The sequence below is a fragment of the Hydrotalea sp. genome (genome assembly GCA_030054115.1).
Lineage (GTDB): Bacteria > Pseudomonadota > Alphaproteobacteria > JASGCL01 > JASGCL01 > JASGCL01.
Genome location: JASGCL010000013.1, coordinates 1 through 40381 on the forward strand (window position 1 = coordinate 1; position 40381 = coordinate 40381).

Annotated in this window: 34 protein-coding genes and 2 tRNA genes; 17 read left to right on the top strand and 19 right to left on the bottom strand. The window is 47.6% G+C overall.

Annotated elements, in window-relative coordinates; all coding sequences use genetic code 11:
• Positions 1-131 precede the first annotated feature (131 nt).
• The 3 genes from QM529_03860 to QM529_03870 form a co-directional block, all read right to left on the bottom strand.
• Entirely contained in the window at positions 132-653 is a 522-nt protein-coding gene (locus QM529_03860) for a type II toxin-antitoxin system PemK/MazF family toxin (protein ID MDI9313798.1), read from the bottom strand.
• A 96-nt stretch (positions 654-749) separates the two neighbouring features.
• On the bottom strand, positions 750-1160 hold the full coding sequence (locus QM529_03865; protein ID MDI9313799.1) for an SRPBCC domain-containing protein: 411 nt from the start codon (positions 1158-1160) through the stop codon (positions 750-752).
• A gap of 18 nt (positions 1161-1178) precedes the next feature.
• Entirely contained in the window at positions 1179-1868 is a 690-nt protein-coding gene (locus QM529_03870) for a B12-binding domain-containing protein (GenBank protein ID MDI9313800.1), read from the bottom strand.
• Between the two features lie 768 nt (positions 1869-2636).
• On the opposite strand from QM529_03870, the gene QM529_03875 reads away from it, so the two are divergent.
• A complete protein-coding gene (locus QM529_03875) occupies positions 2637-4931 on the top strand; it encodes an Rne/Rng family ribonuclease (GenBank protein ID MDI9313801.1) in 2295 nt (764 codons plus the stop codon).
• 101 nt (positions 4932-5032) lie between these two features.
• Positions 5033-7078 carry an acyltransferase family protein gene (locus QM529_03880; protein ID MDI9313802.1) on the top strand — a complete coding sequence of 682 codons (2046 nt, stop codon included), beginning with the start codon at positions 5033-5035 and terminating at the stop codon, positions 7076-7078.
• Here the strand turns inward: QM529_03880 and QM529_03885 are convergent.
• The 9 genes from QM529_03885 to QM529_03925 form a co-directional block, all read right to left on the bottom strand.
• The gene (locus QM529_03885) at positions 7075-7869 is read right to left on the bottom strand and encodes a C40 family peptidase (protein ID MDI9313803.1); all 795 of its coding nucleotides are present in this window, start codon (positions 7867-7869) and stop codon (positions 7075-7077) included. The two genes, QM529_03880 and QM529_03885, sit on opposite strands and share 4 nt — an antisense overlap.
• Before the next feature lie 38 nt (positions 7870-7907).
• Positions 7908-8699 carry an exodeoxyribonuclease III gene (gene xth / locus QM529_03890; protein ID MDI9313804.1) on the bottom strand — a complete coding sequence of 264 codons (792 nt, stop codon included), beginning with the start codon at positions 8697-8699 and terminating at the stop codon, positions 7908-7910.
• Between the two features lie 9 nt (positions 8700-8708).
• Positions 8709-9248, bottom strand: coding sequence for an RNA pyrophosphohydrolase (locus QM529_03895; protein ID MDI9313805.1), 540 nt, complete (start codon positions 9246-9248; stop codon positions 8709-8711).
• 126 nt (positions 9249-9374) lie between these two features.
• Positions 9375-10709, bottom strand: coding sequence for a S41 family peptidase (locus QM529_03900; GenBank protein MDI9313806.1), 1335 nt, complete (start codon positions 10707-10709; stop codon positions 9375-9377).
• Positions 10710-11361: 652 nt separating this feature from the next.
• On the bottom strand, positions 11362-12126 hold the full coding sequence (locus QM529_03905; GenBank protein MDI9313807.1) for a dihydrodipicolinate reductase C-terminal domain-containing protein: 765 nt from the start codon (positions 12124-12126) through the stop codon (positions 11362-11364).
• Complete coding sequence (glmM, locus tag QM529_03910; protein ID MDI9313808.1) at positions 12123-13583, bottom strand: phosphoglucosamine mutase; 1461 nt, start codon at positions 13581-13583, stop codon at positions 12123-12125. Before glmM ends, QM529_03905 begins: the two co-directional genes overlap by 4 nt.
• 15 nt (positions 13584-13598) lie before the next feature.
• Entirely contained in the window at positions 13599-14795 is a 1197-nt protein-coding gene (locus QM529_03915) for a hypothetical protein (GenBank protein ID MDI9313809.1), read from the bottom strand.
• Positions 14796-14799: 4 nt separating this feature from the next.
• Entirely contained in the window at positions 14800-15528 is a 729-nt protein-coding gene (locus tag QM529_03920; protein MDI9313810.1) for a hypothetical protein, read from the bottom strand.
• Positions 15529-15539: 11 nt separating this feature from the next.
• Positions 15540-16598, bottom strand: coding sequence for a KpsF/GutQ family sugar-phosphate isomerase (locus QM529_03925; GenBank protein ID MDI9313811.1), 1059 nt, complete (start codon positions 16596-16598; stop codon positions 15540-15542).
• A gap of 143 nt (positions 16599-16741) precedes the next feature.
• Here QM529_03925 and dgt point away from each other — a divergent pair, with 143 nt between their 5' ends.
• The 6 genes from dgt (at position 16742) to QM529_03955 (ending at position 20917) form a co-directional block, all read left to right on the top strand.
• On the top strand, positions 16742-17986 hold the full coding sequence (gene dgt, locus QM529_03930) for a dNTP triphosphohydrolase (GenBank protein MDI9313812.1): 1245 nt from the start codon (positions 16742-16744) through the stop codon (positions 17984-17986).
• 335 nt (positions 17987-18321) lie between these two features.
• Positions 18322-18396 (top strand) — tRNA-Thr (locus tag QM529_03935).
• Between the two features lie 80 nt (positions 18397-18476).
• Entirely contained in the window at positions 18477-18761 is a 285-nt protein-coding gene (locus QM529_03940) for a type II toxin-antitoxin system RelE/ParE family toxin (protein ID MDI9313813.1), read from the top strand.
• Positions 18762-18834: 73 nt separating this feature from the next.
• A complete protein-coding gene (locus QM529_03945; protein ID MDI9313814.1) occupies positions 18835-19209 on the top strand; it encodes a HigA family addiction module antitoxin in 375 nt (124 codons plus the stop codon).
• Positions 19210-19251: 42 nt separating this feature from the next.
• The gene (mnmE, locus tag QM529_03950; protein MDI9313815.1) at positions 19252-20604 is read left to right on the top strand and encodes a tRNA uridine-5-carboxymethylaminomethyl(34) synthesis GTPase MnmE; all 1353 of its coding nucleotides are present in this window, start codon (positions 19252-19254) and stop codon (positions 20602-20604) included.
• A 22-nt stretch (positions 20605-20626) separates the two neighbouring features.
• The gene (locus QM529_03955) at positions 20627-20917 is read left to right on the top strand and encodes a DUF1905 domain-containing protein (GenBank protein MDI9313816.1); all 291 of its coding nucleotides are present in this window, start codon (positions 20627-20629) and stop codon (positions 20915-20917) included.
• Between the two features lie 4 nt (positions 20918-20921).
• Here the strand turns inward: QM529_03955 and dnaN are convergent, their stop codons facing one another.
• Positions 20922-22046, bottom strand: a complete 1125-nt coding sequence (gene dnaN / locus QM529_03960) for a DNA polymerase III subunit beta (GenBank protein MDI9313817.1) — start codon at positions 22044-22046, stop codon at positions 20922-20924.
• A 98-nt stretch (positions 22047-22144) separates the two neighbouring features.
• Positions 22145-23380, bottom strand: coding sequence for a DNA methyltransferase (locus tag QM529_03965; GenBank protein ID MDI9313818.1), 1236 nt, complete (start codon positions 23378-23380; stop codon positions 22145-22147).
• 276 nt (positions 23381-23656) lie between these two features.
• Between QM529_03965 and QM529_03970 the strand changes: the two genes are divergently transcribed.
• From QM529_03970 to QM529_03990, 5 genes are all read left to right on the top strand, one after another.
• A complete protein-coding gene (locus QM529_03970; protein MDI9313819.1) occupies positions 23657-24409 on the top strand; it encodes a 50S ribosomal protein L25/general stress protein Ctc in 753 nt (250 codons plus the stop codon).
• A 55-nt stretch (positions 24410-24464) separates the two neighbouring features.
• Positions 24465-24953: an isoprenylcysteine carboxylmethyltransferase family protein gene (locus QM529_03975; GenBank protein ID MDI9313820.1), complete on the top strand. Its 489-nt coding sequence runs from the start codon at positions 24465-24467 to the stop codon at positions 24951-24953.
• Positions 24954-25023: 70 nt separating this feature from the next.
• A tRNA-Arg gene (locus QM529_03980) sits at positions 25024-25100 on the top strand.
• A gap of 453 nt (positions 25101-25553) precedes the next feature.
• Entirely contained in the window at positions 25554-27035 is a 1482-nt protein-coding gene (locus tag QM529_03985) for a DUF6056 family protein (protein ID MDI9313821.1), read from the top strand.
• Positions 27036-27136: 101 nt separating this feature from the next.
• On the top strand, positions 27137-28090 hold the full coding sequence (locus tag QM529_03990; GenBank protein ID MDI9313822.1) for a glycosyltransferase family 2 protein: 954 nt from the start codon (positions 27137-27139) through the stop codon (positions 28088-28090).
• 31 nt (positions 28091-28121) lie between these two features.
• Here the strand turns inward: QM529_03990 and QM529_03995 are convergent, their stop codons facing one another.
• The 3 genes from QM529_03995 to QM529_04005 are packed head-to-tail and all read right to left on the bottom strand — an operon-like array spanning position 28122 to position 31954.
• Complete coding sequence (locus tag QM529_03995; GenBank protein ID MDI9313823.1) at positions 28122-30374, bottom strand: sulfatase-like hydrolase/transferase; 2253 nt, start codon at positions 30372-30374, stop codon at positions 28122-28124.
• A gap of 10 nt (positions 30375-30384) precedes the next feature.
• Positions 30385-31176, bottom strand: a complete 792-nt coding sequence (locus QM529_04000) for a pyrroline-5-carboxylate reductase dimerization domain-containing protein (GenBank protein ID MDI9313824.1) — start codon at positions 31174-31176, stop codon at positions 30385-30387.
• A 40-nt stretch (positions 31177-31216) separates the two neighbouring features.
• On the bottom strand, positions 31217-31954 hold the full coding sequence (locus QM529_04005; GenBank protein ID MDI9313825.1) for a YbjN domain-containing protein: 738 nt from the start codon (positions 31952-31954) through the stop codon (positions 31217-31219).
• A 170-nt stretch (positions 31955-32124) separates the two neighbouring features.
• On the opposite strand from QM529_04005, the gene mnmA reads away from it, so the two are divergent.
• The 4 genes from mnmA (at position 32125) to QM529_04025 (ending at position 36367) form a co-directional block, all read left to right on the top strand.
• A complete protein-coding gene (mnmA, locus tag QM529_04010) occupies positions 32125-33393 on the top strand; it encodes a tRNA 2-thiouridine(34) synthase MnmA (protein ID MDI9313826.1) in 1269 nt (422 codons plus the stop codon).
• Positions 33394-33604: 211 nt separating this feature from the next.
• Entirely contained in the window at positions 33605-34297 is a 693-nt protein-coding gene (fabA, locus tag QM529_04015) for a bifunctional 3-hydroxydecanoyl-ACP dehydratase/trans-2-decenoyl-ACP isomerase (protein ID MDI9313827.1), read from the top strand.
• A 21-nt stretch (positions 34298-34318) separates the two neighbouring features.
• Positions 34319-35557, top strand: a complete 1239-nt coding sequence (gene fabB, locus QM529_04020) for a beta-ketoacyl-ACP synthase I (protein MDI9313828.1) — start codon at positions 34319-34321, stop codon at positions 35555-35557.
• 15 nt (positions 35558-35572) lie between these two features.
• Positions 35573-36367: an SDR family oxidoreductase gene (locus tag QM529_04025; GenBank protein MDI9313829.1), complete on the top strand. Its 795-nt coding sequence runs from the start codon at positions 35573-35575 to the stop codon at positions 36365-36367.
• Positions 36368-36459: 92 nt separating this feature from the next.
• Here the strand turns inward: QM529_04025 and QM529_04030 are convergent, their stop codons facing one another.
• Together QM529_04030 and QM529_04035 are read right to left on the bottom strand one after the other, a co-directional pair.
• A complete protein-coding gene (locus QM529_04030; protein ID MDI9313830.1) occupies positions 36460-38460 on the bottom strand; it encodes an N-acetylmuramoyl-L-alanine amidase in 2001 nt (666 codons plus the stop codon).
• A 109-nt stretch (positions 38461-38569) separates the two neighbouring features.
• On the bottom strand, positions 38570-40018 hold the full coding sequence (locus QM529_04035; protein ID MDI9313831.1) for a catalase: 1449 nt from the start codon (positions 40016-40018) through the stop codon (positions 38570-38572).
• Positions 40019-40381 lie beyond the last annotated feature (363 nt).

Genomic DNA, 40381 nt, shown 5'->3' on the forward strand with positions numbered 1-40381 from the left:
TTGGTATGGCGCGTTTGATATCGGCCTGCAATATGTTTTTTAACGGCGCGTTATTTTATTAGTGGCGGCAAGAATAAATGACGATTGCTATCTTTGACCTTGCCTGTTTGGACTTTAATTTTATAATAAGTCTATAGAGAAAAAATATTTTTTATTTTTTCTTTTATTTGATTAAAGTAAATCATCTCCAATTTTGCATCCGTGCTATGCAGATTAACCAATGGCATCTTTTTATCGCCACTATAAACTTGCGTTAATCTAGAAAAGCTAACCGTCATCGGCATATCGCATAATGCCCAGCTTTCTTTTTTGTTAAGCAAGCCGCATAAATTATATTTTGGAATATGAATAAATTTATCTGTGTCTATCTGAGGAATTTTAGAAGTTAAGGGAATAACAACCGCTGCACTCATTCTCGCATGGGCGAATAAAATAATGACTGGTCTGTCTTTCCAAATTTCAGGGTGTATAAAAGACTGAAATTGCGACTCAAGAGAATTAATTTTTATACTACTATTGCTTATAGATGACACGGCATTGAAATCACACATTAAAATATGACGTTCTTTGCAAAATAATACAGGAAGTTTACCCATAGTGAAACAATCAAAAAAATAACCCCTGCCGATATTATCGGCAGGGGCAAAACCCACTAAAGGGACTTATCAATAATTGCTCACTGATGTCATCATCTATAACATTTTATGGCAATTAAGTCAATAAAACCATAATAACAACATCACTATCTTTTATTTTTTAGATACGTGGTTTTTAAAATTATCCAAAATCGCCTGCCACCCGCCGCGTTGCATCTCATGGCTATGAATGGTTTCGGGGTCAAAGGAAACCGTCACCAGCACCTCGCTTCCCTTTGGTTCAAAGGTAACATCGGCATAGCGACCGCCAAATTCATATTGAATCATCTGTTGCGGAACAACCTTGGTGTAGGTGCCAGCAAAATCAAAACCCTGCGAGCTGTCATCTTTGCTTTCCATACGCGACGAAAACTTGCCGCCGACCTTTAAATCAACCTCGGCACGCGGGCAATGCCAATCCTGGCTTGCCGCATTCCACTGAGTAATGTCGTCCGGCGTGATGTAGGCTTGCCAAACTTTTTCTATTGTCCCGGCCACCATCGTGGAAACCGTTATCTTTGGCATAAACCCTCACCCTCAAGCTTATTTTTGATTATGGCGTCGCGCCATCCATTCCTTGGCGGTTTCAACCGCCACCGCGGCGTCGCGGCAATAGGCGTCTGCCCCAACCGATTTTGCAAATTCTTCGTTCAACGGCGCACCACCCACCAACACGACATATTTATCGCGCAGACCTTTTTCTTTCAGGGTATCGACCACCACCTTCATGTATGGCATGGTCGTGGTAAGCAGGGCCGACATGCCAAGAATATCAGCGTCGTTTTTCTCCAGGGCCTCCAAATAATTTTCAACCGGGTTGTTGATACCAATATCGACCACGTCAAAACCGGCGCCTTCCATCATCATGCCAACCAGGTTCTTGCCAATATCGTGAATATCACCCTTGACGGTGCCAATCACCATCTTGCCCTGTTTTGGCGCGCCAGTGGCGGCCAACAATGGGCGCAGGATATTCATCCCGGCCTTCATCGAATTGGCCGACATCAAGACCTCGGGCACGAACAAAATGCCATCGCGGAAATCAACCCCGACGATTCGCATCCCCTCGACCAATGCCTTGGTCAGCACATCATATGGTGCCCAACCGCGTTTCAGCAAGATATTGGTGCCGTCAACAATTTCATCGGCCAGACCATCGTAAAGGTCATCCCACATTTGCTCGGTTAATTCTTTATCGTCCAGTGTATTCAGGTCTAATTCGTCGCCAGCCATGTCTTTTTCCTCCCCAGGTTTATTTGATTAATTTATACGTATTTGTCCTTTATTCTGTTCCCTAGCTCGCCCTATCCTATTTTTCGGGTTTCTGTCAATCACTCTTTTTCGATTCTTTTCGTAAAAAAAACCTATAGGGCTTGTTAATCAAAAGGCCAAAACCCGTCACCAACAAGCCGCCCCGTAACAAGCCACTTGACAATCGCTTTGGTATGGGTTACGATAGTTTCATCTTATTTTAGAGATTTTATACAAATTTTTTAAGTTTGATGGTGAATTTTTCAACAGAACTTATAAAAAAAACAACCCCTAAAATGCAAACAACAATATAAACAACGAAACGGAGATTTTATTTTATAACGCCCACCAAAATTAAGGCAAAATAACCCAACGCCCAAACAACAGCGGCAAGGGTTACAAAAACCGGTTTTGATGCAAAGGCGTAAGAAAAAAACGGAAGCAAGCGAATTATATTACCATTTATCAATAACAAAACTTTACAAAAAATAATTTTTATCGTGAACAACACCATTAATAATTCAGCGTCAACGGTTGCCGTTGCATACCCGACCTTGGGTATTGCGGCCGGGCGTCATGCGCGCGCGACATTGATGGGTTTTGTTATTGATAACGCCAGCCGGTTTATTGGGCTGGGTCAACTTTTGATCAATTTATTGACCAATAAAAACTATAGGACAGACAAACTGACGATGGCCGGCCAATTGAATTTGACTGCGTCCCGTCATTATTATTCAATGGAGAAAAAACATGAACAAACCAACCAACAAAATTCTTATCGACGCCGCCTACCCCGAGCAAACCCGACTTGCCATCGTGGAAGGTAGCCAGTTACAAAACTACGACCAAGAAATATCAAACAACAAAACGTTAAAGGGCAATATCTACCTTGCCAAGGTGACGCGGGTCGAACCCTCGCTTCAGGCTTGCTTCGTTGATTACGGGCGCGAACGCCATGGGTTTTTATCCTTGACCGAAATTCACCCCGATTATTACCGCATTCCGGCGGCCGATAAAAAAGCCCTGATGGAGGATTTGTATCAAGAACAAACCCGCGAACGCCAACCACGCGATAACCGCGATGGTTACCGTGGCCGCCGTGGTTATCGCCGCGACGACGAACAACAATTTGATAACAACGACAATTACAACGCCGGCGACGACCAGGACAACCAAGGCCAAGATGGCGACCAACGTGATAACAACCAAGCTAACGATGACCGCGGCGACGCGCCGCGTCGTCAATCATCGCGTCGCGCCGACAATCGAAATGACAATCGTTCGGGCAATCGCCAAGAATCGCGCCAAGAATCGCGCCAAGAATCGCGCCAAGAATCGCGGCAAGAAAACGCCGCTGGTTACCGCGCGCCGCGTTATGAATCGGATGTTATCGATGATTTAAACAACCTGCCGCCAATCGATACGAACGACGCGCCATACGACGCCAATGCGGCCGACGCCGAATCGCAAGACGCGCGCCAGGGTGATGACCGCCAAATGAATCGCAATGATGACAATAATAATCAAGGCACCGCGCCCGACCAAGCGGGTCGTGATAATGATGACGATTACCAAGCTGGCGATAACTCACCTGACATCAATGATGTCGATGGTGACGAACCATTGGACGAAGATGGCAATCCCTATAATGATAATGATAATGACATCGATGGCGGCGATATCGACCGCTCGCGCATGTCGCGTTTTGTCAAACGCCGTCGCTATAAAATTCAGGAGGTCATTAAAAAAGGCCAAGTGATTTTGGTCCAAGTGGTGAAGGACGAACGCGGCCAAAAGGGCGCGGCCATGACCTCTTACCTTTCGTTGGCCGGGCGTTATTGCGTTGTCATGCCAAACGCCACCAAGGGCGGCGGCATTTCGCGCAAAATCAGCCTCGCCGAGCGCGACCATTTGCGCAACGTGATGCGCTCTCTCAGCGTGCCGCAGGGCATGGGGCTTATCATTCGCACCGCCGGTGCCGACCGCAACGAAGATGAAATCAAAGCCGATTACGATTACGTGCTGAAGCTTTGGGACCAGATTCGCGAATTGACCGTCTCATCCGAGGCTCCATTGTTGATTTATGACGAAGGGTCGCTGGTCAAAAAAGCCATCCGCAATTATAACAACAGCAATATCGATGAAATTTGGATAGAGGGCGCGGAGGCGTTCGACGTGGCGATGGAAACCATGAAGGCGATTGCCCCCGAGGAAACCGACAAGTTAAAAAAATACTTGGCGCGCGACCATAAAAATAAAAGCTTGTTTAATTTCGCCGACATCGAATATGAAATCCAAAGTATTTACGAACCATATGTGCCATTGCGGTCGGGTGGGATGTTGGTGATAAACCAAACCGAGGCCTTGGTGGCGATCGATGTGAACTCTGGCAAGGCGATTCGCGAACGCAATATCGAGGAAACCGCCCTGCGCACCAACATGGAGGCCGCGGCCGAGGTCGCGCGTCAACTGCGCCTGCGCGACCTGTCGGGGCAAATCGTTATCGATTTTATCGACATGGAAAACAACCGCAATATCTATCAAGTGGAAAAATTTTTCCGCGACCAATTGCGCCAAGACCGCGCCCGCGTGCAAATCGGCCGTATCGGCATGTTTGGCATGTTGGAAATGACACGCCAACGTTTGCGCCCCAGCATCACCGAAACCGTGATGCAGGATTGCCCCCATTGCCATGGCACGGGAAAAACATTCCGCCCCGAATATTACAGCCTGCAGTTCCTGCGCGAGGTATTTAATTTGGTGCAAGAAAAAGGCGCGGGCAAAATTGTCGCCGAGGTGCCATCGGAATTGGCAAAAGATTTGCGCGCCACCAAACGCGACAAGTTAAACGAAATCGAAGATATTTACAAAGTCGATTTGGAATTCGTCGATTTGCCGCCAAAAAGTTTGGAGCCATATATCATCAATTACAGCAAGGGCAAGGGTAAGACGACCGATAAAAAAGCCGGCGGTAAGGGACGTGGTAAAAAATCATTGCCATTGGATTTTATCAGCGCGGCCAACCAACCCGACACCGGCAAATAACCGTGGTTAATTTTTGATGTTATGTAGCGATAAATTTTTAATCAATATAAGAGATGGAAAACATGTTGAAAGCTAATTAGCTTTGTTTTAATGCTCGTTTTATGAGCAATAAGACCGCATACCGCGCAGACATTGATGGCTTGCGCGCCATTGCGGTGTTGTTGGTTGTTGGCTTTCACGCATTTCCCTATATCATCAGAAATGGTTTTATCGGGGTTGATGTTTTTTTCGTTATATCTGGTTTTTTAATCACTGGCATTATTCTGCAAGGATTGAACAATAATAATTTCAGCTTTGTTGAATTTTACAGCCGTCGCGTAAGGAGGATATTTCCTGCGCTGATTATTGTTTTAATCGCGGTGCTGGTTTTTGGCTATTTTTATTTATTTCCCTATGAATACAAACAGCTGGCAAAGCATGCTTTCGGCGGCACAGCTTTTATATCAAATTTCTTTTTCTGGAATGAAGTCGGTTATTTTGATAATTCCGCCAATACCAAACCATTGCTCCATTTATGGAGTCTTGCCATTGAAGAACAATTTTATATTATTTTTCCTTGCCTATTGTTTTTGTTATACAAAAGAAAGGTTGATTTATTGGTAGCGCTCGTAATTCTTTGGATTGCCTCCTTTGGATTTAATATATGGGAATACAAACATAATCTCACCGCAGATTTCTACTCACCGCTCACAAGATTTTGGGAAATTCTAACGGGTGCTATTTTATCTTATTTATCCCTACAGAAAAAAAATAAGCACCTTATTAACAATGATTTTATCGCTAATATCATGTCCTTGGCTGGTATTACTATTATCCTAGTAAGCGCGTTACCACATGGGTTAGTTCGGGGGGGGGGGGGGCACCCGGGCATCAGTGCGGTGCTTCCCGTTTTGGGTGGCGCAATGCTTATTGCTGGTCGTGGTGCCGCCAATAAGATATTGAGTCACAAATTCTTTACCTCCATCGGTCTTATCAGCTACCCGCTTTACCTTTGGCATTGGCCTATCTTGTCTTATATGACCATCTTAACTAGTAACTTTGATTTAAAGTATAGCACGACCATGCTGTACCTATTACATATTTTTCCGACAGAAAGTATCTACCTTCTAAATAATATTATGACATTGTTATATAAAATTGCGGCTATAGTCGTCGCATTTTTATTATCTTATATAACCTATCAATATATCGAGAAAAAAATAAGGTCAGGCAAAAGTCAAAAGTCAAAAACCATGATGCTTGCCATTATAATGGCCGTAATATCTATAGCCTCCATCATTTTATATAAATTTACACCAGCAATAACTAAAAATAGTGGCAACCTCTATCAATTACACTATTTTTTTAGCGACGATAACCGCAGGGTGGACCAAGCATGTTTGGACTATGTTGGAATAAAATTTTATAACAACGTTAATGCAAACAATGGCAATAGCTATTATTGTAAATTTAACAACATGCATAGCAAGACCACTGTGGCTTTATTAGGTCATTCTCATGCTTTTGCTACGTATGATGGGGTGGCAAATTACTTAGCCAAAAAAAATATTAATACTTTTTTTATAACTAATGACATCTATATTAAAGGAAGCAATAATACATGCGTTCAGGGTATCTTGCCTCCTTATAGACCATCATTGACTAGCAATGAAAAAAATATCTGTGATTCGTCAATGAAAAAAATATTAGATATATTGCATAACAAGAAAGATATTAAAAATATCTTTATTACTGATTATCCTTTTTTTGACCATGACGTCGACCGCGACCCTTCCCCTCGATTGTTAATTAAACATCTAATCCAAGACAATAAAAAGGTTTACCTAATTGCGCATTATCCTACTCTGCGCAACGATCCTAGAAATTGTATCACTTCACGACCGCCTTATAATAAAAGCTCAATGGTTGATTGTAGTTTTTTGGCAGACCATAATTTTGCCGCCATTTCATCAATCGAGAAGAGTAACAATGTAACAATTATTGACCCTACACCCGCTTTTTGCCCAGAAAGAATTTGCAGTGCTTTCTCTCCGCAGGGTATTCTTCTATATTCAGATTGGCATCATCTTTCACAGGCTGGTAGCCAATTTCTTGCAGAAAATGTTCTTGCCCCTTACCTTGATAAAATAGCCAAAGAAAATCGTTAAGCCCGTTTGATGCCGCGAAATGCCGTGCCGTCTTTTTCAAGACGCGCGCGGGTTTCGGTGTAATTGTCGATGGTTACCATCATGTCATTTGGGTTGGCCGATGAATGGATAATGCTGTCATTGTCCAACATCATGGCGACATGGCCGGCCCAAAAAACCAAATCACCGGCTTGGCGATTTTTTTCGTCGATGGGCGTTTTTAAAAAATCAAATTGCAACCCGCTGTCGCGCGGCAGGGCAATGCCGGCCGAGGCGTAAGCCATTTGCGTCAACCCCGAACAATCGGTGCCGGCAAAACTGCGCCCACCCCACAGGTATGGCGCGCCCAGCATCATCCGCGCCACCGCCAATGCAGATTGCTTGTCATTAACCGGCCGTAAATGATTGGCCAGCACGTAACCGCCGCTTGCCAATTCCACAAAATTTCTTTTGTCTTTTTCTTTTTTCGCCACCACCCGCACCCGCGCCGGGTAAAACAACATTTGCAACGGCGTCGATTTAATATCGGCATCAAAATAAATGGTCGCCATGTTGCGCGCCAGAATATATTCATCGCCGCGCAACCATTGTTCGTGGTCGGTCAGGGCTTGGCGCAACACGTAACCTTCGTAACCATCAACGCCGGCGACCTTGGCCCAACCTTTATCCTCCGCCAAAATACTCACCATTTCGCCAAATAACAATTGACTGGTCAGCGGCGGGTGTGGGTTATCGGCGTCGACCGGTTCTGCGACCATCGGCAAGGTCATGGCCATCACCATGTATTTTTTTGGGTTGCTGGGGTTTTTCATTTTTTTTTTATTTCGCAAATTTTTTTAATAATTATTTTTTACCAATCGAATTCCGCCATCACCACCACATGGTCGGATGGTTTGTCTTCCAATCGTTGCTTAGCAAGATGCACACAGCTTTTCAATCTATCCCTATGCCGTTCGCGCAACCAAATATGGTCAAGCCGCAGGCCGCGCGAGGCCTCGCTAATCTCATGGTTGCGATAGCTCCACCAGCTATAAAGTTTTTTATCATCGGGCACAAAATGCCGCGCGCAATCGAACACGCCAAGCGCGCCCATCACCGCGCCGAGGTTTTCGGTTTCCAGCGGCGTGTGGCAAACAACTTTCAGCATCGGCTTATGACTCCAAACATCGTTTTCGCGTGGCGCAATGTTGATATCGCCGACGACGATAATCGGTTGGTCGGGGGCATGAACATCGGTCAAGATTTTTTTCATATCTTGCAGAAAATTTATTTTGTGGGCGTATTTTTTATTTTGCATTAAGTCGGGCACGTCGCCACCGGCCGGCACGTAAAAATTATGAAGCACGCCGCCATTTGGCAACATGCAACTGATATGGCGCGAATCGCCCATGCCGCCAAAATTGGCGGTCGGCCCGGGCGTCATCGGGTATTTTGACAACAACGCCACGCCATTGTAACTTTTTTGTCCCTTGAATAAAATATAGGGGTAACCCAGGGCTTGCAAATCGGCCATCGGGAATTCGTGGTCCTGCACCTTGGTTTCTTGCAGGGCGATGAAATCTGGCTGGTGGCTTTTTAAAAAATTCTTGAGCTGCGGAATCCGCAAGCGAATCGAATTGACATTCCACGTGGCGACCAACATAAAAACCCCCTAGCCAATTATATTTTTTATTTGCGGCAAAAATTCGGTTAAAAGATTTTGATAAAGTTGTTGCTTAAAATCGACAATCGACCGCAACAATTCATCGGGCCGACACCACCGCCAGGTAAGAAATTCCGGCGGGTTGTGGGCTTGCAAATTAACCTGCGAATCCTCGCCAATAAATTGGCACAGATACCAGCGTTGTTTTTGACCGGCGTATTTACCATTCCACAATTCTTGGCGAACGGCGGGCGGCAAATCATAAACCAGCCAATCCTTGCTCTGCGAAATAATTTTTACCTGAGGCGCGGCGATGCCGGTTTCTTCATGCAATTCGCGACGCATCGCCGCGTCGGGGGTTTCACCATCGTCGATACCGCCCTGCGGCATTTGCCAGGCCTTGGCGACGTTTTTACGTTCACCGGCGAATATCAAGCCATCGCGATTAAACAACATGATGCCAACCCCAAGCCGATAAGCCTGACCATCATGTTGAGGGTTGCCATTTTTATCGGCGACGTCATGCGGGAGGGTGTTGTTGTCAAGCATTGTTGGGCATCCATATAACAGATTCGATTATAAAATAATTTGGCGATGATATTTGATAATAAGGTGATTGCCCCAACCCACCCTCAACATTAAGAAATTTCCTGCAAAGATTTCTGAAGCAGAAAATTATTTGCCCGCGCTCTTGACGAGGTTTTTTAACTTTGCCAAGGCGGCATCAAGTTGCGGGTCTTTTTTCGGCAGGTCGCCAGGTTTTTGGTCGGCCGGGTTTACCAATTCGACCGGTTCCTTAACATCGATATCTGGTTTGATACCAACCCCCTGAATCGATTTACCGGACGGCGTGTAATATTTTTGCGTGGTCAATTTCATCGCGGTGCCAGATTTCGATAATGGATACACCGATTGCACCAACCCCTTGCCAAAACTGGTTGTCCCCATGACAACGGCGCGTTTTTGGTCTTGCATCGCGCCGGCAAAAATTTCGGAGGCCGAAGCCGACCCGCCATTCACCAACACCACCAATTGCGCGCCGCCAGAAATATCGCCCGGGGTGGCAAGGAAACGGCGTTCACTGCTTTTGTCGCGGCCACGGATGGAAACAATTTCGCCCTGGTTTAAGAAATCATCGCTGAGGGTAATCGCCTGGTCGAGCAAGCCGCCCGGGTTGTTGCGCAGGTCAAGGACAAAACCCTTTGGCATGACGCCGCCATTTTTTGCCTTGAGGTCGTTAAAAATTTTTGTCACGCCCGGCGCGGTTTGTTCGGTGAAGCCTGTCATGCGGACATAACCCAAGCCGCCGGGTTTCAATTCGCCCTTAACCGATTGGACAACAATTTTTTCGCGCTTCAGCGACAGGGTAAAGGGTTCGGGCAAGCCCTGGCGAATAAAGGTAACATTGACCGTTGTGCCGGGCGCGCCGCGCATTTGGCGCACCACCTCGTCTATGTTTTTGCCCTGTACCGGTTTGCCATCGACCTTCATAATGAAATCACCCGATTTCAGGCCGGCGCGGGCGGCCGGCGTGTCGTCTATCGGCGCGACAATTTTAACATAGCCAGAGGGGTCGGCGGCGACCTCCATCCCCAAGCCGCCAAATTGGCCACTGCTTTGTTCGTTAAAGGCTTTGAAATCTCGTTCATTAAAATAGGCCGAATAGGGATCAAGCCGCGCCAACATGCCGTCAATCGCCTTTTCCACCAAGTCGGTTGCCGAGATTTGTTCGACATAATCAGAACGGACGCGATTAAAAACCTCGCTAAACACCGACACCATGTCGTAAAATTGACCGTTGTCGCCCTTGCCCGTGTTATCAGATGCTTGTTGCGCAACCGATGGCGCGGGTTTAAATGCCAACAGCGCCACCACCGGGGTTAAAATCAGCACCAATAAAATAGATAAGCTAACCGCAACGCCGCGCAAAAACCCCAATCGATAACTGGTGGTGTGATTTAATTTTGCCGTTGCTTGCAGTTTTCCTGCTTTGCGTTTTAATAATGACATGAGATTAAATGAAACGGGGCGTAAAAATAAAGGTAAGGTGGAAAATGTTTAGGGCGGGAAACACTGACCTTATAACATGCTATCATGGGTTTTGCAAATAATTATTGGCAAGCATATATACCCATCATTGTATTATCCCCTCACCTTTTTGCCGCTTTTTAGCGCGTTTTATCGCTAATCCCACCGCCATAAACCACCTTAAACCGCGTTATATCGCCTCAGCCTATTGACTTTTATAAAAAAATAGACTATATGAGGGGTAAGCTAAGTTATTAGGGTTCGTGAAAGCAAATAGCCTCTTTACCTAAAGATAAAGAGGGTAAACGCGCTTTTCGAAGATATTGGTTAGGCCAATAGATTTGAAAAGCGAGGAGAGGCGTTAAGTTGTATCAAGCACCGTTGATAAAGTATAAAAGCAGAAAGGCAGGTAATCATGAAATACTTAGGCATCATGTTCTTGTGGCAAAAACGTTTGCCAGCATAACAAGACGATTTATTAAAGTTGATTTTAAAAACCAGTTTTAATAAATAACATAAAATAACAATGATTTAATTGTTTAAATGGGATCATCTGTTTTAGCCCTCTCAAGATAGTTATCTTCGAGGGGGCTTTTTTTTGCCCTGACGCAAAAAAAAAATTGCGCCAAATAATTTATTTTTTTAAAAAATCGTCGATGGTGTAAAAACCGGGGGCTTGTTGGCACAGCCACAGGCCGGCCCGCACCGCGCCAACCGCGAACATCTTGCGGTCCTTGGCATGGTGGCTTAGGGTGATGACATCATCCTCGCCGTCAAAAACAATGCTGTGGTCGCCGATGACCTCGCCCTCGCGTTTTGATTCATAATTTATTTTTATCGTCGGGTTATGTTGTTCCATAACACGGCCAAGCATTAGCGCGGTGCCAGATGGTTTATCCTTTTTATGAACGTGATGCGTCTCGCTTATGGTAAGGCGGTAATTGGTAAAAAAACCAGCCGCCAGGCCGGCGATGCGCGCCAGCCCCGCAACACCAAGGCTGGTGTTGGCCGACAACATGGTGGGGGTTTTTGCCGACAGGGTTTTTATCGCCGCCACCGCCGCCTCCCCCAATCCGGTAACGCCGCATAAATAACCCGCGCCATGTTGTGCCGCCAATTGCGCATGTTGCACCACGGCCGATGGGGTCGAAAAATCAATCACCAATAATTTTTTGTTATTATTTGCGGCGGCATTAGTGATGGCGTCCGCCGCATCATCGGTAAAAATTATCTTATTGGCATTTTTTTGTGCGATTGCTTTGCCCGCCAAATCACTGCCACGGCGCACCACCGCGGCGGTTAAGGTTGCGGCATCGCCGACGATGTTTTTATCCTGCGCCGCCGCCACCAGCAACTGGCCCATGCGGCCACCGGCACCCAAGATGATAATATGTATCATGTGACAAGGTAGGGGGCGAGGCCGGTTTGCATTTTTGTTACGACCTCATTAATTTTTGCCCCGTCGTGAAGTTGCACCGTCAAGCGCAAGATAGATTTTTCCGTGCCCGATGGGCGCAATAAAAACAGGCCGCGAATTTTTTCGATGGAATTTTGCACCTCGGCCATCAAGGGTTTTATATCATCGCCGGCCATCAAACGTTGGCCGTCGACCTCGGGCTTTAATCTAAAATTAATCGTTTTTTCGGCGACACTGCGGTATAGATGCTGAAGCTCTGACAATGGTTTTTCGTCGTCTATCATGGCGTATAAAACCTGCAACGCGGCCATCAACCCATCACCGGTTGTGCCGTAATTTTTCATGACAATATGCCCCGATGGTTCGGCGCCAATGACGAAATCGCCCGCATCATTATCATTGCCGTTTCCATTATTATCATGGCCGCGAATTTTTTGGATGATGTTTTTATCGCCCACCGCGACCCGTGCAAAATCCACCCCGAGGGAGGAAATATATTCCTCCAGCCCTAGGTTGCTCATCACCGTGCCCACCACCCCGCCGGTCAATTTGCCGGTGGTTTGCCAATGGTGGGCGATTATCGCCAAAATTTTATCGCCGTTTAATTCCGCGCCCTGTTCGTCAATCATCAACAACCGGTCGGCGTCGCCATCCAGCGCGATGCCCAAATCGGCCTTGTTCTGCTTAACCGCGGCAATCAACCGCGCCGGGTGCAAACTGCCGCAATCGTCGTTAATGTTCAACCCGTTGGGTTGGACCGCAAGGGGGATAACCACCGCCCCCAATTCGCGAAGCACGGTCGGGGCAATTTTATAGGCCGCACCATGGGCACAATCGATAACGATTTTTAAACCTTCCAAGCTTTTATCCTTGGGGAAACTATTTTTAACAAATTCGATGTAACGCCCCATGGCGTCGTCGATGCGCATGGCGCGACCCAATTTCGACGATGGCACGTTGGTGTTAATATCGCTGTTCATCAATTCTTCGATGCGCCGCTCCATCGCCTCCGAAATTTTATAACCATCGGGCCCGAATAATTTAATCCCATTGTCTTGGTAAAGATTGTGCGAGGCCGAAATCATAACCCCCAAATCGGCGCGCATCGATTGCGTCAACATGGCAAGCCCCGGGGTCGGAATCGGGCCGACCAACAGCACGTCCATGCCGACCGAGACAAAACCCGCGGTCAGGGCCGGTTCCAACATGTAACCCGAAAGACGCGTGTCCTTGGCTATCACCACGCGGTGCAGGTCGTCTTTGTTTTTGCGCTGGCTTTGTTGGCCAGTTGCAGAACCCGCACCATGAAGCGCACCATCGCGCGCCAAATGCCCAGCCAATTGCGCCACGCGGGTGATAACCGATGGCGTGATAACCGTGTCGTTGGCGGTGCCGCGAATGCCGTCGGTGCCGAATAATTTGCTTGGGTATTGTTTCATGGTTTTTAAAAAAAATTAATTAAGGTCTATAATAGCACGCACCCGCCCCCGTCTATCAAGCGGATTATTATTAAGTTTCTTTAAGGCCGGTGCGCCCGTGCCATCCTTCGCGGGTTGGCTGGCCAAAATCGCATCTTGCCCGACTATCGCCAACATTTCCTTTTCAATATTTTTCCCCTCGATAGTGCTGATGCCGGTTTTAAAATCGCTGTTGGCGCATTGCCCCTCTATCGTTTCCTCCTTGCCCTTGGCGTTCAGGCGGCGGATAATAACCTGGCCACAGACAATAAATTGTTGTTTGGCCGGAAAATAATAACCATGTTGACCGGTGATAATTTCATTTTTTTTGGTAATGACCTTGACGCCATGCGTCGCCCGCGCCCAATTGGCGGCTTGGTTATATTCCAACAATTGGTTGGCATAGATGGTGTTGTTGCCGCTGTTCGCCCCCTTGCCCGCCGTGGTCACGACCACGGTTGGCGCGTAAAACCAACCGATGGCGTCGTCAAAAAACCATATGAATCGCTGTCCCTTGGCATCAAATTGTTGCTCGCTGATTTTTACCGCGCCGCTTGCCTGCAACTCGGCGAAGGGGTTTTTGGCAATATCGCGCGGCACCGGCTGGCTGACTTTTATCTGGCTTTGCTTATTGCGGTAACCAACCGCCTTGTCGGCATATAATATCATATTGGTGGCAGCCTTATCGGTTGCGGCATTGTTAGCGGTGTTTTTTTTTGTCACCAACACCACCTGGGTCAAAAAACTGATGGTTTTGACAACCTCGCCATTCATTTTTATTGGGTCGGGCATGAATTGCAACTCGATTTGTCCGGCCATGCCGTTTAATTTATCGGTGATAAGCTCGGCCATGGTGACAGCGGTTATTTTGTCGATTTGATTTTTATTGGTGGCTGGTATTTTTTTAAACATCACCATCAATTGCCCTTGGCTTTTTAACATGAAGCCTTGGCGCGTCAATTGGCTATTGCCACGGGCGATGATGTTATTGGTTGCCCTGTTCCATTTTATGCCATCACTGCCCGACAGGTTGATATCATCGCTGTAGCCACTATTGTTTGCTGCGCTGTTGCTTGGGTTATCCTGCGCCAACGCCTGTGCCATGGCGCGGGCAACCAACGAAGGACTAGCCAGTAACCACAAGCCATAACAACCGATGGTGAATGCCAGCAAAAGGTTTTTTCTTATTTTCATTATTTTATTTCGGGTTGTTTAGGGCTGGGCGGGCAAAAATCGTCATGGTGCTGTTACCGGTCAGGGTTATATCGTTACCTTGGTTTTCGATAATAATCCCCTGGCCGGAAAATGTTTCGCGCGGGCCAACGCCGGTGATTGCTTCATCGCCGGTCATGCCGCCGTTTTTAAAATTCATCAGCAGTTTGGTGGTTTTTATGTTTAACCCATTCGCTAGGTTCGCCTCAACCGCCTTGGTCAGCAACAGGGTGTTTTTGCTAATCGTCAGCACGCCGGTGCTGGTGGTGAAATTCATCAGCTCATCGGGCGTCAACATATTGCTCGGCGTCATGGCGTTTATGCCAACCGCCGGCTTCGTCGGGTTGTTTGGGTCTGGCGGCGGGCGCAACAGCCGACCACTGATGTTTTGCATAAAAACAATATCGCTGTTGTTTCTATCGCTTTGGCTTGATTTGCTTTTTATTTCCAATACCCGGCCGTCTTGAAATTCGTCGCTAAAGGTGCCATTTTCGACCGCCATGCCGCCGGTGCCAATGTTGGTGGTGTCGATGCTGGTGGTGCTGGGGATATAGGAAAAAATGGTCATCACCGCGGCGCGAAAGCCGGTGTAAAAAATCACCAAGACAAACATCGCGGCGGCTATCGCCACCATTGCCAATTTATGTTGCCAAAAACGCGTTTGCTTAAAACCCGCAAAAAAATCTTTGAGTAAATCTTTCCAACCGCGCCACATGACCTTATTGCTTACACCCTTAAAATATCATGAATGTGAATAATACCAACCGCCTTGTCATTTTTTTCCAGCGGCGACACCGGCGGGCGTTGACCGCCGGATTTGCCATGGTCGCTATCTTGCGCGGCGACAACAAACATTACCTGAAATTGCTTGTCATTCATCACCGCCAAAATGGCCGGCAACAAACTGGTTGCGCGGCACACCAACGGCGTTTGGTTCATCACCGCCCCGACCTTTAGATTCATAAAACCATTGTCGCCGTTTTTATCCAGCGCGCGGCGCAAATCGCCATCGGTGATAATGCCGACCAGGTGCCGCGCCTTATCCACCACGCCAATCACGCCGAAACGTTTTTGCGCCATTTGCAATATCGCTTCCTTCATCAGCAAATTATCATCGACCAGCGGCACATCGCCCCCGTGGTGCATTACATCGGCGGCGGTCGAAAGTTTTTTTCCAAGATACGCGCCAAGCGCGCCGCCCGGGTGCAGGTTGCGAAATTGCTCCTCAGAAAAACCCTTTAATTCCAAAAAACCCATGGCCAGGGCATCGCCCAGCCCCATTGTCTTGATGGTCGATGTCGTCGGGGCCAGGGACAATAACCCAGCCTCCGCCTCCGCCCCCAGCGGCAAGACAACATCGGCCAATTGGCCAAGGTGCGATGCCGATTTGGCCGTGAGGGCGACGATAGTAATATGGTGGGTTTTGCAAAATTGTAAGATATTAAATAATTCCGGCGTTTCCCCCGAATTGGAAATGGCGATTAACAGGTCGCCGCGTTGCATCATGCCCAAATCGCCATGGCTGGCCTCGGTCGGGTGGATAAAAAAACTTGGGCAACCAATCGATGACAAGGTTGAGGATATTTTTCGCCCAACATGCCCCGATTTACCAACCCCCGAAACAATCACGCGGCCACCGCCATCGGCCGCCTTAACCATGGCCGCCACCGCGGCGGAAAAATCATCGGGCAATTCATCGGCCAGTCTGAGCAGGGCCTGCCCCTCGGCACGTAAAATATCCTTGCCCTTGTTTAACACGTTTTTTAATCCGTCTACGTTTGTCATGTTACGACTGCCTCTTTTCTTTTGATTTTTTATGACCAACAATTTATAACAATAGCTATAGAACAATTGCGCCATTCTTACCACTACCCAAGACCAAAAATATGGCCTAAAAAATGTAGGCAAATAGCGCAACCTAGCAAAAAATGACCGACCAACAGCAATACCCATTTTACCGCCTGACCCTAAGCCCGCTGGCCACCCCGATGGCAATGGTCAAGCGGCAACGCGATAACCGCGATGAAATGAATTATTTTTATTTGACGCACCGTTCGGCATTTCAAAAGGACCGCGACCGCGTTATCCACGCCATTAGTTTTCGCCGCCTGAAACATAAAACCCAAGTTTTTATCGCGCCGCGCGGCGACCATTACCGCACGCGCCTGACCCATAGTTTGGAGGTTGCCACCCTGACGCGTAGCCTGGCGCGGTTGTTCGGGTTGGACGAGGATTTGAGCGAGGCCATCGCCCTGGCCCACGATATTGGCCACCCGCCGTTTGGCCATGTTGGGGAGGACGCGCTCCATAAGGCACTAAAAAAAATTGGCGGCGGCGATTTTGGTTTTGACCATAATGACCAGGCACTGCGTTGTTTGATGGTAACCGAAAGCCGCTACCCGCATTTCCAAGGCCTCAACCTGACCGACCAGACGTTGCTAAACATCGCCAAACACAATGGACCATTTACCACCATCACCCCCGCCACCCCGCCGATGGTGCAGGTATTGGCAACATGGTTGGGGCCACGCGCCCTGGCCAGCCAACCAGGGCTGGAGGGGCAATTGGCCAATTTTTGCGACGACATTGCCTATAACGCACACGACATCGACGATGGTTTTCGCGCCGGGTTGTTGACGCTGGATGATATTAAGCGCGAGCCGACCCTTCGCGCGTTGTTGCAGGACGTAACCCACGACATCGACACAAAAAATAACAATAGCGATATGGACGAAAAAATTATTGTTAATGCCTTGACGCGCAAACTTATCAGCACGATGGTAACCGATATTTATCACCACACGTTAAACAATATCACGCAATTGGAATCGCCATCGTGGCAGGCGATTATCGACCACCACCAAATGGTCGCCGGTTTTTCGCCCGGCATGACGACCAAGGTCAAAAATATCAAAAAATTTTTGTGGGATAATCTTTACACCGCGCCGGCGTTAAACGACCAACGGCGTTCGGCGGAAAAAATCATTGTCACCCTGGTCGATGCGCTCCACAATGATTTGGAATGGCGCGCCAAATTCAGCGACGCCGCCGCGCGCTTAACGGCGATAAAAGATTACATCGCCGGCATGACCGACCATTTCGCCCTGCGCAAATTTCAAGAACTAACCGGCGCGCCCGACCACGCCCTGCCCTTTTCGCCATTTCGGTTTTAGCTGTTTGTCAAGCCAAGTTGGGGGAGAAGAAAACAAGGCTGGCTTCTTTAAATTCTTATAACTTTTTTATTATAGAAATCTTGCTGGCGAACCCACCCAAAAAATATCTCCACCGCTATCGCGGTGTTCGTATTTTTATCCCTCCCTTGCTAAAGCAATGGAGGCTTTGGCGCAATTTTTTGCTCTATCGACATATCCCTTTTGCGCATTGTTTTACGATGATACCGAAGCTATTTCGCCATAAAAAAATTTCAGAGAAATTTTTTTATCAAATAATATGCGCTATAGAATTTAGTGGGAAAATTTGATATGGACTTTGCTTGAAGCAAGGTAATGCCGGATTAGCTCAGGGGTAGAGCAGCGGTTTTGTAAACCGTTGGTCGGGGGTTCAATTCCCTCATCCGGCACCATCCGCCCATCATTATAAGGCGATTCCCGCAAGCAGTTATAGTTATTGTTATACGCGGGCGGTTAAGGTAAAAATCTTGTTATGATTAAATCTTTTAAAGATAAGGAAACCGCAAGGGTTTTTGCTCGTGAATTTTCAAAAAAATTTTCTGAAAATATAGCAAACAAAGCATTCAAAAAAATGCTGATAATGGACAACACGCGGTCGTTGACGGATTTAAAAAATCCACCCGGTAATCGTTTGGAAAAATTATCGGGGGATAGACAAGGGCATTATTCTATCCGCATCAATGACCAATATCGTATTTGTTTTTCATGGGGCGAAGATAATCATTTGTATGATGTGGAAATAATCGATTATCATTAAATGGTGAGTATTTTTTTAAGGCTTGACGTCCACCTTTTTTTTCTGTATATTGTATGTATAGCGTATAATAATCATGAAAAAACACACGCCCCAATATATTCCATTGCCCCATGTTGGCGAGCTGTTGTTCGATGAATTTATGGAGCCATTAAACCTATCGGGCAATCAATTGGCGAAGCTCATTGGTGTGCCGGCCAACCGCATCAACGATATTGTGCGCGGTCGCCGCGGCATGACCGCCGACACCGACCTGCGACTATGCCGTTATTTTAGCATGAGCGAGGGGTTTTTTTTGCGATTGCAAAATGATTTGGATATGAGATTAGCAAAACGAAAAATCGCCAAGGAATTGACACGCATCAAACCGCGAAAAATGCCCAAGGATATGGCATCGGGGATTCCATCCGTAATTCCATTGAGCGCAGAAGCCAGCCGCCGCATGGATTGATTGGCTTGATTATAGCCATCGGTCTTTGCTACACCAAAAACCATGGCCCATGGTTTGAATGATACAATTTTTGCCGACAGCACCGGTGCCGGCCGCGCGGCAATAATGGTGTTTCGTTTATCGGGGCCGGCGGTGAAAACCACGCTGAAAACATTAACCGGCAAATTGCCCAAACCGCGCCACGCCACATTATGCGACCTGCGCGATGCTGATGGCGGCATTATCGACAATGCCCTGATGTTATTTTTTCCCGCGCCGCATTCTTACACCGGCGAAGACATGGCCGAATTGCAATGCCATGGGTCGCGCGCGATTAAATCGGCCCTGACCAAAAGGTTATTAAAAATTGATGGCTTGCGGGTTGCCGAACCCGGGGAATTTTCCTATCGCGCCTTTCGCCATGGCAAATTAAATTTGGTCGAGGCCGAGGGCATAAACGACCTGGCCATGGCCGAGACCGAGGCGCAACGCGTCACCGCCCTGGCGCAATGGCGCGGCGATAAAGGGTCGTTGAGCGAATGGGTGATAACCATGCGCACGCGGTTGATAGAATTAAAAGCATTTTTTGAAACCTTCATCGATTTTCACGAGATGGATATTCCACAAGACCTGGCCGAGCAGAATTTAAAAAAGTTAGCGGAATGGATAGTGGCGGCAAAAAAATTGGCCGATGACAACCGCGCCGAATTGCGCCACGATGGTGTTACCATCGCGATTATTGGCGCGCCGAACGTGGGCAAATCATCGCTTGCCAACATGTTGGCGAAGCGCGAGGTAGCAATTGTTTCCGCCACCGCCGGCACAACGCGCGATGTTATCGAACTGCATCTTGATATGTTTGGTTACCAGGTTTCGTTTTACGACACGGCTGGCCTGCGCCGTGCCAAAAGCAAGGTTGAAAAATTGGGCATCACCAAGGCGGAAAACTTAGCCGAAATTGCCGACATCAGAATTTTTATGAAAGATATTTTTTTGGAAGGCCGCGACATGGAAAAAATAAAAATAAAAAAATTAAAAACCGATATCGTGCTGGCGAACAAGGCCGACATCATTCACGATAGCGACCTGAAGAAAAAACTAAGCGGTTTTTTAAACAAGGAGGATATTGCCTTTTCCACCAAGAGCGAGCTTGGCCATGAAAAGTTTTTTAAAAAATTGAAATCGTCGCTCGACCAATTGGCCGGCGGCGAGGTGCGCGGCATCACCAACGACCGGCAACGCGGCGCGTTGTTGAAATCTATCCAGCATGCCGAATTGGCTTACCTGGCCACCGGGGTTGAAATGTCGGCCGAGGAATTAAAATTGGCCATTGAACCATTGGATATTTTATTGGGCAACACCACACCCGACGACATGTTGGGGGTTATTTTTAAAAATTTTTGTATTGGTAAATAAATCGCCCTAAGCACCCCAGCCGATGACGCAAAAATTTTTTTCAAACAAGGTCATGGCCGGGCAACATGGCAAGGGGGTTTATCATTATATCAATTTGCCAAAAAAATTATCCGATGAATTTTTTATGGTTTATCAAGACCGGCGGCGTGGTTTTCGCTCGCTTAAAATAAAGGCAACGATAGGCGATAGCTCATGGCAAACCTCGCTATTTTTACTTGATGAAAATTATTTTTTGCTTTTGAATGGCAAGGTGCGCCAAGCAGAAAAAATAACCAGCGGCCAAACCATCAAGGTTGGGGTAGAGGTTTTGTAGCTAGCTAAATCCTCAGCGGCATCAGCACGTAAAGCACCGCCGGGTCGTTTTTATTTTTAAACAGCACCGGCGTGAAACTATCCTGCGCCTCCATCACCAAATTGTCGCTGGCGGCGGCGTCGAGCAATTCCAACAAATAACGGCAATTAAAGTTAAGGGTTATTTCATCGCCCTTGTAATCGACGCCAAGTTCTTCCTCGGCGTCGCCATGGTCTTGCGACGACACGGTCAGTTGCAAATTGTTGTTGGTGATTTTTAACTTAACCGAGCGAACCTTATCCGATGAAATGGCCGAAACGCGGTCGACCGCGGCCTTGAACATATTACCGTCGATAGTGATATGTTTTTCATTTTTTTGCGGAATAACCCGCAGGTAATCGGGGAATTTGCCGTCAATCAATTTGGTCGAAATCACCGTGCCACCCAGGTCGAGTTTCAATTTGGTGTCGGCAATCGACAGGGCAACCTCGGCCTCGGCCTTGTTATCGACATCGCCCAGCAGGCGGGTGATTTCCATCACGGCCTTTTTGGGAATAATCACGCCCTTTAATTTTTCGGCCCCTTTCGGCGCGGCAATTGATGCCAAGGCCAAACGATGCCCATCGGTCGAGACGGTGGTTAAGGCCTTGTCGTCGGTCGTGTGGATGTAAACGCCATTGAGGTAATAACGGGTTTCCTCCTGCGATATTGAAAATTTTGTTTGGTCGAGCAGTTTTTGCAAATCGCTGGCCAGCATCGAAAATTCGTAAGGGTAAGATTTTTCATCGGGCAGTTTTGGAAATTCCGACACCGCCATGGTTTTGATATGGTAACGGGTTTTGCCATTTTCCAAATCGAGCATGCCGTTGTCTTTCAACGTCATGACAATATCCGCGCCGTCTGGCATTTTGCTGACGATTTCTTGCAATTTGATACCGGGCAGGGTAATTTCACCAGCGGTTGCAACCGACGCCGCCACCCCCGACACAATTTGAATATCCAAATCGGTGGCGGTGAAAATGGCGCGGCCGGATTTTTCGGCGACCATTTTTATATTGCTTAAAATGGCTATCGTGCCCTTTTTATCAATCGCACTGCCGACGCGCGACAGGGCGGTTTGCAGAGCGGCTTTTTCAATGGATAATTTCATTTGGGTATTTCGTATTTTTTATTTTGTTGTTCTTGATTTTATCACTATACATGATTCGTAGCAGAAATATACCGATTCGTAAGAAATATACAAGGGGTTTATTTCACAATATCCAACGCCCTTAATTTTTTCATCAGGGTTGGCATGTCATTGTCTGATTTCATGCTATTGCACGAACCGCAGAGTAGTTGCAGATTTTCTTGGCCATCGCCACCGCCTTTTTTTCTTGGCACAATATGGTCAAGCGTCAGGTGACGAAAGTCAAATAAAATATCACAGGCCACACAACGCCCCTTTTGCCGACCATACAAAATATGTTTGATTTCAACTTTCTTAGTTGGGTTTTTAATCGTGTCGGTGCGTTCGGGAATATCTTCACGAAAAATTAATTCATTTGCTCTTTTTAACAAATCGCTCTTATCGGCCACCTCCTTATTCAATCTGATTTTTACCAAATCAAAGGCTTTCGATGAAACATCGATTCCTATCCATTGCCTATCCAATTTTTCGGCCGCCACCATGGTGGTGGCGCAACCGCAAAATGGGTCAAGAATAAGGCCTCCCTTGTTACTGCTCGCCTTAATAATTCGCTCCAATAAAGCCGTGGGTTTTTGTGTGGGGTAACCGACTCGTTCTTTTGATTGAGAATTTATTGGACTAATCTCCCACCAATCCTCAGGTATTTTGCCCTTTTCATTCGGCGCGTAAATTTTATCACTACCATGACTCCCCCATGCTTTGGGTGATGTCCTCTTGGTTATATCCAAATTGTAGGGTATTCTTACATCATCATCATTAAAAACATAGTTGTTTGATTTTGAATATCTTAAAATAATATCATGCTTATTGGCAAAATCTTTTTGCGAACGACCGCCGCCAGTATAACACCAAACAATCTCATTCCTAAAATTTTTATCATCAAAAATACAATCCATTAACAATTTCAAAAAATGGCTCATGGTGGTATCGCAATGCAAATAAACACTGCCGGTTTCTTTCAAAATTCTTTTTATTTCTAATAAGCGAATGGCCATATAAACCAAATAATATTTATTTGATTTATCACCAACCTTCTCTATGCCATTTAAAAAATCGTGCAACACTGGTTGTTCATCGGCTATCAAGCCAACCCATTCTTCCTTGGTATCTTCTTCATACCATGTGTCTTTAAAGCTTGCGCCCTCGGCCTGGCCGCCAATCGGCGCATGAAAATGCCGTTTTTTATTAAAGGGCGGGTCGAGGTAAATAAGGTCGATAGAGTTGGAATCAATGCCACGCAGAACTTCGATATTATCGCGGCAAAAAATAGTGCGGTTTTTTAATGTTTTTTGCATTTTGGTTTTCTTATAACATCTTATAAGGTGATTCGCGGCACTTGCAACATGTTGCTTGCATTGCGGCTTCGTTTCGGCTATGCAAAAAATAACATAACGATGGGTTGATGGTTTTGGTGGTTTCTGTGACACTTCTGGAGGTCTCACGTTTTATTCTTAAAAAATAAAGCTTGATAAGAAATCACCGCAAAAAAACATGGCGCGGCAAAAAACGCGCCGCAAAAAACATTACCCCATCCGCCAAATAATTTTAATGCTTAAGAAGGAGCAAACACCATGGCAACCAACAAAATCTCGGACGACGCCGCGATAAACCACATCACCATTACATTACGCGAAAAAGCTGGCTCGGCCGGCGCGCGTGCCGTGCGGGCGCGGGGCATGGTCCCGGGCGTGCTTTACGGCGGTAAAGACAAACCCGAATTGGTCGCGCTGGACCCACGTTCAATTTTAAAACAATTGCACAGAGGGCAAATCAAGGCGACCCTGTTCACGCTAGACATCAATGGCAAAAAGCAAGAGGCCGTGGTTAAAGATTTTCAATTAAACCTGCTGAACGAATTGCCAACCCACATTGATTTTCAACGGGTGATGGGGGATTCGATTATCCGCATCATGGTGCCGGTGCGTTTTTCAAACGCCGATGTTTGCGTTGGTATTAAAAACGGCGGCGTGCTGACCGTGGTGCGCAACGATGTTGAGGTTTATTGCAAACCACATGCTATTCCCAAATTTATCGAGGTTGATTTGACCAGCTTTAAAATGGGCCAAGCGATTAAAATCAGCCATTTTAAACTGCCCGATGGCGTGAAGCCGGTTATCAAAGACCGCGATTTCACCATCGCCGCGATTGCCGTGCCGCGTGGCATGGATGTTGATGCCGATATCGCCGCTGAAAAAGCACAAGCCGTTTCCGGCGTGGTTGCCCCGACCGATGGTGCCGCCCCGACCGCGGGTGCCGCGCCAGCCGCCGGTGCCGCGCCAGCCGCAAGTGCCACCGCCGCCGGTGCCGAACCCGCGAAAAAATAACCCGCATTATATTGTTTTCGACTAAGTTTATCGATTATAATTATAAAAAATCCCAATGGAGGTGCACAACATGATGATGATTAAAAAATTTGAATTGTTGATTCCCCCGCCGTTGGTGGCTTTGTTTTTTTTATTGCTGGCCTGGCTGTTGGGCAAATGGTTTGGCCTGGTGCCGTTTGATTTGCCGCCGGTATGGTTATATGGCATGGGGTTTTTGTTGTTGGTGCTTGGTGGGTTTTTTATGCTGGCGGGTGTTTCGTCATTCCGCCATGCCGGCACGACCGTCAACCCCAAACAACCGCAAGAAGCCAGCAAGTTGGTAACCACCGGTATTTTTTCCGTAACCCGTAACCCGATGTATCTTGGCCTGTTTTTATTGCTGATGAGTTTTGGCCTGTTTTTTTCATCGTGGGTTTCGTTGTTATTGCCGGTGCTGTTTGCGGGTTATATCAATTTTTTTCAAATCATCCCCGAGGAAAAAATACTGGCAAAAAAATTTGGCAAAAAATACAAAGATTATTGCGCCGATGTGCGCCGTTGGTAAGCCATGGCCAACAACAAATTATTGGTGATTGTGTTTTCGTGTTTTTTTTTATAGGGTTTATTGCCTTTAAGCACCCGTAGCTCAGCTGGATAGAGCGTTGCCCTCCGAAGGCAAAGGCCGTGCGTTCGAATCGCGCCGGGTGCACCAATTTGTTGGGTGATAACCGCTTCCAGCGGTGATCACCCTACCTTATTTCATTATTCGTTCCCACGAAGTAAATTCGTGGGAACTGCCACCCAAGGTGTCTTCACTTTCTTTTAAATAAACTAAAGCGCAGACCGGGAGGCTTCCGCAGTTGAGCAGATAGCGGGATAGTTTTCGTCTTATGCGTGGTGGGTGCGTTATCATGCGCCAAAGCGCAAAGTAAATTCGTGGGAACTGCCACCCAAGGTGTCTTCACTTTCTTTTAAATAAACTAAAGCGCAGACTGGGAGGCTTCCGCAGGCAATTTGTTGGGTGATAACCGCTTCCAGCGGTGATCACCATGCCTTATTTCATTATTCGTTCCCGCGAAGTAAATTCGTGGGAACTGGAAAGCATGGGTGTCTTCACTTTCTTTTACAGTTGTATTACAACTTAAAATCTCTTAATAATTATGGCATGAGAGATGCAAAAAATAACAAAGACAAGCAAAGGTGGCTATGGGCAATAGCGTTATTACTGCCCGTTTTTATTTATATTTCGGTGGTTAGTTATTTTACGCCGATAATGGAAGATGATTATATCAAGGGCAATGGCAATGATTTTTTTGCCTTAAAGGAAGCTTGGCAAACATATAAAGGTTATTATTTTGGTTGGGGTGGCCGCATCAATAGCTTTATTTATACCTTTTTTGGTTACTCTTTTTATCGCGCGCCATTTGAAGAAAATTTTTCACAAATTATTCTGTCGGGATTAAATGGCTTGGTGTTTGTTAGTTTTCTTATTAGCCTGTTCTTATTGGCATTCGCACGAAAACCGATATTTAATGACAAAAATGATCGGCTTAGGCTGTTTATTATTTTTCTGTTGATGATGACCATCTTGGCCGAAAAAGGCGAAACAATTTTTTGGCTTAACGGCCGCGCCACCTACCTTTGGTCAACAACCATCCTATCATGGCTTGCGGTGCTTTATCGCCTCGCCTTTGCGCACGACAAATTCTTAACCTTCAAAAACCAATCGTCAAAACATTGGTTGTTTATTGTCGCGGTGATGCCACTGGCGACCATCGCTGGCATGACCGATTATGTTGGCGTGGTTGTTGTGCTTGGGCTTATCACCATTGGTTTTATTTATAAAATATTTTTTATCAAAAAAAAATTACCCCTATGGTGCTGGACGACTTTTCTGTGTTTTATTATCGGCGTTGTTATACTTATAACCGCGCCTGGTAATCATCTAAGGTATATTAGCCCTGAATACGTGGCTTATCGCGCCTTACCTCTTTTTGAAAAAATTGTGGGCGAGCCGCTACACGGCTTTCGTATTTTTTTACATGAAACATTTCTTTTGCCTATCCTGCTATTGCCTATTTTTTACTATTGGCAAAAACATATCACCATCAACGATAAGGGTTTCTTGCGCCGCCTTGTCAAGAAAATGAAGAAAGATAAGGCGTTTGGCATGGCCACTATTTATCTATTATCTACCTTTGGCTTTATTGCCATCGCGGCCATCAGTCCCGCCCATTACAGCCGCACATGGTTTGCCGGCACAGCAATTTTCTTATTGGCCTGCCTGTTGGTTATTGATTTTGTTTTTTTATCGCCCAATCAAAAAGCTTTATCAATCATCATCAGAAAAAATATTTTTCTTATCTCTTCAATTCTTTTTTCCATCTATTTGCTTTATATTTTATTACTCACCCTTGGCTTTCACGAAGAATTTAAGGCCAGGGTGCAATCAATTATCACCCAGAAAAACCAAGGCAAGGACACCATCCTTATCACACCCTATTCACCAAAATATATGTATAGTCGCCGCTTTGGCGCGCATCGCTATGCATTTTGGAATTGGGAGCCAATAACAAGCGAATGGGGACTTGGCGCAATGGCCAATTATTATGGCGTAAAAAAAATTATCATGGAAAAAAATAAATAATAGTGTAATGGCTTTCGTTTCGGAAAATAAATCCCTGCACCTTGTAACCTTATTGCCTATCAACCAATAACCTGATAGAAAACAACCATTGATAAAAATTCATGGCCACAAAAACTATTTCCATTGTCTTGCCCTGCTTTAACGAGGAGGAGGTTTTGCCGCAAACCATGGCGCGGGTCAAAAACCTGACCCAACAAATTGTTAAAAAAGGTTTCGCCTATGAAGTGGTGTTGGTCGATGATGGTAGCCGCGACCGCACCAAGCAAATAATAAAATCCCATTGCCAGAAAGATAAAAATTTGGTGCTGGTTTCTTTTTCACGTAACTTTGGCCACCAATTGGCCGCCCTGGCCGGCATCGACACGGCGCGCGGCGACGCCGTGGTGTTGATGGACGCCGATTTGCAAGACCCGCCCGAGGTCGTGCTCGAGATGATAAAAAAATGGCAGGCCGGTGCCGACATGGTTTACGGCGTGCGAAAAAAACGCAAGGGCGAATCGGTGTTTAAAAAAATCACGGCGTTTTTTTTCTACCGCATTATCAACCGCCTGGCCGACAGCGAAATTCCGCGCAACACCGGTGATTTCCGCTTGATGGACCGAAAGGTCGTAACCGCATTACAACAAATGCCGGAGCGAACAAAATTCCTGCGCGGCATGATCGCCTGGCTGGGGTTCAATCAAGAAGCGGTTTATTTCGTGCGCGATGAACGTGCCGGCGGCGAAACCAAATACCCGTTGAAAAAAATGCTGGCACTGGCGATGAATGGTATTTTTTCTTTTTCGACCAAGCCATTAAAATTGGCGACCTATTTCGGGTTTTTTTCCTCGTTGCTCGCCTTGCTTGGCATTATATTGGTGGTTTGGATAAGGTTTGCCACCAACGTCTGGGTATCGGGTTGGGCGGCGTTGATGGTGGCGGTGATGTTTATCGGCGGTGTGCAATTAATCGTGCTGGGTATTTTGGGCGAATATATTGGCCGCATTTACAACGAAACCAAACAACGTCCGGTTTATATCATCGATGAAATTATCGGCGGTAAAAGAAAAAAATAATCGTGCGCGAAGATAAATAATTATTTTATATTTATTTTACCTGCAGGGCAACGTCGCGTTTGCGGGCAATGGTTTTTATTGCCGACAATAAGGTCGGGTTGGTAACAGCCGCCGCCTTGTCAATCAATAAACATGGCGCAATAAACGAACCAATCATCGCCGACCTGATATCAACCACGCGGTAGCAAGTTTTTGCGCCATAAAAATTTTGTAAAAATATCGTTGTTTCGTGGCTGTCGTTGGTATTATCAATCGTGCCAGCCGGCGCGCCAGGGATCGCGACGCGATTAAGATTCACGTATTTTATACCGCTTGCCGTGCCGCGCACCATCACCGGGTCGATGATATTATTTTGTTCGCCCATCACCGATTTGATAGCAATCGCCTTAGAATATTTTTTAATATCGCCACCCAACAGGTCAATCACCGTGTAGGGAAATTGGTTGAGCAGGCTGATACGCCGGCGTGACGCCGCCGCCAGCTGTTGGTATTTGGCAAACAGCTGGGGGTAAGCATCCTTCGCCGCCTGATTAAAATAAATAACAAATGGCACGCGAAACATTTCATGGCGAAACCGCGACGAATCATGTCCCAATCCATAATTGGGGCTTTCACCATGGTCAGCAAAATACACCACCACCACCGGCGTGGATAAGTTCGCGACCTGCTTCATTGCGCCGCTGAGGTTGCTGTCGACATAGGTCATGGCGGAATCGTAACCTTCGATTTCCCTGACCGTGCTTTTTAAACCATCTTGCGCGATGATATTATTCAGCGGTTGGTTTTTGTAAAAATCATCGACCGGCGCGACAAAATTAAGCGGCAAAGAATTGATGTAGGGCGCATGGCCGGCGTAAGAATGCAACCACACGACCTGCGATTGGTTTTTTTTCAAGCTAGGGACAATGCCAGTCAATTGCGCCAACAAAACCTGGTGGTCATTTAGCGAATTATTTAGAATTTTTTTTATTTTAGAAAAAATAGTGATGCTCAACAGGTCGGTGGACGTGCCATAGGCCTGGGTGCTGATGTAATGGTTGATGATGTTGCTGTCGGCCAGCACCGCAGGCAAGGGGATTCGCTTTTGCCCGTCGATAGGTGCGAATAGACTCTGGCTTAGGGGGCGAAAGCTCAAAGCATTTAGCAACGATGGTCCGGTGTGGCTGAAGGTCGAAAAAACATTGTGAAACACCAGCAAATTTCCCTCCCTTGCTAATTTTTCCAATTGCGGCGTGGTTGCCCGTTGGTAACCATAAAGCGACCAATGGATGGGCGACGTTGATTCGCCGATGTAAACCACCAATTGCAAACCCACGCGCGGCAAATCAATCGGCGGCAATGGATTCTTATATAGCTCCTTTGCCGTTTCAAAAAAATCTAAGTTCCGCATGAAGGCCATGATGGAACGTGCATAAAGCCGGTGGAGCGGCATGATAATAAGCACCGCCAGCAAAAACCAATGAACAGCGGTGATAGTTTTTTTAGCTATGGAATGTTTATCATCGGCATAATAACCCATGATATGGTTTTTAACACCGGCGATAACATGGGCAAACAAAATCGCGACCATGGTGGTGATAAGGTTAAATTGAAAAGAAATATTCTGGCCAAGGGTAACGAGGAAGGAAGCCGCCTCGCTAAAATTAAAATGTTTTACTTCCATCATCGCTTCGTCGCCGGTGTTTTGCAAATAATCAAACACCGATTGATAAACCGATAAAAAACCAAAGGCCAACAGCAACAGCATAATGGTAAGGACAGAATTTTTCTTTTTAACCCGCGCCACCCCCACCAACCACAGGGCGACAAATAAAAAATGCCCATGGTATTTTAAATTAAGCACTTGGCGATAACTGGCGAATATATCGCGGACCTCGTATTTCCAATTGCCGTCGTCCAGGGTGGTTGCGTTATAAATGACCGAAAATATAACCAAGCAAGCCACCGCAAGCAATAATGCCCAGCGCAGATAAATTGGTAAGGAAGATGGTAAGGATTTTGGTAGAGATTTTCCCCAGCCTTTTTTATCCATCACATCATTGACGAACAAAAGCCCAAGGGCGAGGGATAAACTGGCCCCCAGCACCGATGGGTCATAAAAAAATTGAAGCAAGACGGCGATAAAAACCACCGCCAGCAAGGACGCCCAGCCGCGACGGGTTACGCCCACCAAGCTTATCAACGGGGGATTTTTTATTTTATTTCTATTTTTAGAAGCGGGCACGACATGCCATTTATCAGTAATGGCTTCTAAGGTCAATAATTCAAAAGTGAAAAAATTCAAAAATAAAATATTATTTTGATAATTCTTCGGCGCGCACCCTGGCCTGTCCAATGGCGTGCGCCCATAATTCTTCAAATTTTTTTTCTTGTAAATAATTTATCCCCGCCTCGGTCATGCCGCCGCGACTGGCCACCTGTTTGTATGAATCCTCAAATGATTTATCGCCGACAATTTCCATCGAACCAATTATCATGTCCTTGATAATGTCGCGCAATTTTTCGTGGCTTATATCAATCTGCGCCCTATCGTAGGCCACTTTCTGCATCACATCGGCCATGTATAAAATAAACCCGGGGGCGCAACCAAACAGGGCGGTCATCATGTCATATTTATCTTCTATAATTTTTTCTATCACGCCGGTTGGCAAGAATAATTCGGTGAAGGTTTTCTCATCCGCCGCCGTGCAATTTTTATTCATGCAATAACTGGTGAAGCCCTTCTGCACCTTAACCAATAAATTGGGCATGGCGCGGATAATTTTTTTGTCGTCGCCCAATATTTTTTGCAAATAACCCATGTCCTTGCCGGCCATGATGGAAATAAAAATGCTGTTTGAAAATTTTTGGTAACGCGGCAAAATATCGTCCGCCACCTGCGGCTTGACCGCCAACAAAATAATATCGGGGGTATAATCGGGTTTCAGCGGTGCAGGCACCGGTTGCCACCGCACGCCGGTAATTTTTTTTTCGCTTTGGCTGATGGCCAGAATATCACGGCCCGGCGCGGCGGCGGCAAACCGCGCCAACAAGGCACCACCCATATTGCCACAACCAACCGATAGGATTCTTGGGTGCTCGCTCATGATTTTATTTGGGCTTTGCGCGTGCCTTGACCCATAAAAATTACGCCGAGCCCATTACCGGAAACAACACCGACGACACGGCTTCATCGGCGTTATAGCCGCCCCAAACAAATAATTGGAAGGCTGGATAAATCTTGTCGCATTCGTATAATGCTTCCTCCAACACGTCGGCCAATTGTCCCAGCGTCAGGTTGGGGCTACCGCGCAATGGCAATAAAAACCGCCACACCGGTTTGTGGTCATCGGGCGATAAATCAACATGGCCGAGGCGCATCGATTCGTTCAAGCCCTGCAGTAAGAAACTATAATAACCCTTGGTCTTTTCCGGAATTGGTAATTCGATACGCGCCGTTACGTAAAAAAATTGTCTTTCGGGGATGTAAGAAAAATAAAACCGATAGCGGCACCATTCGCCGGCAATATCCAACAACAGCGAATTGCTGTCGAAACGTTCAAAATGCCACGATTGTTCTTCAAAATAATTGGCAATCATGCCGATGGGGTCTTGCTTACCGCTGTCCTTATTGCTGTCTTTATTAATATCGTCGTCATTTTGCGGGCGATAGGTTACCTCGCCGTTGTGGCGTTGGTTATGCTGGGGGTTGCGCTTGATGTTAAATTGGTCGCCAAATTGATGTTCGCCACCCGCGCCATTATATTGACCCATATCGCCCAATTCACGGGACGACGATTTTTTATCCATCGAAAAACCATCGCTTTTCATGATGTTTTTTACCCCGCTTGCGCCTTGCTTCTCGCTTTTTTTATAATAGCCCATAATTCATCATCCTTTATCGTCCCCACTTTATTAACTAATGTTTGTTAAGACGATGGATAATTGCAAATACCTTGCCATTCTTGCTATAAGACGATGTGGTGCGGGCAACAAATTTGCGCACCATTATCCCCCGAAAAAAACCAAGGCGAAACCCCAGAAAACCAGCGACCATGAACCAACCATCAACCGCCCCAAATGCCCCCGACGCGACCATCGCCGCCATTTTGGCGCGGTTAGAAATCGACCTGGCACCGCGCAGTCGCGTGCTGGTTGCCATGTCGGGCGGGGTCGATAGCTCGGTCGTGGCCGCGGTGTTAAAACACCTCGGCCATGATGTCATGGGTGTCACCCTGCAACTTTATGACCATGGGGCGGCGGTGAAAAAAAAGGGTGCCTGTTGCGCCGGCGCGGATATCGACGATGCAAAAATGGTGGCACAGCAAATCGACATTCCCCATTATGTGCTGAATTACGAGGACCGATTTTCGGAAAAGGTCATCGACGATTTTGTCGAAAGTTACCTGCGCGGCGAAACCCCCCTGCCCTGCGTGCGGTGCAACCAAACGGTAAAATTTAATGACCTTTATGCCATGGCAAAAAAATTGGGGGTGGCGGCACTGGCCACCGGCCATTATGTGCGGCGCGTTGCAACCAAACATGGCCCGCAATTATTGGTCGGCGGGCAAGACACCACCAGCATGCAAAAAGACCAATCTTATTTTTTATTCACCACCAGCCGCGACCAGCTGGATTTTTTACGCTTTCCGCTTGGCAATTTGTCGAAAGATGAAACCCGTGCCCTGGCGCGATATTTCAAGCTTGATGTGGCGCAAAAACCCGATTCGCAAGATATTTGTTTTGTGCCGGGCGGCGATTACCGCGCGGTGATAAAGGAAAAAAAACCAGACGCCATGCAAACCGGCGATATCGTGTTGCAAAATGGCACGGTGGTCGGCCAACACCAGGGCGTGGTCGATTACACCGTCGGCCAACGCCGTGGTTTAAAAATTGGCGGCCGCAAAAAAAAACCGGGCGATAATCAATTGGCCGGCGACCATGACGCGTTGTTTGTGCTGGCGGTTGACCCGAGCAAAAATCGTGTCGTCGTCGGCGACAAACAACAATTGCTGGTCGATAAAGTTACCTTGCAAGAATGCTATTGGTTGACCGACGTCGCCACCGCCGCGTCGCGCGAGGTATCGGTCAAATATCGCTCGACCATGGCACCGGTCAAGGCGCGGTTAATACACCACCAAGGAAAGATTGCGGTCGAATTTGCAACCCCAGCGATTGGCGTCGCGGCTGGCCAAGCATTGGTGCTGTATGATATGGTGGATGAACCAACCCAACATGACACGGCGCGCGGCGCATCGACTTGGCGACTTTTGGGTGGTGGTTTCATCACCCGCGATCACTTACAACCATTTTTATCGTCGTAAAATGCCTTTACATTTATAACAATCGGTGTATAATCGCGCTGGGGGATATCTGAGGGGAGTAAAGGAGATGCACAAGGGGTTGCACGGGATGACGCAAGGGGATGTACAAGGGATTATAGGGGACTATAATTATTTCTAAAAACAAATCTATTTGACAGAAATGGCCAAAAACGACTTTACCGCTGGCAAAACGACCGAAATATTAAAAGCCATGCCACGCAGCGCACTTGATGCCGCAAAAACCAGTGGCGGGGCAATGGTCGAATCCGCTGGCCATATTGCGGGCAAAATGGCCGAACGGGTAAAAACGGTGGCCGGCCATGCGATACAACCGCTCCGTGGTGCGACAGAAAAAGCATTGAACCGTTCTGCGCCACGTGTTTTAAACCCGCATTACGCCCACCGCAAAGATAATTACGATTATAATGACTTGATTAGCTGTGGCAACGGAAAATTATTTGGTGCCGGCAACCCACAATTGCCCCTGCCCAACATGTTGATGTTCGACCGCATCACCCATGTTGATGAAAACGGTGGCGTGGGCAAGGGCGAAATCATCGCCGAATTGGATATCAAAAAAAATCTATGGTTTTTCGATTGCCATTTTAAGGGCGACCCGGTGATGCCTGGTTGCCTGGGGCTTGATGCTTTATGGCAACTGCTTGGTTTTTATTTGGGGTGGATGGGCGGCATCGGCAAGGGCCGCGCCCTTGGCCTTAGCGAATTAAAATTCACAGGGGAAGTTTTGCCAACCGCCAAATTGGTGCGCTATCGCATTGCCATCAAACGTTTGGTGCTGAATCGCCTTATCATGGGGGTGGCCGACGGCGAATTATCGGTCGATGGCAAGGTGGTTTATGAAGCAAAAGATTTAAAAGTCGGGCTTTTCACCGCCAAGGCGTAATATCGCTAACAAAATAAATAAATGACTTCTTCGCCTACCCTCCATCGCGTTGCCGTTACTGGTATCGGCATCGTAAGCTCCATCGGCAATAATGTCGCCGAGGTTTTGGCGTCGCTAAAAACCGGCAAGTCGGGCATTACCTTTAACCCGACATTTCCCGAATTGGGCATGCGCAGTCAAGTATCCGGCCAACCGACGCTAAACCCGCGCGATGTTATCGACAAACGCGATTTTCGATTCATGGGCGACGGCGCGGGGTGGAATTATATCGCAATGCAGGAGGCTATCAAGGACGCCGGCCTGAGCGAAAAAGAAATCAGTAACGACCGCACCGGTTTGGTCACCGCATCGGGCGGCCCATCGACCAGCAATATGTTGGAGGGGTGGGATACCGCGCGGAGCAAGGGGGCGCGCCGCGTCAGCCCGTTTATTGTGCCGCGTGCCATGTCGTCGACCAATTCGGCCACCCTGGCCACGCCGTTTAAAATTCGCGGCGTTAATTATTCCATCACCTCGGCCTGTTCGACATCGGCCCATTGCGTTGGCCACGGGGCCGAGCTTATCCAATGGGGCAAGCAAGATATTGTGTTTGCCGGCGGTGGCGAAGAAATGCACTGGACCATGGCGGTGATGTTCGACGCCATGGCGGCCCTGTCGGCCGGCAACAATGATAACCCGGCCAAGGCGTCTCGCGCCTATGACAAAAACCGCGATGGTTTTGTTATCGCCGCCGGTGGTGGCATGTTGGTGTTGGAAAATTACGAACGCGCCCGGGCGCGTGGCGCAAAAATTTACGCCGAATTAACCGGTTACGGCGCGAATTCTGACGGTTATGACATGGTGCAACCATCGGGCGAGGGCGCGGTGCGTTGCATGCAGATGGCGACCAGCACGGTCAAAGGAAAAATTGATTACGTAAACACCCACGGCACATCGACGCCGGTCGGCGACGCGAAGGAGGGGGAAGCCCTGACCAAATTTTTTGGCGGCGCGGCGCAGGTGCCGGCATTTTCGTCGACCAAGTCGATGACCGGCCATAGTTTGGGCGCAACCGGCGTGCAGGAGGCTATCTATAGTATTTTGATGATGGAACATAATTTCATCGCGCCGTCTATCAATGTGGATGAGCTAGACCCGGTGTTCGCCGGCTTAAATATCATCACCAAGCCAGCCATGAACGTCAATTTAAAAAACGTGATGTCGAATAGTTTTGGTTTTGGTGGCACCAATGCCTGTTTGGTTTTTAGCAAACCCGAATAATAAAAAATAAAAATCATGACCATTGCCTTACCAACCATCATGAACGGAAAAAAGGGACTCATCATGGGGGTGGCCAACGACCGGTCGATAGCATGGGGCATTGCCCGCACGTTGCATGCCGCTGGCGCGTCATTATTTTTTACCTATCAAAACGATGTTTACGGGTCGCGCGTCGCGCCGTTGGTGAAGGAATTAACCGGCACCGATAACATTGTCCCGTGCGCGGTGGAGCGCGAAAGCGACGTGGCGTCAGCGATAAAAACCGCCCACGACAAATTGGGCGGCTTAGATTTTGTTGTGCATAGCCTGGCCTTTTCTGACAAGGCCGAACTTGATGGCCGATTTGTCAACACCAGCCGCGACAATTTTTTAAAATCGATGGAGATTTCTTGTTATTCATTTATTTTAACCGCCCGTTTGGCCGCGCCATTGATGACCAACGGCGGTTCGATATTAACCTTGAGTTACGAAGGGGCCAGCCGCGTTATGAAAAATTACAATGTGATGGGCGTGTGCAAGGCGGCGTTGGAATCGTCGGTGCGTTATTTGGCGGATGATTTGGGCGCGGCAAACATTCGCGTCAATGCCCTGTCGGCCGGGCCGATGAAAACCCTGGCCGGGTCGGCCGTGGCGTCGGGCCGCGCAACATTTAATTGGCAGGGCGACAACAACCCCCTGCGCCGCAACATGAATTTAGACGACATTGGCGGGTCGGCTTTGTATTTGTTATCCGACCTGTCGCGCAGTGTTACGGGCGAGGTTCATTTCGTCGACGGCGGTTACAACATCGTCGGCATGATGGCTATGTAGTTTGCACAATTTATTTGCGCTACCATTTTATTGCTTGAGCGCAAGTTGATGACCGACATTATTTTATATTTTTTACTTGACCGCTCGCATCACTACAAACCGCAACCGCGTTGCATGGGGATGTTGTAGAAATATTGGTCGAAGGCCTTGACCATGCAATGGGTAAGGTTGTTGCGAAATTCCGGGCTGATAATTTGCCGTTCCTGTTGTTCGCTGGATAGGAAGCCAACCTCCAACAACACCGACGGCATGGTGACGGATTTCATCACGGTGAAGGCGGCAAAGCGATGCGGTTTGGAGCGTAAAAATGGCACGGTCGGTGGAAATTTTTGCGCCACCAATTTGGCAAACATGTTGGAATGGGCTTCCTTTTGCTTTTGCCCCAGCCCCAGCAATATCACCCGCGCGTCGAACGGCAAACCCCGTTCAAACATCGACGCGTATTTGTCAGAATTATTTTCCCGCTCTGCAATCTTGGCGGTTTCGCGGTCGGAGGCAACATTGGACAAGGTGTAAATACTCGCCCCCAAAACATTTGGGTCGGGGAAAGAATCGGCATGGATGGAAAGAAAAAAATCGGCCTTGGCCCGTTCGGCCATGCGGTAACGTTCGCGCAACGGAATAAAATAATCACCGGAGCGGGTTAACAACACGCGGTAACGCCCCGATTGTTGCAACGCCGCGGCCAATTGTTTTGCCACCGCGACATTAACCAATTTTTCTACCGTGCCGTGGCGGCCGATGGTGCCGGTGTCGACGCCGCCGTGGCCGGCGTCTATCGCTATCAATGGTTTGTCTTTTGGTATATCGCTTTCGGCCTCGGCCGGCGCGCGGGGTTGCGCTTTGGTTTGCGCTTGGGGTTGTTTCTTGTTGCTGGCATTGTTGCTCTGCCCCGTATCGGATTTTTTTATTAAATCATCCAGCTGACTTCGCGTGGCCGGCGGGTTGTTTTCCCGTTCGGCCTGGTTAATAATATTGCCGATGGCGTCGACCGGCTTGCTGGCGATTTGGTTACCGCGACCATTATTTGTGTTCACCGCTGGGTTGCTGGACAATGTATCATTAAGCGGGCGATTAAATGCGCGATCGTTCGTTGCGGCCTGGCTAGCGGTTTGCCAATTGGGCGATTCGCGGTTAAATGCCGCCATGGTTTTGCTGTTCACCAAATTGCTGGCAATGGTAAAATTATTTTTGCCATCGTCGCGATGGGCAACATTCACCACCCGCGCATTTTTTGCCAAATCAAACACAATGCGCGTTTGTTGGCCAACGCCATTGTTGGTGATGGTCAGGCGATAATTTTTTAGCCAGGTTTTGGTTGTCGCGTTATCGGCCATGGTTACATCATTGGTGGTAATTTTTCCCACCATGTCCATCACCACCCGTGGCGGGTTGGCCATGGTAAAAACCCGATAGGGCGTCGAGCGGTCGAAATAGGCCACCACCTGCGCGCCCTGCCCCGTGCTTTTGACCTCGATTTTTTTTAAATTTATATTTTTGCTGGCGGTTGTATCACGCGGTGGGGCGATTGGCTTGGTTGATGTTTTATTATTTTGCGCCGGCTTCGCGGTGGTTGATGTATTTGCCGGCTTCGCGGTGTTTGTCGCCGCGCCGCCGGCTGGCTTGGTCGGCGTGGTTGGCGCATTGCCCGTTGCCGGCTTATTGTTGCTTGGCGTTACGGGCGATGAATTTTTGGACGGGGTTTTTTCTTGCGGTTTTGCTTTATCGGCTGTTGCCTTGTCGCTGGGTTTGTCTGCCGGTTTATCAGCTTGCTTGGTCGGTTTTTTATCCGCCGCCTTATCGGCCGGTTTGGCCTGGGGCGTGGTCGGCTTCTTAGGATTTTTTTCATCCTTCTTCTTTTCATCTTGGGTTTTTTTGTCTTTGCTGTCCTTATCCGCCGCGTTATCAGCTGGGGGGGCTAGCTTCTTTATCGCCGTCGGTGGCGAAATAATCGGCACGCCATTTTTATCTTTGGTCTGTTGCGCCAATGCCAATTCCGGGCAACCCGCCACAAGCAATAGCAAGGTTGCCGCAACACACCCCCATAAAAATTTGGGTAACCATTTTTTTAGCAATGACAAAAAATTCGTCATGGTTTGTCATAAAAAGAATCGCCCCGCCTGTAAAGTTGTAAAAACCGGCATAAAAAAAGGGAGCGGGGGAAAACCCCGCCCCCTTTTTCCATAACTTGCAAACAAAAAATTATTTTTGTTTGGCCAATGCGGCGCGAACCCCCTTGCCATATTCGGGGTCGGCCTTGTCAAAATGCTGACATTGTTTGTCGATAATGGCTTGCGGCACGCCCTGCATGGCGGCGGCAATATTATCGAACAATCGTTGTTTTTGACCGGCGTCAAACAAACGGAACAAATTGCCCGGTTGGGTGTAATCGTCGTTACCATCACGATGATTGTAATGGTCGGCGTCGCCGCTGATTTTCAACGGTGGTTCTTTGTAACGCGGGTCTTCCTTCGGCGCGTCGCTATACATGTTGGGTTCGTAATAGGCATCAACATTACCACTGCTGTTTTCAAAATGCCGCATCGTGCCATCCTTATGATACGTATGCACCGGCGATTTCGGCCGGTTCACCGGCAACGATTCGTAATGCGTGCCCAAACGATAACGGTGCGCATCGGCGTAGGAAAATATCCGCGCCTGCAACATTTTATCGGGTGAGAACGAAACGCCCGGCACGATGTTCGATGGCGAAAAAGCCGCATTTTCAATTTCCGAAAAATAATTATCCGGGTTGCGGTTTAATTCCATGATGCCAACCTCGTGCAATGGGTAATCCTTATGCGGCCAAACCTTGGTCAGGTCGAATGGATTGTAATTGGTTTTGTCGGCATCGGCCTCGGGCATTATCTGCACGCAAAAACGCCATTTCGGGTATTCGCCCTTTTCAATCGAACCATAGAGGTCCTCTTGAGTCGACTCGCGGGTTTTGCCAACCACCTTTTCGGCCTCGGCATTTGTCCAATGTTTATGGCCTTGCAAGGTTTTGAAATGGAATTTCACCCAAAAACGTTCTTGCTTGGCGTTGATGAAGCTGAAAGTGTGCGAGCCATAACCATTGACATGGCGCACGTCGGTTGGCAAACCGCGGTCGCTCATCAATATGGTTACCTGGTGCAATGATTCGGGGCTTTGCGACCAGAAATCCCACATTGCGGTGCCACTACGCAGGTTACTGCGCGGGTGGCGTTTTTGCGTGTGGATGAAATCCGGAAATTTCAACGGGTCGCGAATAAAAAATACCGGCGTGTTGTTGCCGACAATATCCCAATTGCCCTCGTCGGTATATAGCTTAACCGCGAAGCCACGCACGTCGCGTTCGGCATCGGCCGCGCCTTGCTCGCCGGCGACGGTTGAAAACCGCACCAACAGGTCGGTTTTTTTACCAACCTTTTCAAACAATTTGGCGGAGGTATATTGGGTAATATCCTGCGTCACGGTCAGGGTGCCATAGGCGCCCCACCCCTTGGCGTGGACAACCCGTTCGGGAATACGCTCGCGGTTTTGGTGGGCTAGTTTTTCGATGAGGTGCACGTCCTGCAACAGCACCGGGCCACGTTTGCCAGCGGTCAGCGAATTTTGATTATCCGCCACCGGCCGGCCGGCCGTGGTTGTAAGGGTTCTTTTGGCCATGGTTTTTTCCTTTCAGGTGTAATTAGGTTAAATAACGAAATCCTTGTAGCGCAAAATTCCTCGCCTTTCCATCACTTTTTTACAATTTAAATGATGAAAATGGCTGGGGCGGAGAGAGAGAGTCCGAACGGCGGTACGGGTTAGAAAAATTTTCGAGAATAATGGACGGTGGGGTGTTAAAAAACGGCGGAGTAAAGAAAGGACGATTGCGACCCGTCGGCGTGTATACACGCCAACGGGATAGACAAAATACGAGGCTTGCCGAGATATTTTGTAGGGGGGTTAGTCACCATTTCAGATTCGCACAGGGGGTCTAACCTACCTGAGAAATATATTCGCTCGCAATGCTCGCTCATTATTTCT

What these genes read in the sequence shown, in the direction of transcription:
- QM529_03865 (MDI9313799.1), bottom strand. Translation starts at nt 1,160, where the DNA reads ATGCCAAAGATAACGGTTTCCACGATGGTGGCCGGGACAATAGAAAAA.
- QM529_03870 (MDI9313800.1), bottom strand. Translation starts at nt 1,868, where the DNA reads ATGGCTGGCGACGAATTAGACCTGAATACACTGGACGATAAAGAATTA.
- QM529_03875 (MDI9313801.1), top strand. Translation starts at nt 2,637, where the DNA reads ATGAACAAACCAACCAACAAAATTCTTATCGACGCCGCCTACCCCGAG.
- QM529_03880 (MDI9313802.1), top strand. Translation starts at nt 5,033, where the DNA reads ATGAGCAATAAGACCGCATACCGCGCAGACATTGATGGCTTGCGCGCC.
- QM529_03885 (MDI9313803.1), bottom strand. Translation starts at nt 7,869, where the DNA reads ATGAAAAACCCCAGCAACCCAAAAAAATACATGGTGATGGCCATGACC.
- xth (MDI9313804.1), bottom strand. Translation starts at nt 8,699, where the DNA reads ATGTTGGTCGCCACGTGGAATGTCAATTCGATTCGCTTGCGGATTCCG.
- QM529_03895 (MDI9313805.1), bottom strand. Translation starts at nt 9,248, where the DNA reads ATGCTTGACAACAACACCCTCCCGCATGACGTCGCCGATAAAAATGGC.
- QM529_03900 (MDI9313806.1), bottom strand. Translation starts at nt 10,709, where the DNA reads ATGTCATTATTAAAACGCAAAGCAGGAAAACTGCAAGCAACGGCAAAA.
- QM529_03905 (MDI9313807.1), bottom strand. Translation starts at nt 12,126, where the DNA reads ATGATACATATTATCATCTTGGGTGCCGGTGGCCGCATGGGCCAGTTG.
- glmM (MDI9313808.1), bottom strand. Translation starts at nt 13,583, where the DNA reads ATGAAACAATACCCAAGCAAATTATTCGGCACCGACGGCATTCGCGGC.
- QM529_03915 (MDI9313809.1), bottom strand. Translation starts at nt 14,795, where the DNA reads ATGAAAATAAGAAAAAACCTTTTGCTGGCATTCACCATCGGTTGTTAT.
- QM529_03920 (MDI9313810.1), bottom strand. Translation starts at nt 15,528, where the DNA reads ATGTGGCGCGGTTGGAAAGATTTACTCAAAGATTTTTTTGCGGGTTTT.
- QM529_03925 (MDI9313811.1), bottom strand. Translation starts at nt 16,598, where the DNA reads ATGACAAACGTAGACGGATTAAAAAACGTGTTAAACAAGGGCAAGGAT.
- dgt (MDI9313812.1), top strand. Translation starts at nt 16,742, where the DNA reads ATGACCGACCAACAGCAATACCCATTTTACCGCCTGACCCTAAGCCCG.
- QM529_03940 (MDI9313813.1), top strand. Translation starts at nt 18,477, where the DNA reads ATGATTAAATCTTTTAAAGATAAGGAAACCGCAAGGGTTTTTGCTCGT.
- QM529_03945 (MDI9313814.1), top strand. Translation starts at nt 18,835, where the DNA reads ATGAAAAAACACACGCCCCAATATATTCCATTGCCCCATGTTGGCGAG.
- mnmE (MDI9313815.1), top strand. Translation starts at nt 19,252, where the DNA reads ATGGCCCATGGTTTGAATGATACAATTTTTGCCGACAGCACCGGTGCC.
- QM529_03955 (MDI9313816.1), top strand. Translation starts at nt 20,627, where the DNA reads ATGACGCAAAAATTTTTTTCAAACAAGGTCATGGCCGGGCAACATGGC.
- dnaN (MDI9313817.1), bottom strand. Translation starts at nt 22,046, where the DNA reads ATGAAATTATCCATTGAAAAAGCCGCTCTGCAAACCGCCCTGTCGCGC.
- QM529_03965 (MDI9313818.1), bottom strand. Translation starts at nt 23,380, where the DNA reads ATGCAAAAAACATTAAAAAACCGCACTATTTTTTGCCGCGATAATATC.
- QM529_03970 (MDI9313819.1), top strand. Translation starts at nt 23,657, where the DNA reads ATGGCAACCAACAAAATCTCGGACGACGCCGCGATAAACCACATCACC.
- QM529_03975 (MDI9313820.1), top strand. Translation starts at nt 24,465, where the DNA reads ATGGAGGTGCACAACATGATGATGATTAAAAAATTTGAATTGTTGATT.
- QM529_03985 (MDI9313821.1), top strand. Translation starts at nt 25,554, where the DNA reads ATGAGAGATGCAAAAAATAACAAAGACAAGCAAAGGTGGCTATGGGCA.
- QM529_03990 (MDI9313822.1), top strand. Translation starts at nt 27,137, where the DNA reads ATGGCCACAAAAACTATTTCCATTGTCTTGCCCTGCTTTAACGAGGAG.
- QM529_04000 (MDI9313824.1), bottom strand. Translation starts at nt 31,176, where the DNA reads ATGAGCGAGCACCCAAGAATCCTATCGGTTGGTTGTGGCAATATGGGT.
- QM529_04005 (MDI9313825.1), bottom strand. Translation starts at nt 31,954, where the DNA reads ATGGGCTATTATAAAAAAAGCGAGAAGCAAGGCGCAAGCGGGGTAAAA.
- mnmA (MDI9313826.1), top strand. Translation starts at nt 32,125, where the DNA reads ATGAACCAACCATCAACCGCCCCAAATGCCCCCGACGCGACCATCGCC.
- fabA (MDI9313827.1), top strand. Translation starts at nt 33,605, where the DNA reads ATGCCACGCAGCGCACTTGATGCCGCAAAAACCAGTGGCGGGGCAATG.
- fabB (MDI9313828.1), top strand. Translation starts at nt 34,319, where the DNA reads ATGACTTCTTCGCCTACCCTCCATCGCGTTGCCGTTACTGGTATCGGC.
- QM529_04025 (MDI9313829.1), top strand. Translation starts at nt 35,573, where the DNA reads ATGACCATTGCCTTACCAACCATCATGAACGGAAAAAAGGGACTCATC.
- QM529_04030 (MDI9313830.1), bottom strand. Translation starts at nt 38,460, where the DNA reads ATGACGAATTTTTTGTCATTGCTAAAAAAATGGTTACCCAAATTTTTA.
- QM529_04035 (MDI9313831.1), bottom strand. Translation starts at nt 40,018, where the DNA reads ATGGCCAAAAGAACCCTTACAACCACGGCCGGCCGGCCGGTGGCGGAT.